General features: G+C 44.9%; 43 protein-coding genes and 5 tRNA genes (2 of these 48 cut by a window edge). 21 read left to right on the top strand and 27 right to left on the bottom strand.

From position 1 onward, the window contains the following. On the bottom strand, nt 1-52 hold the 5' end (the start) of the coding sequence (locus tag ZX61_RS02380) for a GGDEF domain-containing protein (RefSeq protein ID WP_049843116.1). Its footprint begins 1,007 nt before the window's first position; the window shows 52 of its 1,059 coding nt (coding positions 1-52); its start codon is at nt 50-52; its stop codon lies off the left edge, out of view. Nucleotides 53-136: 84 nt separating this feature from the next. Next, a complete protein-coding gene (locus tag ZX61_RS02375; protein ID WP_049843115.1) occupies nt 137-613 on the bottom strand; it encodes a MarR family winged helix-turn-helix transcriptional regulator in 477 nt (158 codons plus the stop codon). A 392-nt stretch (nt 614-1,005) separates the two neighbouring features. On the opposite strand from ZX61_RS02375, the gene ZX61_RS02370 reads away from it, so the two are divergent. Further along, complete coding sequence (locus ZX61_RS02370) at nt 1,006-2,577, top strand: BCCT family transporter (RefSeq protein WP_049843114.1); 1,572 nt, start codon at nt 1,006-1,008, stop codon at nt 2,575-2,577. 63 nt (nt 2,578-2,640) lie between these two features. Here the strand turns inward: ZX61_RS02370 and ZX61_RS02365 are convergent, their stop codons facing one another. From ZX61_RS02365 to ZX61_RS02320, 9 genes are all read right to left on the bottom strand, one after another. Continuing rightward, nucleotides 2,641-3,360, bottom strand: coding sequence for a 3'-5' exonuclease (locus ZX61_RS02365; RefSeq protein ID WP_049843113.1), 720 nt, complete (start codon nt 3,358-3,360; stop codon nt 2,641-2,643). A gap of 7 nt (nt 3,361-3,367) precedes the next feature. Continuing rightward, nucleotides 3,368-5,257: a DUF294 nucleotidyltransferase-like domain-containing protein gene (locus tag ZX61_RS02360; protein WP_049843112.1), complete on the bottom strand. Its 1,890-nt coding sequence runs from the start codon at nt 5,255-5,257 to the stop codon at nt 3,368-3,370. A 141-nt stretch (nt 5,258-5,398) separates the two neighbouring features. Further along, on the bottom strand, nt 5,399-7,147 hold the full coding sequence (locus tag ZX61_RS02355) for a formate--tetrahydrofolate ligase (protein ID WP_049843111.1): 1,749 nt from the start codon (nt 7,145-7,147) through the stop codon (nt 5,399-5,401). Nucleotides 7,148-7,312: 165 nt separating this feature from the next. After that, nucleotides 7,313-7,501, bottom strand: a complete 189-nt coding sequence (locus ZX61_RS02350) for a hypothetical protein (RefSeq protein ID WP_004745669.1) — start codon at nt 7,499-7,501, stop codon at nt 7,313-7,315. A 39-nt stretch (nt 7,502-7,540) separates the two neighbouring features. Then, complete coding sequence (locus tag ZX61_RS02345) at nt 7,541-9,898, bottom strand: fatty acid cis/trans isomerase (RefSeq protein WP_049843110.1); 2,358 nt, start codon at nt 9,896-9,898, stop codon at nt 7,541-7,543. 253 nt (nt 9,899-10,151) lie between these two features. Continuing rightward, the gene (locus tag ZX61_RS02340; protein WP_049843109.1) at nt 10,152-10,679 is read right to left on the bottom strand and encodes a putative adhesin; all 528 of its coding nucleotides are present in this window, start codon (nt 10,677-10,679) and stop codon (nt 10,152-10,154) included. A 141-nt stretch (nt 10,680-10,820) separates the two neighbouring features. Continuing rightward, nucleotides 10,821-12,440 (bottom strand): VRR-NUC domain-containing protein, encoded by a 1,620-nt coding sequence (locus ZX61_RS02335; RefSeq protein WP_049843108.1) that lies wholly within the window; start codon nt 12,438-12,440, stop codon nt 10,821-10,823. Nucleotides 12,441-12,667: 227 nt separating this feature from the next. Beyond that, complete coding sequence (locus tag ZX61_RS02325; RefSeq protein ID WP_049843106.1) at nt 12,668-13,900, bottom strand: L-lactate MFS transporter; 1,233 nt, start codon at nt 13,898-13,900, stop codon at nt 12,668-12,670. A gap of 317 nt (nt 13,901-14,217) precedes the next feature. After that, nucleotides 14,218-15,678 (bottom strand): DUF3360 family protein, encoded by a 1,461-nt coding sequence (locus ZX61_RS02320; protein ID WP_049843105.1) that lies wholly within the window; start codon nt 15,676-15,678, stop codon nt 14,218-14,220. Between the two features lie 364 nt (nt 15,679-16,042). On the opposite strand from ZX61_RS02320, the gene ZX61_RS02315 reads away from it, so the two are divergent. Beyond that, nucleotides 16,043-18,604, top strand: coding sequence for a DUF294 nucleotidyltransferase-like domain-containing protein (locus ZX61_RS02315; RefSeq protein WP_049843104.1), 2,562 nt, complete (start codon nt 16,043-16,045; stop codon nt 18,602-18,604). Nucleotides 18,605-18,609: 5 nt separating this feature from the next. Here the strand turns inward: ZX61_RS02315 and ZX61_RS02310 are convergent, their stop codons facing one another. After that, nucleotides 18,610-20,268: an electron transfer flavoprotein-ubiquinone oxidoreductase gene (locus tag ZX61_RS02310; protein WP_049843103.1), complete on the bottom strand. Its 1,659-nt coding sequence runs from the start codon at nt 20,266-20,268 to the stop codon at nt 18,610-18,612. A gap of 111 nt (nt 20,269-20,379) precedes the next feature. Between ZX61_RS02310 and ZX61_RS02305 the strand changes: the two genes are divergently transcribed. Together ZX61_RS02305 and ZX61_RS02300 are read left to right on the top strand one after the other, a co-directional pair. Continuing rightward, on the top strand, nt 20,380-21,132 hold the full coding sequence (locus ZX61_RS02305) for an electron transfer flavoprotein subunit beta/FixA family protein (protein WP_049843102.1): 753 nt from the start codon (nt 20,380-20,382) through the stop codon (nt 21,130-21,132). Nucleotides 21,133-21,141: 9 nt separating this feature from the next. After that, nucleotides 21,142-22,098, top strand: coding sequence for an electron transfer flavoprotein subunit alpha/FixB family protein (locus ZX61_RS02300; RefSeq protein ID WP_049843101.1), 957 nt, complete (start codon nt 21,142-21,144; stop codon nt 22,096-22,098). Between the two features lie 36 nt (nt 22,099-22,134). Here the strand turns inward: ZX61_RS02300 and ZX61_RS02295 are convergent, their stop codons facing one another. From ZX61_RS02295 to ZX61_RS02275, 5 genes are all read right to left on the bottom strand, one after another. Beyond that, nucleotides 22,135-22,917, bottom strand: coding sequence for a substrate-binding periplasmic protein (locus ZX61_RS02295; RefSeq protein WP_049843100.1), 783 nt, complete (start codon nt 22,915-22,917; stop codon nt 22,135-22,137). Between the two features lie 167 nt (nt 22,918-23,084). Beyond that, nucleotides 23,085-24,230, bottom strand: coding sequence for a dihydrolipoamide acetyltransferase family protein (locus ZX61_RS02290; RefSeq protein WP_049843099.1), 1,146 nt, complete (start codon nt 24,228-24,230; stop codon nt 23,085-23,087). Next, nucleotides 24,227-25,210, bottom strand: a complete 984-nt coding sequence (locus ZX61_RS02285) for an alpha-ketoacid dehydrogenase subunit beta (protein WP_049843098.1) — start codon at nt 25,208-25,210, stop codon at nt 24,227-24,229. Before ZX61_RS02285 ends, ZX61_RS02290 begins: the two co-directional genes overlap by 4 nt. Next, the gene (pdhA, locus tag ZX61_RS02280; RefSeq protein WP_049843097.1) at nt 25,203-26,309 is read right to left on the bottom strand and encodes a pyruvate dehydrogenase (acetyl-transferring) E1 component subunit alpha; all 1,107 of its coding nucleotides are present in this window, start codon (nt 26,307-26,309) and stop codon (nt 25,203-25,205) included. Before pdhA ends, ZX61_RS02285 begins: the two co-directional genes overlap by 8 nt. 484 nt (nt 26,310-26,793) lie before the next feature. Continuing rightward, nucleotides 26,794-28,341, bottom strand: a complete 1,548-nt coding sequence (locus ZX61_RS02275; RefSeq protein ID WP_049843096.1) for an alanine/glycine:cation symporter family protein — start codon at nt 28,339-28,341, stop codon at nt 26,794-26,796. 739 nt (nt 28,342-29,080) lie between these two features. Between ZX61_RS02275 and ZX61_RS02270 the strand changes: the two genes are divergently transcribed. The 5 genes from ZX61_RS02270 to ZX61_RS02250 all read left to right on the top strand — a co-directional run bounded on the left by ZX61_RS02270 (nt 29,081) and on the right by ZX61_RS02250 (nt 35,316). Then, nucleotides 29,081-31,321, top strand: a complete 2,241-nt coding sequence (locus ZX61_RS02270; protein WP_049843095.1) for a cytochrome c peroxidase — start codon at nt 29,081-29,083, stop codon at nt 31,319-31,321. 197 nt (nt 31,322-31,518) lie between these two features. After that, nucleotides 31,519-33,519, top strand: a complete 2,001-nt coding sequence (locus tag ZX61_RS02265) for a HAMP domain-containing methyl-accepting chemotaxis protein (protein WP_049843094.1) — start codon at nt 31,519-31,521, stop codon at nt 33,517-33,519. 134 nt (nt 33,520-33,653) lie between these two features. Next, a complete protein-coding gene (locus ZX61_RS02260) occupies nt 33,654-35,009 on the top strand; it encodes a sensor domain-containing diguanylate cyclase (protein ID WP_049843093.1) in 1,356 nt (451 codons plus the stop codon). Nucleotides 35,010-35,139: 130 nt separating this feature from the next. Next, a tRNA-Gly gene (locus ZX61_RS02255) sits at nt 35,140-35,214 on the top strand. Between the two features lie 27 nt (nt 35,215-35,241). Beyond that, nucleotides 35,242-35,316: transfer RNA gene (locus ZX61_RS02250), tRNA-Gly, on the top strand. 13 nt (nt 35,317-35,329) lie between these two features. On the opposite strand, the gene ZX61_RS02245 is transcribed toward ZX61_RS02250, so the two are convergent. The 8 genes from ZX61_RS02245 to ZX61_RS02210 all read right to left on the bottom strand — a co-directional run bounded on the left by ZX61_RS02245 (nt 35,330) and on the right by ZX61_RS02210 (nt 43,397). After that, nucleotides 35,330-36,295 carry a diguanylate cyclase gene (locus ZX61_RS02245; RefSeq protein WP_049843092.1) on the bottom strand — a complete coding sequence of 322 codons (966 nt, stop codon included), beginning with the start codon at nt 36,293-36,295 and terminating at the stop codon, nt 35,330-35,332. Beyond that, nucleotides 36,292-37,275 carry a response regulator gene (locus tag ZX61_RS02240; protein WP_049843091.1) on the bottom strand — a complete coding sequence of 328 codons (984 nt, stop codon included), beginning with the start codon at nt 37,273-37,275 and terminating at the stop codon, nt 36,292-36,294. The genes ZX61_RS02245 and ZX61_RS02240 overlap by 4 nt, the downstream gene beginning before the upstream one ends. A gap of 252 nt (nt 37,276-37,527) precedes the next feature. Further along, on the bottom strand, nt 37,528-38,253 hold the full coding sequence (locus ZX61_RS02235; RefSeq protein ID WP_049843090.1) for a substrate-binding periplasmic protein: 726 nt from the start codon (nt 38,251-38,253) through the stop codon (nt 37,528-37,530). Between the two features lie 160 nt (nt 38,254-38,413). Beyond that, on the bottom strand, nt 38,414-39,331 hold the full coding sequence (locus tag ZX61_RS02230) for a hydroxymethylglutaryl-CoA lyase (protein ID WP_049843089.1): 918 nt from the start codon (nt 39,329-39,331) through the stop codon (nt 38,414-38,416). After that, entirely contained in the window at nt 39,331-40,161 is an 831-nt protein-coding gene (locus tag ZX61_RS02225) for an enoyl-CoA hydratase-related protein (protein WP_049843088.1), read from the bottom strand. Before ZX61_RS02225 ends, ZX61_RS02230 begins: the two co-directional genes overlap by 1 nt. Before the next feature lie 4 nt (nt 40,162-40,165). Next, the gene (locus ZX61_RS02220) at nt 40,166-41,773 is read right to left on the bottom strand and encodes a carboxyl transferase domain-containing protein (protein WP_049843087.1); all 1,608 of its coding nucleotides are present in this window, start codon (nt 41,771-41,773) and stop codon (nt 40,166-40,168) included. Nucleotides 41,774-41,783: 10 nt separating this feature from the next. Next, a complete protein-coding gene (locus ZX61_RS02215) occupies nt 41,784-42,953 on the bottom strand; it encodes an isovaleryl-CoA dehydrogenase (RefSeq protein ID WP_049843086.1) in 1,170 nt (389 codons plus the stop codon). A gap of 66 nt (nt 42,954-43,019) precedes the next feature. Then, complete coding sequence (locus tag ZX61_RS02210) at nt 43,020-43,397, bottom strand: MerR family transcriptional regulator (RefSeq protein ID WP_049843085.1); 378 nt, start codon at nt 43,395-43,397, stop codon at nt 43,020-43,022. Nucleotides 43,398-43,643: 246 nt separating this feature from the next. On the opposite strand from ZX61_RS02210, the gene ZX61_RS02205 reads away from it, so the two are divergent. The 12 genes from ZX61_RS02205 (at nt 43,644) to ZX61_RS02150 (ending at nt 54,761) form a co-directional block, all read left to right on the top strand. Continuing rightward, nucleotides 43,644-44,855 carry an acetyl-CoA C-acyltransferase gene (locus ZX61_RS02205; protein WP_049843084.1) on the top strand — a complete coding sequence of 404 codons (1,212 nt, stop codon included), beginning with the start codon at nt 43,644-43,646 and terminating at the stop codon, nt 44,853-44,855. Nucleotides 44,856-44,884: 29 nt separating this feature from the next. Beyond that, entirely contained in the window at nt 44,885-46,378 is a 1,494-nt protein-coding gene (locus ZX61_RS02200) for a CoA-acylating methylmalonate-semialdehyde dehydrogenase (protein WP_049843083.1), read from the top strand. A gap of 9 nt (nt 46,379-46,387) precedes the next feature. Then, nucleotides 46,388-47,542, top strand: coding sequence for an acyl-CoA dehydrogenase family protein (locus ZX61_RS02195; RefSeq protein ID WP_049843082.1), 1,155 nt, complete (start codon nt 46,388-46,390; stop codon nt 47,540-47,542). Nucleotides 47,543-47,553: 11 nt separating this feature from the next. Further along, a complete protein-coding gene (locus ZX61_RS02190; protein ID WP_049843081.1) occupies nt 47,554-48,342 on the top strand; it encodes an enoyl-CoA hydratase in 789 nt (262 codons plus the stop codon). Between the two features lie 17 nt (nt 48,343-48,359). Continuing rightward, entirely contained in the window at nt 48,360-49,490 is a 1,131-nt protein-coding gene (locus tag ZX61_RS02185) for an enoyl-CoA hydratase/isomerase family protein (RefSeq protein WP_049843080.1), read from the top strand. A 44-nt stretch (nt 49,491-49,534) separates the two neighbouring features. Next, nucleotides 49,535-50,440, top strand: coding sequence for a 3-hydroxyisobutyrate dehydrogenase (gene mmsB / locus ZX61_RS02180; RefSeq protein ID WP_049843079.1), 906 nt, complete (start codon nt 49,535-49,537; stop codon nt 50,438-50,440). 11 nt (nt 50,441-50,451) lie between these two features. Beyond that, the gene (locus ZX61_RS02175) at nt 50,452-51,210 is read left to right on the top strand and encodes an SDR family oxidoreductase (RefSeq protein WP_049843078.1); all 759 of its coding nucleotides are present in this window, start codon (nt 50,452-50,454) and stop codon (nt 51,208-51,210) included. A gap of 245 nt (nt 51,211-51,455) precedes the next feature. After that, complete coding sequence (locus ZX61_RS02170) at nt 51,456-53,768, top strand: methyl-accepting chemotaxis protein (protein WP_049843077.1); 2,313 nt, start codon at nt 51,456-51,458, stop codon at nt 53,766-53,768. 97 nt (nt 53,769-53,865) lie between these two features. After that, nucleotides 53,866-54,249, top strand: coding sequence for a HopJ type III effector protein (locus ZX61_RS02165; protein WP_049843076.1), 384 nt, complete (start codon nt 53,866-53,868; stop codon nt 54,247-54,249). A 166-nt stretch (nt 54,250-54,415) separates the two neighbouring features. Next, nucleotides 54,416-54,489 (top strand) — tRNA-Cys (locus ZX61_RS02160). A 62-nt stretch (nt 54,490-54,551) separates the two neighbouring features. Continuing rightward, nucleotides 54,552-54,638, top strand: a tRNA-Leu gene (locus tag ZX61_RS02155). Nucleotides 54,639-54,687: 49 nt separating this feature from the next. Beyond that, nucleotides 54,688-54,761: transfer RNA gene (locus ZX61_RS02150), tRNA-Cys, on the top strand. Between the two features lie 72 nt (nt 54,762-54,833). Here the strand turns inward: ZX61_RS02150 and ZX61_RS02145 are convergent. Both ZX61_RS02145 and ZX61_RS02140 read right to left on the bottom strand, forming a co-directional pair. Next, nucleotides 54,834-57,233, bottom strand: coding sequence for a hypothetical protein (locus tag ZX61_RS02145; protein WP_049843075.1), 2,400 nt, complete (start codon nt 57,231-57,233; stop codon nt 54,834-54,836). Nucleotides 57,234-57,352: 119 nt separating this feature from the next. Further along, nucleotides 57,353-57,671, bottom strand: the final stretch of a protein-coding gene (locus tag ZX61_RS02140; protein ID WP_049843074.1) for an alpha-xenorhabdolysin family binary toxin subunit A. The gene runs 917 nt beyond the window's last position; only the last 319 of its 1,236 coding nucleotides appear in the window; its start codon lies beyond the right edge, outside the window — the gene reads right to left on this strand; it ends in the stop codon at nt 57,353-57,355.

Raw genomic sequence — 57,671 nt, 5'->3', positions numbered from 1 at the left:
AGTCGAGAATCGCTTCGTCATCTGGTTTGTGTAATATATCACTCTTACCCATTACAACCTCTTTGAGTGCATGAGAGTTTATTGTGGTATCAATAAACGTATGCTCAAAGCAGGATGAAAGCAAATTTCTAGGTAGCTATTCAGGTTTGGTAATACTGCCTAGCTCCAGTACAGGCGCGACATCAATATCTTCTGCGTTCATCATAGATGAAATACGCTGAACTGACGAAAGCAGCAATGATTGTTCCCACTCTTCCAAACGTTGAAACTTAGTAATAAAGCTTTGTTGGAGAGGGGTTGGAGCTTCTTGTAGCAACGCTTGTCCTTTATCAGTTAAATGAGCGTGGACTTTACGCTTATCTTTAACGCTACGTACACGTTGCACTAGGCCATTGCGTTCAAGACGATCCAAGATTGTGGTCGCCGTCGCTTGACTCATGTTGGTGTGATCTGACAGTTGGCGAATCGTGACTTCACCTAATTCTTTGATTGAACGCATTAGGATCAGTTGCGGGCCAGTAAGACCAGATTCCTTACTGAGTTTTTTTGAGTGTAAATCGATCGCTCTAATGATTTGGCGAATCGAGACCAGAACTTCTTCGTGCTTTTCCAATGCGTTTCCTTGGTATTAGGTCAACAGACCCTAGCGAGTTAGTGGACAAAAGTAGGCGAAAAATACAGGAAATAGTCGACGAAAAAAAGTCTCAATTATCACAAATTTTTACTCTGTTTTTGCCTGCTTCTCTTTATGGATTGGTGTACTTACTTAGTACTCGAACAATATGGATTTTTGAGTGTAACTTAAATTGGTTAATATCCAACCGAACAAGTCACCATTTTTCCAAATTGTGGCGAAAAAACAGCTTATTACTGGAACAAAACAGCGAGAAGCGTACAATATTGAGAGCTGTATCAGATAGTATTGCTATGAAAATCAATTTTAACTCTAATGATTTGAGTGTGATTTACTGATACGCATTAAGGATCAGATGCTAGAGAGGAATGATGACTAAAGGCATAGATAAGTACAGTATTGACAGTACCGACTATACGATCGGTCAAGATAACGTACAGAAATGGGGATTCGATGTGCACAATCCAGTATTTGGCTGGAGTGCAGGTCTTATAGCAGTATTTTTGATTGCTGTTCTAGTTATGGACGCGGAGTCGGCAAAAGCGACGCTAGATGGCATTAAGTGGCAGATCATTGGCAGCTTTGATTGGTTGTTTATTTGGTCAGGTAACATCTTTGTAGTTTTCTGTTTAGCTTTGATTGTTTCGCCTCTTGGTAAAATTCGTTTAGGTGGGACAGACGCGACGGCAGACTATTCTTACCTTTCTTGGTTGTCAATGCTGTTTGCTGCGGGCATGGGTATTGGCCTGATGTTCTGGAGTGTCGCAGAACCTGTCGCCTATTTTACTGGGTGGTATGAAACACCATTGGGCGTAGAAGCCAACACACCAGAAGCAGCTAAACTAGCATTGGGTGCCACCATGTTCCATTGGGGTCTTCACCCTTGGGCGATCTATGGTGTTGTTGCACTGTCACTGGCATTTTTTGCATACAATAAAGGCCTACCGCTTTCTATTCGCTCGATTTTCTATCCAATTCTTGGTGATCGTGCGTGGGGCTGGGCTGGTCATATTGTTGATATTCTTGCTGTATTGGCGACTTTGTTCGGTCTTGCGACTTCATTAGGCTTAGGTGCTCAGCAAGCAGCAAGTGGTATTCACCACGTATTTGGCGTTGAATCTGGTCTCGGCCTGCAAATTGTCGTGATTACAGTGGTGACATTGCTTGCTGTGGTTTCGGTTCTGCGTGGTATTGATGGCGGTGTAAAAGTAATCAGTAACATCAATATGATCGTTGCTTTCTTACTGCTGATTCTAGTTGCACTAATTGGCTATGCAATCGTAGTAGGTAACATTGGTACAACGTTAATGGCTTACCTAGAGAACCTAGTACCTTTAAGTAACCCTCACGGCCGTGAAGACGAAGCTTGGTTCCAAGGCTGGACTGTATTCTACTGGGCTTGGTGGATTTCTTGGTCACCATTCGTGGGCATGTTTATCGCACGCGTATCGAAAGGTCGTACAGTACGTGAATTCATTACGGCGGTTCTTCTAGTACCAACAGCAGTAACACTACTATGGATGTCGACGTTCGGTGGTATGGCGATAGAGCAAGTGATCAATGGTGTAGGCGAACTTGGTTCTGAAGGACTGACAGACGTGTCACTGGCGATGTTCCAAATGTTTGATGTGTTGCCATTTGGCTCAATTCTGTCAATCATTGCAGTCATTCTAGTACTTGTTTTCTTTATTACGTCTTCGGATTCGGGCTCTCTTGTAATCGACAGCATTACTGCTGGTGGTAAAGTGGATGCACCCGTAGTTCAACGTGTATTCTGGGCATTTATGGAAGGTGCAATAGCTGTTGCTCTTCTTTGGATTGGTGGCTCAGAGGCGGTTCAGGCGCTTCAAGCGGGTGCGATATCAACTGCACTGCCATTTACCTTTGTATTGCTGCTGATGTGTGTCAGTTTGCTAATGGGTATGCGTACCGAGAAGCGATAACGATTTCAGCTAAGATTTAAAAAGGGACGGTTATCGTCCCTTTTTTGTGCTTGTTGTACCGTCCTAAATCCATAATTGGCTGATAGGAATATTTTTTTCATAGTGGTGGGCAATTTGCGCCTGAAGAAGTTCTGCAGTAGCAACCGCATCGGTTAAAGCGTGATGTGGTGTGTAAAGAGGGAGCCCATAGCGAGAACGGCTGGCTCCAAGGCGAACGGATTCTGGCTTGCGGCCACGAATTTTATTTAGTATTCCACCGCTGATTTTTTGCTGAAGTTGAGTTTCGATGTGCATTGTATCGACAACCGGGAACTCGATACCTTCTTTGATTCTTGCATTCAGGGCCTTGTCGAAGAACTCTCGCTCAATTCTTTGGTAGTGAACAACCATTATCTTACCAGCCATTTGGGAAAGAATATCTTCATAAACACCAATTAAATCAGGCGCGTCTAAAACATCTGAGTGGGTTATACCGTGAATGACAACAGACTCTTCCGGCAACTGCTTACTCGGTTTCACAGTCCAGTGCTGTGCCTGATTGATAAAGATGCGGTTAAGGTTAAACGGAACCGTACCTATGGTGATGATGTCATCTTCGTCAGAATCTAACCCCGTCGTTTCAAAATCCATCGCGAGAAACATCACCTCATCTATAGGTGTTGAAGGATCTGGAACTCCAGCATCATAATAGGTTTTTAATGCCTCGTTCTGGACTACCTCTAGCTTGCGGCTAAACTTATTTTTCCAGTCGATAGACGGAGGCGACATGATTTTATTAAACATTATTGCCTCACTTAAAGTTATTGCTAGCTTGATAGCGGAACTTCAAAAAGTTTTGCGCATTACTTAGGATCTGGAAAGCGTCTTTTAAATTTCGACGTTCAAAGTCCGACAGATTTTCTGGCTCAATGTTGTTGTCTGGAGCGATCTTATTTTCAACATCGAGAGCTTGATGGCGAATGCGTACCATAGAGATGAATTCGAGGGCATCACTTAAGTCGCGTGCTTTGCCTTTTGGCAGTATACCGGCTTCGTGGATATCATCTAATCGTTCAAACGAGTTTTTGGAGCGAGAGCCAACCGCAAGAGCGTGAACACGGATCAAGTCAGCTAGAGGGGCAGTACCGCGACGTTTAAGGTTGATAGAGTTCTTATGTTGACCATCTTTCTCCATAACAAAGTCTTTGAAGAAACCCAGAGGTGGAGTGCGGTTCATGGCATTACGCGCTAAACACGCTAGGAAGCGATTGTTTTTACGCGCGCGGCGAATAATAAAGCCGTTTAAATGCTCCGCCCATTTTAGTCGGCCATAAACGCCTTCAAGGTCGAAAAATATTGATGCGTTTAGCAAAGCTTTCGGGTTTGGGTCGTCAATCCAATCAGCAAAGCAATCTTCCCATTCGGTACGTGTCATACGCCAATCAGGATTGGTTGCCATAATGTCGCCGGTGCAATAGGTGTAGCCGCATTTATCTAACCCATCACAGACTCGTTTGGATAACTCGGCAAAATAGGTATCGTGCTGCTCTTTAACAAAGGTGTTATCAAGAATTATCGCATTATCCTGATCGGTCACAAGCAGTTGTTCGTCACGTCCCATTGAACCAAGAGCGACAAAACAGTAAGGCACCGGAGGCTCTCCAAGTTCTTCCTCAGCTAGTTCGATGATGCGTTGTTTAAAGCTTCGACCAATCACAGACATTGCGCTGCCGACCATGTGAGAGTTGGCGTCTTCGTTTACTAGGCGAACAAAGCTGTCTTTTACTTGCTCAGATAGTGCGGAAAGCTCTTCTATCGACTGTTGCTGGAAGATGGTACTGACTAGCAGCAGTGAGTTTTGCGACTCATAACGTACAATGTCTGTCGCTTCTATAATACCGATCGGCTGTTTGTCTTTTAAAACCGGTAAATGATGAACGTTGTAGCGCAGCATGGTGAGCATGGCTTCGTAAACATAGGCGTTATGGTCGAGTGAAATCAACTCTGTTGTCATAACCGTTGAAACATCATCGCTTGGGTCTAACCCTTGAGCAAGAACGCGAGTACACAAATCACGGTCAGTAATAATACCGACCAGTGGGTTGTTATCATCTTCATCATCTTGCGCTATATCTGGATCAATAATCAGTAAAGATGAGACATTCTCTTCGGCCATTTTAATTGCCGCATTTTGAATAGACTCCGATTTAGGGATGGTTGGTGCTTCACTCGTCAGTAGGGTACGCACCTTAGAGGTCGTTAAGTCATTTTGCTCGTTGCTGTTAGACACGGTTTGACGCAGTCGAGCGGTATCCTCAACTTCAACAAAATCTGCGAAGGTTTCGTGCTTGTCATAAAGTTCTTGGAAAACGGCCTCTGGAATACAATACAGTAGGCTATCTTTAATCGCCTTAGCCGGAAAGCGAACCTTATTGTTGGTCAGTAGCCCCATTTGCCCAAACAGCGAGCCTTCATCTAATCGGTTGTATAGCTCACCTTTGCGTCGATAAACTTCAATAACACCACTTCGGACCATATATAAGTCGTGAATTTCATCGCCAAAATGGATAACAGGTGTGTCTTCACGATAATAAGAAATCTCTACGTGCTTGGTGATGTAGTTAAGAACATCATCTTCGAGTTCATCAAAAGGTGGGTGTTGGGATAGGAAGTTCTTAATTTCCAGTAGCTCTGCTTCCATGAAAGCATCCAGTCTTTGCGAGTCATATTTCAATGTTACATGATCTTGCTATTAACTTCATGGGTTGCTGTGATGTGCGCAAAGAAAAGGGCTAAGTTTTAATCACTTAGCCCCTTGGTAGCTTGCAGTTTGAGGGAAAGACTAGCTTAAGCCAATGATGTTGCCCTGATCATCTAGATCGAGATTCATAAAAGCAGGCTTTTCCGGCAAACCTGGCATTGTCATTACGTTGCCACACAAAGCGTAAACAAAGCCCGCACCTGCGCAAAGGCGGAGTTCGCGAATAGGGACGTTAAAGGCTGTGGGCGCACCTTTAATACTGCCATCGGTCGAAATAGACAAGGGTGTTTTCGCCAGACACACAGCTAGGTTGTCAAAGCCATGTTGTTTAAGTTCATCAAGCTGTCTTCTGGCTTGGTAGCTAAGTGTCACGCCTGATGCACCATAGCCTACTTCGGCAACAGACATTAGTTTTTCTTCTGTGGTTTGGCTAAATTGATAGAGTGGCTTAAGTTCAGCGGCTTTTTCACATTGAACGATGACTTTTTGGGCTAACTCAAGTGTGCCTTCACCACCTTTTGCAAAGCCTTCGCTAATGGCGACTTCGACATCGTTGGGTAAGGCTTCAATCATGGTCTTAAGTGTGTTCAGCTCTTGGTCGCTGTCTTGAGGAAAACGGTTAATTGCGACAATGGCAGGCACGCCATATTTGTTGACGTTGTTAATGTGCCATTTTAGGTTATCAAAACCAGCAACGAGTGCGTCTTGGTCGTCTTCGAACAAAGTGTCTGGAATGGCTTGACCCGGCTTTAAATCATAGAGACCAGAGTTGGCTTTTAATCCACGTAGCGTTGCGACAATTACGGCACAATCGGGCGATTTCCCAGACATCTGTGCCTTGATATTACAGGCTTTTTCAAACCCCATATCAGAGCCAAATCCACCTTCAGTGACCGTGAAGTCACACAGTTTGGTCGCAATGTTATCAGCGATAATTGAAGAGTTGCCATGAGCAATGTTGGCAAATGGGCCAGCATGAATAAGGGTCGGTACACCTTCAAGAGTCTGCATCAATGTTGGTTCAATGGCTTCTTTCATGCTGACTGCCATTGCGCCTGCAACCTTAAGGTCTTCAGTGGTCACGGGTTCACCATTTATATCGTAAGCGACCACAATACGACCGATTCGAACGCGCAAGTCTTTTAGGCCTGACGCTAGGGCAAGAATAGCCATGAGCTCTGACGCGGCTGAAATATCAAAGCCATCATGTCGCTCAAAGCCATTGATGGTTTTATTGGCTTCGTTTTTCCCCACTGTGACCATACGCAGCGCACGGTCATTGTGATCCATCACGCGCTTCCAGACAACACGTTGCGGGTCAATTTTGAGTGCTGTTAAACCGCTACGTTGCTCAAAATCTTTGTAACCTTGGCGTTGTTCATGGTAGATACGAGCATCAATAGCTGCCGCTGCAAGGTTGTGCGCGGCAGTCACCGCGTGAATATCACCAGTTAGATGCAGATTAAGCTCTTCCATCGGCGCGACTTGAGAGTAGCCGCCACCTGCAGCACCACCTTTTACGCCGAAAACGGGGCCCATAGACGGCTGTCGGATACAGGCCATGACTGAGCATTTGAGTTTAGCTAAACCCTGAGACACGCCAATAGTTGTGACTGTTTTACCCTCACCGAGTGGGGTCGGAGTGATGGCAGTTACCAGCACGAGCTTTCCTGTGGTGTTGCCATGCAATCGCTCTAAGCTTTGCAAGCTTACTTTAGCTTTGTATTTTCCTTGACTATGGAATTCATTCGCATGCAGCCCAGCATGCTCGGCAATTTGAGCAATTGGCAGTAGTTTTGTCTCGCGACAGATCTCAATATCAGACAGCATAAAACCCTTTTAATTTACATATAAAAAGCAAGGCAATCGTTTGCGTTCAGATAATAACGATTAAATTTGCTTTGTAAAGCGCTGGTTGCAGGAGAGTGGATTATAGCTGTGTCATGGGGCAGGAGCAAAAGAAAGCCCCATGTATATTACCATGGGGCGTTTTCGTTAGTACCAGTCATCTTCAGGGATTATTTTCCCTTCAGGAGCATATGGATCGTCATCAAAAGGATGTTCTGCCTTATTTCTAAGACTATCCAATTGATGTTCGAGCATTTGAACGGTGTCGTAATCACCTTCAGAGCAGGCGACATAAATTTGCTGCTCTAGAGCTCTAATGCTGTCATTGATACCCATAATCACCTCCCTGAGCGTGTTATGCGCAGTTGAACAGTTCTACCTATTCTCAAATCTATTGTAGTCAAGCAGGCCAAATTCGATAGGTTGATCTGCTTTATACCAAGTATGTACTCGGTCGCTAAAAGGCCAGAATTTGTCAGAGCTACGACGAATTGCGAAGGTATCCAATAATTTAACGTAATCCTCTTCACTGGAAATATTTTTCAACATTTCTACCAGTTTTGGTACTTGATGCTCTTGCAGATTTAGATACGCGGCAGGATAGCTGCCGATCACGCCGCGTACCAAGGTGAGATCATCATTAGCAGGATCACGATTACTCGCTTCGTCAAACAAGCTTGAGATATTGGTATGTGCACTGTTTTGCAGTAAAGTGTAAAGCTGATCTTCGCCCGTTTCAGACGTAATCATAAGCATCATAATCTGCGGTAGATAAGCAAGACCTTGGCCTTTAATTCTATCAATGCTTCGCAGCAACTCTTCACTTTCAGGCTTCATGCCCGTTTGCTCGATCCTGAATCGGTTGGTCAATATTGGTGCGAGTTGCGTTTGCAAAATATCGTAAAGTTCCGCTTTTGGGTCGTCGGTTTGATACGGCACCTGAGTTGGTTGGTCAAACGGCTTAACATTACGTTGTAAAAAATCACTGAGCTGGCTGCTTTGGTCCTCATACCAGCTAGAATGCTCTTTATGACGTATTTCTCTCGGCAAGAGGGCAACAAAATTGCTCTCTCCTTCAAGGCGTAAGAAGTCCATAAACATACGGGTCATCAGTTGATGGCCAAAGTTTCCATACACGTCAAACCCAGCCACGAGCAAATAATGGATACGCTCTATTAAGGCATAGTCTAAGACCCAAGCTGTTTTGGGTGGTGTTCCGACTAAGCCACGCACTACTGACGCACTATCAAAGTGCCTAAATACGGTAAGCGCTGCGTTCGGGTTAGTTCCTTCACCTGTCCAGATCACATCGGTTGTTAGGTACTTTCCCCCTTCAAACCATTGATTAGTGAACTTAGATTTTGCCTCTAGGTATTGCGCTTGTTGCCTTGAGTATGCAACCCAACTTGTCACTGGCAAGGTATTACTTTCCAGCTCTGCTGGCAATTTAAGGTTTTCTGCTTGAGAGCGGTAAAATTCGTTCACTTCTGGGAAGTCGGCTTTGTCTGGATCTAAAAAGAATACCCAGAAGCGGTCATTGATAACATTAAGAGCTAACTGACCACGGCAAACAGGTCCTTTTATAAAGGCGTTAATGGTGTTTTGCGCATTGTCGAGCATAAACTTAAATCGTGATTTAACCGGAAGATCGATAAAGGCAGTCATGGGGTTAGCCGCGATCTCTGGAGTGTAATCTGGTAACGTAGCAACGCTGTAATCAGAGTCTATAAACCACTCTTTCCAGCGATTCATTCTTTCTCTATTTAGCGCAAATGGCATATGGGTTTTATCAACAATCGTACCTTGCTCTGGTACCAATCGATAATAAACCCGGGACACGCCAGGATCGTCATAAGGTCTACGTGTGGCTATTCGATTGAGAGGCTGCCCCGGTGGAGTGCTTGATCTGACTAAAGTAAAAAAGCGTGGATTCTGTTGGTTTAAATCAGAAAAATAGAGATGAGATAGGAACAGGTGCTCATAAATGTAGCGCGCAGTAAGTTGCACTTTGCGCGGACTTTTGTTGAGCAGAACTTCGACTTCGGCGATGAGCTGCTGTTCAGCAATGGTTAAGGGCAGTGGTTGACTCATCTTGGCCCCGTCTTGCAGCCAACTGACAAGAGTTGAGTATTCGTTCGAGCTGAGGTTTGGCATTCCGTAGGGCATGCCCCATGTAGGGTAATCTTGAAGGTACTGATCATACTCCTCAATAGACGGACAAACCTGAGAGCGATCAATCGAAAAATCAAAACCTTCTAACTGCTGCTGGTCTGGCAATGGGTGTGCTTCCTTCTGTGTCAGCATTCTTGCAATCAGACCTGCTTCAAGATTGGCTGTTGGGTTTTGCACGCGCTCATTCAATACTGGGTTAAACCCAAATTCTCGCCACTGAGCCGTTGTTTGAGCGTCTTCAAACAAGCGATGAGGTGTAGAAGCAGTCAGACGAGTACCTTGATAAATCAGCTCTTTGCTAGAGCCTCGATCAATACCTTCTACAGAAGACATTTTTAATTGGCATGGAGCGTCATAGCAGGCGTGGCAAACCACGCAGCGGCTATCAATAATGGGTTTTACTTCACTAAGAAAAAAGTCACTTTCTACACTGCCGAGGTCACTGCGGCGTTCTTGTACATGTGGTTCCCCAAATAACTGGTCGTAATTTAGCCCTGCATAGGTTGCACAGCCTGCGAACGTTAACACCACGGCCATCATCAAAAATGTACGTAAATTCATCTGGATACTTGTACTGACTATTCAATGGACTAATTGCAGCAGAAGGCATAGATAATGGCAAACAATAGTTGGGCTTAAACGATAAAAACGTTAAGAAAAATGTCCGTTGTCGCGTTTTTACCAGATATAACCATAATCCGTTATTGGCATTAATGGTGTTAGGGGGAATAGCTTGTCGAGGGGAAAGTGAAAGCCACGACAGGTGGCTTTCTAGCGATCGGGTGCTAATGTTCTTGCTGGCAGGTGTTGACGCTTACCTTAGACTTTGCGCCTGTACCAAGTCTCCACCATTGATAGCTTGGAGTTTGGCTGCATTACTATTCCCTTCAATCACTGAGCGACATGCTGTCCAATGAATTTGAAACTTGTTGCCAAGTTCAGCTCTTAAGTTATTGATGATATTTGATAACCTGACGGCTTGGTTGTTTTTTGTAAAAAACAAGTAGTCCCCCCCAGACAGGGTAAACAAAATGCCATCGTTGATTTCCTTACGTGCTCCCATGCCTTTATTCAACCATTTTTGTGTTCTGTTTACATCTGCGTACGATGCCATATCACCACATAGGTAGTGTTCTTTTGCATCAACGCCAGGAGGTGTTACTTTCCATTCTTCATCATCTGTTGTAATGCGATAAGCGCTGGGGCCACCATCAACAACTGCTGCTGTTTTTCGACCATCCAGCATACGACCATCCTTTACGTATGTTTGCAGGGGGACAGACAACTTGATGGTGTCGTTTGCATCCATGAATCCATGACCAATCAAATAGACGTCTTGCATATGGAACTTCTCCTTAGATTAAATTTCAAACAACTTGAATTGTCATTCTGATAGTGAGAATGAGCTATTAATGTAGCAAATATAAAACAGATTTCATATTTCTGCATGTTTTGTAGAAAATGCTGAAGAAATAAGTGCTTATTAATCTTTACAGTGATTGACGAAAGCAACAGAGACTAAAATGTCTAGCCGAAGAAACTCTTTAATCCATCGCCGTTGGTTGTCTTGAAGTTTGTCTCCCGGCCCTTTGACTTCTACCCACTCAAACTGACCTTTTTTAAACAGAATGAGGTCGGGCATACCACTTCGATAGAGTTTGAGATCTTGTAGCATGACCTTAAACAGTGCGAGGGCCACTTGGGTTGGAATGTGTTTTATGCAGGCTTCAAGCAAATCTGAACTGAATTCGGTCCAGTGAACGAATGGATTGGCTAAGCCGTACTTTTCCTTATAGGTCGAATGAAGGACACTTAACCCAGATTGTTCTATTGATTGGAAGGTTTCAGCGAATAATAGCTGGCGCTTCGCGAAGAAATCTTGATGATATAAGTCGAGCGGACGGTGTTGATAGCGGTTTACAAATGCCCCCTCAATGGGCGCAAATATCACTTTCCAAAAGGCTAAGCCAAACAACCCATTGAGCAATACATTCTCGCTATAGAATACCTGATAGCCCTGCTGTTCATAATGCGATTTGGCCGCGAGTTCGACTCTTTGTTGCGATAGATCTAACTCTAACCTGTGTTCAGAAACCTTGAATTTAGCCTTTCTTGGAATGCGTTGCCCTTGCTTTCGTTTCACTCTTTGAGCGAGTTTATTGGCGACTTCTAGTTCTGAGATATTGTAGGGGCGTGAAATGACGCTCGCGACAACGTCACTCATTGCGGTGATATTGTCGAGCTTGTCATATAACCTTGCTTGTCGCTCGCGAGAGGGGGGAAGCGTTGTAGTGTTATACCATTTTAGGCTCTGCTCGAAATCACCGACTCGCTCCAAGTCTCTTGCGATATCATTGACTAACTGTTGGCGTTTTCGCTCTATGTAAGAGTGGGTGATAGGTATGTCAATCTCGTTGAGTAGAGTCACTAGGCAGTGCGGATTTTTTCTATCTGATTCTGAATATCTTGAGTGCAGTTCAGAAAGGTGTAACAACTGGTTTAGCTCACAGCGCGTGGAAAAGAATCGTCTAACTTTGCTTAGTTGATAGCGTTCAAACTGATGCAGGCCAAGATCATCAAGCACAAACTGACTGAGATCTTGGTGAGTATTGGCAAAAAACAGCGCCAGTAATACATCAATTACCCTTGCCTGTTGCAGATGGATGACCAAAAAACTGATTTGATCAAAACGAGTAAAGAGTGTGACAGGGACTTGGTCTAAAAGTTGCTCTTTGCGTGTGGACCTATGCGGAATTGCAAACAGTGTGCAAATTTCCGGTTTGGTCAGTAATTCACGGGCGAGGGTATTAGCACAGATGTCACTGTTTACGGTGACAAAGCCATTATGATCTAATGTCTCAAGGCAAGGGGTGGTATCACCTATCTCAGTGTAATTTAGCTTGTCAGAGCGGAACCAATCACCTTTACGTGATAATAAGCGTACCAATAAGCACTGCGCTTTCCTGTCGAGTTGCTCAAAGTCATATAACCACTTATGCTCTTCTGTTGTCAGGAGATCTGGATACCACTCACGCGCATGATCAATAAGCTTAATAAAATTGCTTAGGTAATAGTCGGGAGCAAGTTCGATAGGATCAGGCATGATGGCTAAATACAAAAAAGGCTTAACCCTAAGATTAAGCCTTTTTACCCGCAATTCAATTCTGATACTAACCAGAACAAATATCTGTTCATTCTTGCTGGTTAAAATCGCTGATAGCGTCGTTATAGATTTTGTAGGTAGGTCGACTAACTGGCTGCAATCTATGCCTTGCTCTAAGCAATTTTTCCTGCGCAATTATCTGAACATCTAATTTATCCTGATTAGTATTAAGCGCGCTTTAATTCAGCTACTTTTGCTTCAGATAGAGGGCGTGTAATGAAAGCGAGCACGATACAAACCGCCATCATTACGGCAGAAATAGTGTATGCAAGACTGTAACCTTCACCCTGGGTCATGGAGAATCCAACCACAGCAGCACCGATTGCACCACCGATACCCCATGCTGTGTATAGCACACCGTAGTTAGTGCCGTAGTTTTTCAGACCGTAGAACTCTGCGGTTAGAGTTGGGAAAACTGCTAGAAGTGTTCCGTAACCTACTGCTGCAATTGCTGTACCGATGATAAGCGTGAACTCAGTCTTGAACGTTGCGAACAGAACCATGTTGATGCCCTGGAGAACGAACGCTAAAAGCAAAGTGCGTACGCCACCGATTTTGTCTGCAAGCATACCAGCTGCAACACGGCCACCTGAGTTAAACACTGCAAGAATTGACGCTAGATAAACCGCGTTTGGTAGGTTCGCTTGAACGCTTGCGATAGTCGTAATGTTACCGATGATCATAAGACCAACAGACGCAGCGAACGCGTACATGATCCAAAGTGAGTAGAACTGAGGCGTTCTAAGCATTGCTTTCCACGTTAGGTCGTCAGACTTCTTCACAGCCTTAGGTGCTTGACCTTGTTTTACTTTAGGTTCAGCTGGCGTGTAATCCGTTGGTGGGTTGTTGATTGTTGCTGCTAGAGGAACAGCGATAGCAAGGATACCAACACCAAGAACTAGGAAGCTGGTTTGGATGCCCATGCTGTCGATAAGCGCAGAAGTGACAGGGGCTAGGTAAATAGCCGCCAGACCAAAGCCTGCTGCGATAATGCCATTAACCATACCTTTCTTTGATGCGTGGAACCACTTCATCGCTGATGGAGACAAACATGCGTAACCAAAACCGATACCTGCACCAGTAAGTACGCCGAAAGTTATGTTCAGCATAAGTGGAGAGTCAACAAAACCAGAAGCGATCATGCCTAGGCCTGTAAGCACAGTACCTAGGATAAGGATCAGACGAGGACCCATACGGTCTTGTAGGATACCTGCAACCAGAAGACATATAGAGAAAGTGATCGTTGCAGTTGCGTAAGGCGCTGATGCTTCAGCCGCGCTCCAACCTGACTCAGTCACTAGTGCTTTGTTAAATACACTCCAAGCATACAGGATGCCAAGACAAAGGTTGATACAGAATCCCGCTAGGAGGATGCGCATAGCTTTATCAATCTTGCTCATTTTTCTTCTCGTTTGTCCTCAAAAAGAGGATCGGTTAACAGGTCATTTACTCAAATTAAGTTTGCGTTTATCAATACAAAGCGCAATGGGCGCGGATTATAACTGAATAAAATGTGATTGGAATCTCTTTTTCAACTAATTCTTGTATTTTTCTAAAATTGTTGAGTTTTTGTATTCAAAGAAATATTTAGACAATGATGATTAAGTGAAGAGGCGCAAGTATAAGACTGTATGTATTGATTGAGTGAATGACTTCGAGCGGAGATGTATAGAGAAGAAGGCGCAGATAAAAGTCTCTGCGCCTTGTTGAGATTGGATTAGTTACCAATTAGTGCAGGGATACCTGGAAGTTGACCTACAAACGCCAGTGAGCCGACACAAATAATGAACGCCAGACCTGGAATTAGGTATTTATCTTTTGCTGACAAAGACTTCGCGCGTTCATGGTCACCAATTAGCCCCATGTTATCAAGCAACATAGTGGTCGCCCAACCAAACACAGGATTAACAAAAGCGCAGGCAAAAATACAGATGCCAGCGCTGAGAGAATCCTTGTGCTTGTGGATCATCTGCATACCAGCTTCGAGTAGCGGTAGGAAAACACCCACGATGAGAGCAACACGCAGTACTGGCTCCCACATAGCAAGATCCATAGGGTAGCCAATAATCGCGGCAGCAATACACATCACACCGGTTAATAGTGCACCACCCGGGATTGGACGTTTCGCGATGGCTGCAGGGATCATATACGTACCCCAAGAGGATGCCAGGTTACCACCACCAAGGAAGGAACCAATACCTTGACGAATTGACGCAACCATCATTGTGTCATCAACATCCATCAATACGCCTTTGGCTTCTTTCGGGTAGTTTAGCTCTTGGAACACACGGTGGCCTAGGTAATCAGGAGACCACATTGCAACAGCTAGTAAAGCAAATGGCGTAACTGCAATAAAGTGTTCAAGGTTTGGCCAGCCTAATTGCCAACCTGTGTCTTCACCCCACCAATAGAATGGACTAAAGTGTGGTAGTCCTGGCTCGGTAGTAAAGGCGAAGTCGGCTCCCAGTACATAAGCAACGACACCAGCAATAAGAGAACATAACGGGATAGCCAGCCAGCGCTTGTTGATTTTTGCGAGGTATGCATATACGGCTAAGGTCACACCAATGACCGCAAACGAAATATAGCCTTGATCGCTGCTAGCAGCCCAAGCCTCGGTTTTGTTGATCTGACTAATCAAACCAACCGCACCTAAATAGATCAGTAGCCCACCCCGAACGCCAACTCCAGTTAGCGTCATTAGTTTTGAACCGCCCTTGGTATAAGCTAGGATAAAGCCGAACATGCAAACCATGATACCTAGAGCGAGAGGGTGTCCACCTGCAGCTGCAATCAAGGGAATCAATGGGATCATTGGACCATGAGTACCTGCTAGGTTAGAGTTTGGGTTCAAAATGGCAGAGAAAAGAATGACAAACAGCGCACCGGCGATCAGTAGCTCATAACGCACGTTTTCTGCGACAAACTCTGGAGATAAGCCAAATTGTGCAGCAAATACTGCCACCATTGCGGTTACCATGACTACTTTACCGATAGTGGCCGCCAATGCTGGTACTAAGTCCTCAAGTTCTACACTGTAGTCGCGTGATGGTAAGTGAATACCCCAGCGGCGAAAACTCATGATCTTTAGATCATGGTTGAGAAACTCTTCTCGATTCTCAAATTCATGCGCTTTTTTACGCATATCCCTATAAAAGGTTTTACTTTTGTTAGACATTTCGTCTTCCTTTGTTATGAGACGAAGTTGAACCATGTCAATTAGCGCTCCGCTTACACTTGGTATACTGACCTTCGATCAGTACGAGACGACATCCCAGACGCTACCAAGAGCCTTATCGTGTTGAAAAGGCGGGAAAACATTAAGTCACTTCGTATATTACGACAAGACAACTCTTGGGCATCTTGTCAAAAACTGCAGCAAAACATGGGCTACATACTAGAAAACGGTCTATAGCCAATTATTGATTTCGATTAAGTAACGCTTCGATGTGATAGATGTGCTGATTGGCTTGTAATAAAAATGCTACGCACCGCACACTTTTGACTTAACTGTTAATATGCAAGGAAATGACCAAAATTTTATGAAAATTTCTGAACACGCAGATCGAACAGAGCATCTATATGGGATTAGAGCAGAAGAAATTCACCGCTGGATCGACGGGTTCTTTGACTACAACGGGCAAGAACATAGCGAAACCATGGCGAAAGAGGTGGAATTTGATCCCTATTCCCATCGCCGATTTCGTCACTGTAAAGAAGCGCTCTCGGAAGCCATTCAGGAGTTTGGAGGCAAGTACACCAGTCAGCAGATCAAAGAGGTGTTTGAAACACATGTGCGCGACGACTACCACGGCTACTTACCTACGCGGGCTGATTTTGAGAACGGTTCTTTTACCGCAAAATACCATGATACAAGCCATCAAACGCAGCTTGGCGATGTTCTTGATGAGACTGAACTTGCTGACTATTTCAATGGCCTGACTACCCAGCAAGTTGAGCACGACTCGCCGCTGAGTCGATTTGGTTTACGCATTGTACTGCCGACCATCAGCGCGATTATCTTGTTTGTGACCGCCATCATTTACGTAATCCTGCCATTAGTTGAAGCGTCCATGGTGGGGCAAAAGCAGCAGATGCTCAAGGAGTTAACCTCTACGGCGGTGAGTGTGGTCGACAGGTATGTGAGCTTGGAACAAAGTGGTGTTTTAAGTCGAGAAGAAGCTCAATCCAAAGCGATGATGGATATCAAGTCAATGAGGTACGGCCCAGAGAACAAAGATTATTTTTTCATCACTGATATGCATCCTCGGATGATCATGCACCCTTATCGTAGTGATCTGACCAATCAGGATTTAACGCATTATTACGAAAGAGAAGAAAGCTCAGATTTCCCTATCTTTGTTGAACTAGCTAAGCTAGTGACAGCCTCTCATGAGGGGTACTTGGAGTATCTTTGGCAATGGAAAGATGACGCCACCATTACCGCGCCTAAAATGACTTATGCTGAAGGTGTAGAAGAGTGGCAGTGGATAGTTGCAACCGGAGTGTACCTACAGGACGTGCAGCAAGAGATCGATAATCTAGAGAGTACTCTCTATCGGGTATTTGTCGTAATCACATTGGGATTAACGTTCATCATGCTCTATGTCATCGCACAATCTAAGGTGATAGAAAAAAGAAAAATGCGTGCTGAACTTGCTCTGCATGAAGCGAAAAACCGTTACAAAGCTTTGGTGGAGTCATCGAATGAGGGCTACATCTTGGAAGCGGATGGTAAGATTGTATTTTCTAATACTCGACTTCATCAATTGCTTGGCTATACCGACACGGAACTGAAATCCCAGTCGATTTGGCAAGATCTATTCTCCAATGCTGACCAAAATGAGCGAGTGCTTGAGCATTTGATGCGGCTATTTTGTCATGAAACAGAACCCGCTGAATTTGAAGCGCAGATTATGACAAAAAGTGGGCGAAAGATAGACATCATCCTAAGTACCTCTCGTATCTTTCTTTCTGAAAAACTCGGTCATGTAATTTCATTCCGTCCTATAGTACGTAAGGTTTACGGTGCGAGTTTCAATTCAGCGACTTCTAGTTCGGATTACCAAAACACCAGTGCGAGCATCGTTGCCGACATTGAGCAAGGAGAAAGTCATAGCCATGTGATTGAATCACTTAATCGATTGACAGATTTAATACGTGAAATGATTGCCACAGGTGCGCGCCCGAACCATTTAAGAGGGCTTATTGGAAACACTTATGATGCGGCTATTTGTCGCTTTGTCGAATTGACGATTGAGGAGATTGGGGAACCTCCTGTGCCATTCTCCTTCTTATCTTTTGGCAGCAATGCTCGTCATGATATGACCTTATTCTCAGACCAAGACAACGCGATTGTTTTTGAGACACCAGATGACCAGGATCTAAAGGCGACTCGACGTTACTTTTTACACTTGGCGGAGAAGGTATGTGCGATGTTGAATCAGGCCGGCTACAGCTACTGTGACGGCCTGATTATGGCTTCAAATCACCAATGGTGTTTGAGCGAGAAAGAGTGGCAAAACAACTTTACCCAATGGTTCGAACAAGCTACGCCAGAAACCATCTTAGAGCTTAACGTGTTCTTTGATATTCGCTCAACCTTTGGTGAGGCAAGGTTAGCAGATGGAATCCAGGCTCATATTCAAAAACGATTAACCAAAGATCCTGAATTTCTTCGTACTTATGCGCAAAACTGTTTGGCCCACTCTATTCCTGTAACTCAAGAAGGTGAGTTGGCAACGGAAAAGTATGAGGGCCGCGACGCCATTAACCTTAAAGACTGTTTAAGACCGATGGAGATCTTCTGTCGTCTTTATGCACTCAAGCATGACATACGTGAAAGCAACACGATTGAAAGGCTAAAAGGGTTGCATACCGCCCAAGAGATTGACGCCAAAACCTACCGAGAAATGGTGTATATTTTCGATCATATTTGGCATCTACGCTTTATGAATCAGATCATTGAATACAGTGACCTTAGACAAATTAACGATATGCTAACCGTAGATGATCTGACTCTTTTAGAGCAGCAAAACCTGATTAATGTACTCAAGCGTATCTCGATGTTCCATCATAAGGTACAGCAGGAATTTGCACACTAGAATGCTTACATAGTTGTATAGTTAGGTCCACCGCCTTCTGGGGGCACCCAAGTTATGTTTTGCGATGGATCCTTGATATCGCAGGTTTTGCAATGTAAGCAGTTTGCGGCGTTGATCTGAAGCCTGCGTTGCCCTCCTACTTCGACCACTTCATAGACACCTGCGGGACAGTAGCGCTGGCTCGGTTCGTCGAATAAGGTCATATGGTGAGTAACAGGGATTTGTTGATTAGACAGTAATAGGTGGCAAGGTTGGTTCTCTTCATGAAACGTTGAGGATAGGTAAACCGAAGAAGGTTTATCAAAACTGAGCACGCCGTCTGGTTTAGGGTAGGCAATGGGTTTGCAACGGGATAACTCATGTAACGTGACATAATCAGCCTGATGGTCTTCAATATTCCACGCCGACTTGTTTCCCGTAAGTCTGTGCCAGATATTTTGCTCAAGCAAAGAGAGTGCACCGCCCACAAGTGAGCCATATTTATGTACCGCTCCTGGAAAGTTTCGGTGTTGGTTAAGCTCGTCGTATAGCCAAGAGTCAATAAACAGCGAGTGGTAGTCTGCTTCTGTATTTCTATCGTTTATTGCGTTGAATGAGGCTTGAGCGGCGAGCATTCCAGATTTCATTGCTGTGTGGCAACCTTTGATTTTGGCCGAGTTGAGTGTGCCAGCGTCACAACCAATTAATAACCCGCCAGGAAACTGCTGTTTTGGCAGTGAGAGCAAACCTCCTTTGGCGATGGCGCGTGCACCATAGGCGATACGCTCAGCCCCTTGTAGGAAGTGAGAGTAACGAGGGTGATGTTTAAGCCGTTGGAATTCATCAAACGGGCTGAGGTAAGGGTTGCTGTAGTTAAGATCAGTGATTAACCCAACAGAAACTAAATGGTCTTCAAGGTGGTAAAGAAACCCGCCCCCTGTGCTATCAGACTCACTAAGTGGCCACCCTGCTGAGTGCATAACTAAACCAGGACGATAGCGATCGTCGTTGTCTGGCAATTTCCAAACCTCTTTGATTCCTAGTGCATAATGCTGAGGCTGACTATATTGGGCCAGTTTAAAGTGGTTAATTAGGCGTTTGCCAAGATTGCCGCGTGCCCCCTCTGCAAAAATAGTCTGTTTTGCATTAAGCTGAATGCCTGCTTGGAAGGTGTTTTTCGGCTTGCCGTTTTTGTCGAGTCCCATATCAACGGTTACGATTCCGGTCACGGCTCCACTTTCGTCAAAGCATATGTCTTTGGCTGGGAAACCTGGGAAAATCTCTACGCCTAGGCTTTCTGCTTGCTGCGCAAGCCAACGACATAATTTACTCAAACTGATCACGTAGTTTTGGTGGCCATTTCTCATGGCAAGCGGTGTCAAAAACTCAGGAATTTGAATGTAGTTTTCCTTGGCGGTGAGGTAAAGGAAATCGTCGCACGAAACAGGTGTTAAGACTGGTGCATCGAGCCCTTGCCAATTTGGAAATAGCTCATTGAGCGCAGTGGTTTCAAAAACGGCACCTGAGAGTATGTGTGCACCGACTTCTGGTCCTTTCTCGACCACACAGATAGAAAGTGCTGCATCTTGTTGTTGGGATAGTTGAGCAAGTCGACAGGCAGCCGAAAGTCCCGCAGGGCCCGCGCCGACGATCACTACGTCAAAGTCCATGCATTCTCTTTCCATCTTTTTTGACCTTCAGTTTCAATTTAGTTGTCTGCAGTAAATATAGTTGCAGTTGACGTAAACGTAAACTTTACTAAGCTGAAACTACATACATTGTTCTCGGAGCGAGTAATGAAAGTTTTGGTAGCGATTAAGCGTGTAATTGATCCTTATACAAAAGTCAGAATTAAATCGGATGAATCTGGCGTTGAAACTAACAGCGTTAAAATGACCATTAATCCGTTTTGTGAAATCGCGGTTGAAGAGGCGATTCGGTTAAAAGAAGGTGGCGTCGCGAGTGAAGTTGTTGTTGTTTCAATTGGTCAAGCGCAGTGTCAGGAGCAGCTTAGAAGCGCGTTAGCTCTTGGGGCAGATAGAGCGATTCACCTTGATACAGAGAAAACGTGTCAGCCTCTTGTTGTTGCCAAACTACTCAAAGCTGTTGCGGCGCAAGAGGAGGCGCAACTGGTTCTACTGGGTAAGCAATCCATCGACAATGACAACAATCAGGTCGCGCAAATGTTGGCCGCTCTTATGGCATGCCCCCAGGCGACATTCGCATCAAACATACAGATTGAAAATGATAAGGCGATTGTGACGCGTGAGATTGATGGTGGCTTAGAGACGCTACAAGTATCGCTACCTGCTGTGGTGAGTACTGACCTGAGATTAAATGAGCCGAGATATGCGTCGCTACCTAACATCATGAAGGCGAAGAAAAAACCATTAGATGTCGTCGATGCGGAGTTTCTTGGAGTCGAGATAAAATCTTCGCAGCAGACGCTACAAGTCTTTGCACCGCCGAAGCGAGAAGCAGGCGTTATGGTGGCTAGTGTTACTGAGCTTGTCGACAAACTTAAAAATGAAGCGAAAGTCATTGAATAGGGGATAGCAATGAGTGATATCAAAGTATTAGTGTTAGCACAGCATGATAACCAGACCCCGAGCGCAGATTTTTTAGCCACGTTGTCGGCGGCAAAATCGATCATTGAGTTAGCAGGGAGCGGTTCGGTCGATGCTCTGGTTGTGGGCTGCAACTGTAACAATGTTGCACAGTTGATTAAGCAGTCGTCCTTGCTAGATCGCGTTCTTGTCGCTGATAACGTATGCTATCAAGATATGCTTGCAGAGAACTTTTCTGAAGTCGTAAAGCAAATTGGTGTCGAATACAGCCACGTGTTAGCGCCTGCCAATACGTTCGGTAAAGATCTACTGCCTAGGGTTGCTGCACTGCTTGATGTTGAAATGCTGTCAGATGTGATGGCTATGGAAAGTACTGATACAGTAGTACGACCTATCTATGCAGGTAACGCATTAGCCAGAGTTCGCTCGGAAGACTCGATAAAAGTGATGACGGTACGTTCGACGGCATTTGATAAAATGCCATTGGATGATGGTGGAGCAGCCCAACTGGTGACTCTTGAGACCATTGTCGCCAGCCAAGGTACTCAATTAGTAAGCCGAGAAAGCGCGCAGTGTGACCGACCTGAATTGTCCAGCGCAAATGTAGTCATTTCTGGAGGCCGAGGGTTAGGCAGTAAAGAAAACTTCGCTTTAGTCGAAAAATTAGCCGATAAGTTAGGTGGTGCAATTGGTGCGTCTCGGGCGGCGGTTGATGCAGGTTTTGTTACTAACGATTTACAGGTAGGGCAAACGGGTAAGATTGTTGCGCCTAACTTGTATATCGCGGTAGGAATATCAGGGGCAATTCAACACCTCGCAGGTATGAAGGATTCAAAAGTCATCGTCGCGATTAATAGTGACCCTGATGCCGCTATTTTTGAAGTTGCAGATTATGGTTTAGTCGGGGATCTATTTGAGATTTTGCCCGAATTGATCGAGTCCGTTTAGGGCTCTTTCTCTTTCTCTTTCCCTTTCCCGTAATGACTACAAATACTTGAGATGCTCATTGAGTAAAGACTGCAGAGTGCCGTTTTTTCTAATTATCTTTAATCCTTGATTGAATTTTTCGATCAAAGACGGGCTATTTGGGTTGTTAATCGGCAGTAGCAAGTGGAGTGAATTAACAAATAGGGGCTGTGGGTGATAGGTGATGTTTGCCTTTTCCGACCCTAGCCCTTCTTGCTTAATAATCAGGTTAAAATGTGTTGTATAGAGTGGAGCGAGATCGATGGCTCCGGAAACAAGTTTTATCACATTATCAGTTTCATCATGGACGCGCTCAACGTTAATCAATTTCGTTTTCTCGGCATTTTCAAAGTCCTGCCCATAGTACCCACCAATCAGCGCACTGATCTTGTATCCTTGCAGATCTTTGACCGTGTCCCAGCTGAAGTTTAACTCTTTGCTATGAAAGAGATGGGCGTTTATTTCATAAACAGAATCACTGATCAGAAAACTGCTCTCATGCTGAGGATTGTACTCCCACAACGCTGTTGCATCGAACTGACCTTGAGCGGCAGAATCTAAAGCTTCTTCCCAGGTGGATAAATGCTCGTACTCGACGTCGATATCAACCTCAGCAAATGCTGCGGTGACAATTTGGGTGTTGATTCCGTATCCAGGCAGCTCTTTGGAATGATAGGGGGGATAATCACTACCAACTGAAATGGTAAGAACTTGATTCGAAAACGAGGAAAAAGGAAGCAGCGCTAGTGCAACTAAAAGAAACGGGTTAATTGGATTGTAGACACTTTTTATCAAGCCCATCTACCTAACACTCCCAGAGGTCGATATCCATAATCATAGCTGTTGTTTTTCAACTAACAAAAGTTTAGATGTCCCTAGGGGGCGGGACAAGTCGATGGTGGTGTGATTTGGTTTATAGTGAGTAGAGAGCACGACGATGAAAGTCGCGCTCAGAAGTGTAGGCCAAACTAACCTTTGGGTTTCTGCAAGTGTTCGACAAGCTTCTTAGTAAACCTTGCAGCCTCACCGCCAGTACAAGCTCGGTGGTCGAACGTGATAGATAGTGGCATGACTTTGACCGATATTGGTTTGTCACCTTTCATCACTACACGTTCAATAATGCGGCCTGCTCCCACGATGGCAACTTGCGGTGGAGAAACAACCGGAGTGGCGAAGATACCTGCTATTGCACCAAAATTAGAGAGTGTAATAGTTGCATTTTGTAGGCTTTCTCGACCGATTTTACGTTCTCTAATGCCTTTGACGGTGTCATCAAGCCATTGACGAACTTGATTGCCTTCAAATTCATCTGCGTGTTTAAGTACTGGAACATAGAGTCCGTGGCTACTGTCAACGGCAATGCCGATATTGACCCTACTATGTACGCAGCGGGTCATCGTTTCGGCATCAAACCAAGCATTGAGCGCGGGTTCTTCCTGACAGGCGTAAACGACCGCTTTAATCAGTCGACCAGAGATATCTTCGTTCGCTAGCCAGTCGCCTAAGTTTGCTTCCTCAGTTATGGTGACAGCAGCAACATGATGATGAGACTCCGACATGGTTGACACCATGGTTCTGCGCGCACCTTTGAGCACTTCAGTCCCCGGGCTTTGTTTGCGAGCCTCGTTGTAAATATCACTATCGTTGATCATGCCGTTAGGGCCCGTTCCTTTGACAGTCTTGAGTTCTACACCGAGTTTTTTGGCTAGGAGTCGAGCTGAGGGAAGTGCTGTAATGAGTTCATCAGCGGAAGGGTTATGTGTGCTCCCAATCCAAAAATCATCGACATCGACATGATGAGCCGCTTGCGAAACGTTACCCACGACAGTTGCGGCATCTTGTTGTTTTGCTTGACTCACCGTCGAGCCGACCAGCTCAGGTTGCTCTTCTATTTCTAGTAGTAGAGCACCAATATTGATTACATCGCCTGCCTCGCCATGCCGACTGACGACGACACCAGAGTAGGGAGCAGGGACTTCAACCACAGCTTTGGCGGTTTCTACGGTTAAGACAACTTGATCGAGCTCGACAGAGTCGCCGACGCTAATGTGCCATTCAACGATTTCAGACTCGGCTAATCCTTCGCCTAGGTCAGGTAATAAGAAGCTTTTCATTTCCAACCCTCCACCAATTCTCGCGCAGCTAGCACGATATCTTGCTCTTGAATCATGAAGTAATCTTCATTGCGGTAATAAGGCATTATGGTATCCATTCCAGTGATTCTCCGTGGCGGAGCTTTCAGTAGACACATGGCGTGTTCGGCAGTTCGGGCGAGAATTTCAGCGCCTACGCCACAAGTACGACTTGCTTCATGAACGACCAGCAATCGACCGGTTTTTTCCAATGATTTAAGTATCGTGTCCATATCTATTGGTTTGATCGAGGCCAAATCAATGACTTCAGCTTCAATTCCTTGAGTGGAGAGTGTTTGAGCGGCTTGCAATGACTCAACAACGCAGGCCCCCCATGTCACCAAAGTAATGTCTCGCCCTTTTCGTAAGGTAAAGCAGGTATCGAGTGGAAGGGCTTCTCCGCTATCCACAACTTCAGATTTAACGGTGCGGTAAATACGTTTAGGCTCAAAGAACATGACAGGGTCATTGCTACGAATCGAAGCGAGAAGCAGTCCATAAGCTCTTTGAGGGGAAGAGGGAATTACGACCTTAAAGCCAGCAGTATGTGCAAATAGAGCTTCAACACTTTCAGAGTGATGCTCTGGTGCGTGAATGCCGCCACCAAAAGGCGCTCTAAACACTGCAGGGCAGGTTAATCGTCCACGAGTTCGGTTGCGCATTCTTGCAGCGTGGCACATTAAATGTTCCATTGCAGGAAATACAAAGCCTTGAAATTGAAACTCAGCTACGGGACGTAAACCTTGGCTTGCCATCCCGACAGCAACCCCGCCAATCAGCGCTTCTGCGAGAGGAGAGTCGATCACTCTTCTTAAGCCAAACTTCTCTTTTAGCCCTACGGTAGCTCGGAATACACCACCGTTATCGCCAACATCTTCACCAAGAACAATCACGCTTTGGTCCTTGTTCATTTCATGATGCAGTGCAAGGTTGACTGCTTCTACTAACGTCAACTCAGCCATGTTTGCCTCCTTGCATTCGCATTGCTTTGTTGATCAGTATGTCTCGCTGCTGGTTTAACTCAGCAGGAGCGTGTTCATAAAGATAATCAAATGCACTTTCCGGCGCCTGTGGTGGAAGGTTCATGTAGTGGTCAACGGCAATCTCGACTTGCTCTTTACACGCTAACAGCCAAGTTTCTTCTTGAGCGTCGCTCCAAGCGCCTTGATTGATTAAGAAGGTTTTTAACCGTTTGATAGGTTCGAACTGCCACGCTTGGTTGAGCTCATCGTCACTACGATAGCGGCTTGCATCATCAGCGGTTGTATGGTCACTGAGCCTATAGCTGACAGCTTCAATTAGGGTTGGCCCTTTGCCTTTTCTTGCTCTATCCAAAGCTGCAAGTACGGTGTCATAGACAGCGACCACATCGTTGCCATCGACGGTCACGCCATGAATGCCAGCGCCTTTCGCTTTGTCAGATAAAAACTCAGCGGCGGATTGAAGTGTTCTTGGCACAGAGATTGCCCATTGATTGTTATTCACCACAAACACTAATGGCAAGTTCCAGGTCCCTGCGCAGTTAATGCTCTCTAGGAAATCCCCTTTCGATGTCGCACCATCCCCACAAGTGACTAAAGCGGCATGATGTTGGTTTTCAATTTTGAGCGCTGATGCCACGCCAACCGCATGAGTACATTGGGTCGCGATAGGCACGCAGAAAGGTAAGTCTCGACAATGCTCAGGTGGTTCACCGTTGGTCGGTGTGACATGAAAGTCACTGCCTCGTTCGTCACCGCCCCAGTATTGGAGATTTTTTTCCATAGGGATGCCACGAACCCACATGGCGGGCATATCGCGGTAATAGGGAATAAACACATCACGTGGATGCATGGCGTGGCCAATAGCGACGCCGTAAGCTTCAGATCCCAAGTGAGAGGGGTAGGTGCCCAGTTTCCCTGTTCGTTGCAAGGCAACCGCTTTGTTGTCATACGTACGGGTGAGAACCATATCCTTATAAAAGGCGGTCAAGGTTGTTAAGTCTGCCCATGCTGGCAATTGATTTAGCGACACACCTTGGTGGTCAATAAAGCGCAACATGGGTAGTGTCTGAACATTCATTACTATCTCCTCTATGTTCCCATAAGTGGATCGCACCTAAGAGAAACGTGTTTTGACTCTGCAACCATGTTTCGGTACTTAGAGCCAAGATAGATACCTAAATTTCATACAACTTATTTTCGTAAACTAAAACAACCTGCTGAGGTTTGGAGCCGTTACGCTCTTTTAAGCTGCGAACTTAAGATAAACCAGAGATCAATTTCAGTTATTACGCTTAAAGATAAGTGTAACCAAAATGTTAAATTTCGCCTGTTTGGAGCGGGATGTATGAGTAAAGCTGAGCTTACAGTCGGCAAACAAGAGGAGAAAAATGTCAGATATGTTCAAAGCGTTTGTTAAAAACTAGAGATTTATACTTTTGAATGAAGGCTTAGTGGAATATTGGTTTGCTAGTTTAGAGCGGAAAAATGTTTAAATAAGCGGCTATCAGATAATAAAACAGCAGACCTAAGCCTGCTGTTTATGACTGACTCCAACGAGTGGTTTACTCGGGTTGTTCAGTAAGTTTAGTTTCTTGTTGTACTTTGTACACCTTGCCAGCGTTAAAGCGCTCTAGGTAATCTGCTAAGTCACGCTTAACTTCTGGTACTAGGATGTATAGACCGACGATATTCACAAGCGCCATAGCGAAGATCATTGCGTCAGAGAAGTCGATAACTGGGCCTAGGTTCATGGCTGCACCAATCACAACGAAGATACAGAATTTCACCTTAAAGATAAGTTCAGCGGTTTTGCTTTCACCGAATAGGTAAGTCCATGCTTTCAGACCGTAGTATGACCAAGAGATCATGGTCGAGAAAGCGAACAGAACAACGGCAATCGCCAGAATGTAAGGGAACCAGCTAATTGCACTACCAAATGCCGCTGAGGTTAGTTCAACACCTGCCAGGCCAGTGTCTGTATCTAGGTAACCTGTAATGATGATAACCAGTGCTGTCATGGTACAAATAACTACAGTATCGATGAACGGTTCTAGAAGAGATACAAAGCCTTCAGACATCGGTTCTTTAGTTTTAACTGCTGCGTGAGCAATTGCCGCTGAACCAACACCCGCCTCGTTCGAAAACGCAGCACGCTTGAAACCTTGGATAAGCACACCGATGACACCACCCGCAATACCTTCACCTGTGAACGCACCGTTAAAGATGGCGCTGAAAGCATCATCAATACGGTCAAAGTTCATTAGGATGATAATAAGAGCGGCACCAACGTAGATCGTTGCCATGAAAGGAACCACTTTCTCGGTTACCTTCGCAATAGACTTGATACCACCGATAATAACGATACCTACAATAACCGCTAGGATTAAACCAAATAACCAACCCTTGTCAGCGAAGAATGACGCATCACCGCCTGTTACGCCAACAACTTGTTTGAACGCTTGGTTCGCCTGGAACATGTTACCGCCACCAAGAGAGCCACCAATGGCGAATACAGAGAATAGAACAGCTAGTGTACGACCAAATGCAGCATTACCACGCTGGGCCAGACCTTTGCTCAGGTAGTACATTGGGCCACCGGATACTGAGCCATCTGGGTTGGTATTGCGGTATTTTACACCGAGTGCACATTCTACAAATTTGCTCGACATACCAAGCAAGCCCGCAAGAATCATCCAGAATGTCGCACCGGCACCACCGATAGACACAGCGACTGCCACACCAGCGATGTTACCCAAACCCACTGTGCCTGAAAGGGCAGTGGTAAGAGCTTGGAAGTGAGAAACCTCACCGTCTGCTTTTGCTTTTGGATCAGAGAATTTCCCCGATACCAGTTGAACTGCATGCTTGAAACCACGCACGTTAATGAAGCCTAAATAGAAAGTAAAAAAGCTAGCTGCAACAACTAACCAAAGAACAATCCATGGTACCTGTACGTCAGTAAAAGGGAACGGAATAGTCGAAAAGATCATTCCTACAAAAGGGTTGACGATAGGTGCAACGACTTCGTTGATTTTGTCATCCAAATTGGATGCTGCAGCGCTACCTGCAAATAGACTCGCCAAAATGGCTAGCGAAATACGCTTTGTCATGCTTTTCCTGCCTGTTAATAGGTGTTTATATGAATAATATTTATATGATGCTGTGTTTTGTTACATTTATGTAACGATTGCTATTATTCATTTTATAAATACGTAAGCAACATCTTTGGCGGAAAATATGATCCAGCAAACAATTCTGATTTTTACTAACTTTATGCAGTCATTTTGAACTTATTCACTAGGTTACTGATTATAGTTGAAGTAAATGATCGCTAGTATCTTAGTAAATTAGTCGGATATTTGGCCGTGTTGGCAAATATATAAAACTGTGTGATTACTAAATGACCAGTAAAACATGACGCATAATGCAACATTTTTAGACTAAATGGTGGTTATTCTTAAATAGTGAATCACTATTCAAGAAGTGAATGTTTTTCTGACTGAGAACCAAAACGCGCTGGGAGGCTAACTTTGTCAAAAGTTTAGTATTCACTAATGTTGCACGAAAAATTTGTGATCACTTTGTTTCAAATAATATTCATTGTTCTTAAGTACTGCTTTGGTTCTAGGTGTCTATCAGTGATTCTGTAAGGTTGTAGGTGTGGTTTGTTAAAAAGGTGTTAACCCTGCGTTAACCGTCGCTACTTTAAACTTGGCTTCTATCGATCTCAGTTGGGCATCAGGTGCCTAACTTTCGGCTCCCACATAATGTGGAGTGCTCCATGAGTTTTATCGGGATAGATGTAACTCACACACATGACACCTTGCTGGTGTGCAAAGGAATTGGATGATGAAAGCCACCTATTATTTTTCGATACTGACATTTGTTTTATCTATTTCAACACAGGCGTTGGCCATACCCATACCAGATGATCTGGATAGCGAACTTAGTAAACTGATTTCCCAGCATAAGCTTACCGGTGATCCAAACACGGGGTTGGACATTCCCGACATAAAGTCAGATGAAGTTAAGCTTGGTAAATTGCTCTTTTTTAGCAAGGCATTGAGCGGCAACAAGGACGTTGCCTGTGCCAGTTGCCACCACCCCTATCTAGGAGGGGGGGATGGCCTATCGCTTCCCGTTGGGACCTTAGCAGAACAACCAGATTTGCTAGGCCCAGGGCGACGAACAAGCACTGGTCAGTTTTACGTGCCTCGAAATGCGCCAACAGTGTTCAATGCCGGGCTATATAAGAGAAGCTTATTTCGTGATGCTAGAGTTGAATTTGTTGATTGGCTAAACCCTAGTCTTGGTATCAGCACACCTGATGTCGCGTATGGAGAAGCTGATCCCAATGCAGGGGACACGCTACTTTCGGCGCAAGCAAGGTTTCCTTCTATTACCGAAAGTGAGATGCGAGGCTTTGACTTTATGGTCGGTGAATCTAATCAAGCAGTGCGCACCCATTTGGCTGCAAGGATTGGTGATTATGATAACGGTCAAGGAGAGTTGTTCAATAATCAGTGGCTCGAGCTGTTTACAGCAGCTTATGGTCAAACTGGAGATCCACGAGAACTGGTCACTTTTGCAAATATTTCCAAAGCACTTTCGTCATATCAGCAATCGATGAACTTTACTGAAAATCCTTGGAAACGCTATGTAAAAGGAGATAAGTCGGCGCTGACGACATCGCAAAAACGTGGCGCTTACCTCTATCTGTTTATGCCACCACCTCCTTCTGATGGGGGTAACGAACCAGAATTTCTTCCCACCCAATGTATTGGTTGTCACAATACCGACAACTTTGCCCAAACCAAAGACTCAAACTATCATAGCTTGGCCTTTCCACAGATAGGTCCGGGTACTGGACAAAGTGGAACTGAAACCAGTGATCTTGGTCGTATGCATCGTAATGATAGTGAAAGTGATATTTACAGCTTTAGGTCTGGCACTTTGCTCAATATAGAGGTAACAGGACCTTTTGGTCATGCTGGAAATTACGATACGTTAGAGGAAGTTATAGAACACTATGATGATTATCACAGTATTCTCGACCAATATATTGACAATCAAGGATGGTGTTTACAACCGCAGTTCAAAGACTTAGAAAACTGTCAGTCTCTATTTCCTGATACTCGTCATCATACCGATGAGGCGGCTAAGATCATCGATGATGAAATCTCAGATGGAGCGCCAGTTTTACAAAAGCTTAACCTTACCCAGCAGTCTAAAGATGACTTAGTCAACTTTCTTAAGGCTCTGACGGACCCTTGTGTCAAACAGGCCGATTGCCTAAAACAATGGATACCTCAACCTGAAGAGCTTGACCCTGATGGTCTGCAGTTACGCGCGGTCAATTACCAGGGGGTACCACTTTATCTGCCGAAAAAGTGTCGTGAAGGGGACACAATTCAATCGGGAGGAGAGCTTAAACAGGATCAAGGAGAGTGCATCTCTGGTATTAGCCAACACTTTTATTTTGATGTAGAAAAAGATAACACGACGGTTTACGTCAGCACTCGTGACGGGCAGGGCGAAATTAAGCTTTACTATCACTCACAAGATTGGGCGTCGCCAGCGAACGCTTTCGCTCAATCAACAGGGAAGGGAACCGAGCAAGTTTTGGTTATCACGGCGAACAAAGGCCGTCACTATGTCAGCGTCATTGCACAGCAAGCCTATCAGGGAGTCTCTATCGCAATGGGGTCACACAGCGCGCAAAAAGAGTATACAGAGGAACCCACACCAATTGTGGATCAATGCCTATCTCAACCAGAGAGTAGCGTGCAGGAACTAAAAAGTGCAATCCCTGTCTGTATTGGGGGGGACTATGCGTACTTTTGGGTGCAGATTCCAAAGGCTAACTCCAAATTGGAACTGCGTACTCAGCATGGAGAGGGTAATACAGACTTGTTCGTCGCTCCTTATTGGCCAACCCCAAACCAGTTTGCATTCTCCTCAAGCAATGAAGGCAACCAAAAATACTTGAGGATCGACTCACCACCGGTCGGCTGGTATTTCATTCTCGCGAAAGGGCATGGCAATACTCGAGGTGTGACGATACAAGCCGATATATCGACTATTAACTAACCCCAATTGCCAGGTAGAGTGTCATCCGGCGCTCTACTTGTTGTTAACTTAAGGGCTGCAAAGGGATATTGAATGAAGGTATTACTTGATTGCCGACTAGCCTTCTAATACAAAAGTTTTAAATAACCCAACACATATATTTAACAATAATGTCCAAAACGCTATAGTAAGGGTTGATAAATTATAGGAGTTAAAGGATGAAACTCACGATATCAGGGAAGTTACAGCTGAGTTTTCTGTCGCTTGCAGTACTTTTTATCGTTTCTGCGTTGTTTATATATCGCAGCTTAATTACCGTTGAAACACATACCGCGTCGCTATTAAATCGGGATCTCCCCACTGTTGATGCAGGGCGTTCTATTCAACAATCAATTCACGCTACTGTTTCCTCGCTTAGAGCTTACATGCTACTTGGAGGAAATGAAGTGACAGGTGAAAGCGAAAAAGCGAAGCTGGACCAATCAATTCTAAAAGTTGATGAGTCTTTACCTACTCTAGAGCCATTATTGGCGCAAGAAAGCTATCAACAGATCCTCTCTCAGTGGATGTTAGTGACACAATCATTAAATGAAATCGCTGAACTTAGCCATAGTGATGACAACCTTCCTGCCCACTCTTTGTTTATTAATGAAGCGGCTCCTATCGCTGAAGTGGCGCTTGATCAGCTTCAAGGCCTAATTAATGATGAAGCGGGCAACAAAGAGGGAGGTGAGCGAAAACGCTTGTTCAGGCTCTATGCAGACAGTTATACCTCTCTTGCCAACGCGCTCTCTTCTATGCGTGACTTTCTTCTATATGGCAAACAGGAACACCTGGACAAGTATCAGGACTTTTTAAAGTCTCACGCTAAATCTGTTCAAGAGATCGAATCCAAGGTTTCCTTACTATCAAGTAGTGATCAAGGTTTATGGGATCTATTCAAAGAGATGCAACAGCTCTATTTTCCATTGGCGGATCAAGTGGTTGAGCTACGACGCTCGAGCGACTGGAATATAGCCAACCAAAAGATGGCTGATGAACTGGTTCCAGCAGTGACGGCGCTTAATTCGAATTTAGACTCACTCATTGACCAACAGCAGGCGATTGCAGACCAAAGTGGTCAGGGGATTTTCAGCTCCGTGACCAATGTTATTTCGTTGTTGGTTGCGTCCATTGCCATTGTTTTGATAGTTGCTGCGACAACTGCACACTTTATGGGTAAGAGTATTGGTCGCCGAGTTAAAACGATCTCTCAACGTGCTGAATCTATCGCCAATGGTGATGTATCACAGGTTGCGCTATCAATCGAAGGGAGCGATGAGTTGGCAAGTTTGACCGGCTCAATCAATAAGATGAATGATGAGCTAGCAGCCATCGTTAAAGGTGTCAGCAATAAGGCTTCAACCGTCAGTGACAGTATGAATGCTCTGCTTGGTGCGAATGCCAAAACAGTGCAGCAGGTTGAAAGTCAGAAGTCCACGATGGAACTCGTAGGGCATCAAGTAACGGATGTGAGCCATTCCGCGACCGATACCGCAACGCAAGCGGAACAATCGGCGAGTAAGCTATTAGAATCTCAAGCGCAAATCGAATTGGGTTCTCAAGCGCTAGACCTCAACAAAAATACCGTTGGTTTACTCCACGCTACGATTGAAAAAGCCAGTGAACAGGTCGATGCGCTAAGTAAAGAGAGTGAAGCGATCGGTCGGGTGACAGAGGTTATAGAAGGCTTAGCCGAACAGACCAATTTACTTGCTCTAAATGCTGCGATTGAAGCCGCGCGAGCCGGTGAGTACGGGCGAGGTTTTGCAGTTGTCGCAGACGAAGTTCGCTTGCTTGCGACAAGAACCACAGAGTCGACTACTGAAATAAACAACATAGTGAATGCGATTCAATCGTCGACAGCAGCCGTAGTGGGGGAGATCGATAAAAGTAAGTCTTTAGCCGAAGAAGGGGCTAAGCATACTGAACAAGCCTATGGAAAGTTAAGTTCGACAACGCATCAAATCGACGAGCTTAATCAACAGATGCAAGAATTGCTAAGCTCTGCACAACAGCAGTCTCAGGCGACTGATGAAATTCAATCATTAATGAATAAAGTCATTCAGTCAGTGGAAGGTGTCGCAGAGATATCGCAGTCTTCGTCTGAGGTTTCAAATCAAGTTCGAGGACAGGTTGACGAACTCAATGGGGAGATGAGTCGTTTTCAGATCGCGTAGCGATTACTTATTGAGTGATGTCTCACTCTTAAGCCTTAGCAACATCATTTGATCGAAGTATCATCTACACCTAATATATTAGTATCATATAGCTCAATAATGGTTTTATTGAGCTTATTTTTTTAGGGATAAGCGTGTTTCGAATCTTCGTAAGCCTATTGGTTTTGCTGGTTTCTTGTTGGGTGAAAGCCGAGCAGACGGACAAGCTTATTATTGCAAACTCAAAGGCTTGGAAACCCTTTTCATTTCTTAATCATAAGGGCGAGCCCGAAGGTATTTTAATCGACTATTGGCTTGAATATGGTCGCAAGAACAATGTCGAAATTGAGTTTCTGCTCGTTGACTGGCAGGCTTCTCTTGATGCAGTCAGAGATGGACAAGCTGACATTCATGCCGGCCTACTCTGGTCTGAACAACGTGATAGCTACTTGGATTACGCTCCAGAAATACTCTCCATTGATACTCAGCTGTATATCAGCCAGGTATTAATTGGCACCAACCTTGATGAATTTATGCTAGGTGACCACCAACATAAAGTTGGTGTGGTTGCTGGTGGCTATGAAGAAGAATTTACTCGACGGCATTTCCCTAATCTAAATTTAATCAGTTACTCAAACAACCAACTGATGATACAGGCGGCATTTAATGGCGAACTAGAGGCGTTTGTCGCGGATCTACAAGTTGCGAACTTTTATCTATTTAGTAGTGACGAACCGCAACGGTTTGTCGGCGTTAGGCATTTTTACTCGGGCGATCTAAGAGCCGCTGTTCGAGAAGGTAATACAACACTGCAACAACAAATAACCCGTGGAATCAATGATTTTGGCAATAGCAATAAACAGCAAATCTTCAATCGTTGGATGTATGTCAATACGGTTTATCCGGATTATTTACTCCCAGTTGCGGCGTTGATTATTGGGGGCGCGACATTTTGCTACATAGTGGCACTAAATTTAACGGTCAAGGTGAGAACAAAAGCGCTTGAACAAGCCAATGCAGAACTGAAAAAGCTCTCTGAAACAGATCAGCTCACCGAGTTGAGTAATCGACGCCACTTTGTTATCGAATTTCAAAAAAGGCTTAAGGGTGGAGGTGAGATTGCGGTGATGATTTTTGATATCGATGATTTCAAACGCATCAATGATAACTATGGCCATCAAGCCGGAGACCTTGTGATCAAGAGCGTTGCCCATGCCGCGAGACGAGCCCTTTCAGATGATCACTTGATTGGTAGGATTGGTGGGGAAGAGTTTGCTGTTGTACTAAGTGGTACAAGCTATGAGCAATCCGTAGTCGCTGCTCAAAAAATATGCAGTGAAATTCGTAAGGTTAAACTACGTGAAGATGAAGAGCGAAGCGTGACCGTGAGTTTGGGCTGCGCCTACTACCCAAATACAGACCTGAATCAATCCCTATCTGATGCTGATCATTTGATGTATCAGTCAAAGACAAATGGTAAAGACAGAGTCACAGCAGAAGCCTTTAGTTAGGCTTAATTGAACGTAAAAACAACAAACCGAGGCCAAAGTGGTGCGAACTTCACCACTTAACCATAATATAGAAAGAAAACGCTTTTCTTTTCAGTTATCTGTGGCATATTGAATCTGTCTTCACGATGATGCGTGCATCGTATAATGGCTATTACCTCAGCCTTCCAAGCTGATGATGCGGGTTCGATTCCCGCTGCACGCTCCAAGCCTTTTTAGGCTCAAACATCTTAATGCGTACTTCGTATAATGGCTATTACCTCAGCCTTCCAAGCTGATGATGCGGGTTCGATTCCCGCAGTACGCTCCAAATTTTCACACATTTACCTAATCAAAGCTGGGTCAAAGATCGTCGAACGATTTCTTCCGGTTTGTTTAGAGAAATAGAGTGATTTGTCTGCATGTTCCAACCAAGTTAAATGACTGGTTTGATAGGGCGAAAGTTCACATACGCCAAGGCTCACCGTATATTTCACCGAGTGCTGTTCGTAGTCGACGTTCGCTTGTTCTATTCGCTTACGTAGTCTCTCAGTAAAGTAGAGTGCCTGAGTTGCACAGGTGCCAGGCAGAAGAACAGTAAACTCTTCACCGCCGTATCTACCGCAAATATCTGACTCGCGAGAAGCTTTCTTTAGCTCATTTGCAGTATGACGAATGACTGCGTCTCCTACAGTATGACCAAAGGTATCATTGACTCGTTTAAAGTGGTCGATATCAAAGATAACAAGAGACGATGTTGATCCCGTTATTTGGCAATGTTCAAACTCCTTCTGCAAACAGCTTTCCCAATAGGCTCGGTTGTATAGCTTGGTCAGGCCGTCTGTTTTACTAAGGTCAGACAGCTTTTGATTGGAGTCTGTCAGGTGAATTTTATTTTTCGCGATATCGCTGACGTCACTAATGATGATACTGACGTGAGACACTTCTCCGTTAACAGAAGTTAACGGAGAAAAAGTAATATTTTGATGCATTTCCTTTAGCCCGTTTGAAATAGGACTAAAGTTTATAAACTTAAAAAGAAACGGGCGATCTTCCCAGCAAGAAAATCCTCTGCTGTTTAGGGTAAATGCGGCACTGACTTTGCCGCGAAGCCATAGTTCAGGGAGTCCATCGATGGTGTCAAAAAGTGTTTTGCCGAGAATTTCATCTGCGCCGATACCACTATAAGATTGCATAAACGTATTCCAGACACAGACTTTGTACTCTTTATCAATGACGATCAGCCCTGCGTCTAAATCACCGAGGATTTGCATTATCCAGTGTAAATCTTCTATATTTGTGGACTTCATAACACACTCTCTAAAATATCTTCTATCGCGTTTAAAGACTCGTAATCCATCAAAAAGATAATGTCACAGGCAATATCTAAGTTCTCTGCTTTATAAACAAACTCGATAGTAAAAATATCTTGCTCATAGTCTTTTAGAAACTGGTCGCAAGCTAAAGAGACTTGTAGTAGCTCTTTTTCCAGAACGATGGGTTGGCGCAAAGAAATCGCAATGTCTAACTGCTTACTAAAGGAGTTAAGAAATGAAGACACCAGTAAATTTGACAGATCTAAAATCACTTCGTTGACTGAGCTGCCAACGGCATCCTCTTCCGTACTTACCAGCAACTCAAAACCAGAGCCATGCAAACATACCAAGGCTTCTCCATTGATGCCATTGCCAACAAAGCGTTGAGAGACGGCACGAGATTCAGAATTGTTGACGATATCTTGCACTGTCATGGTTAATTCTGACTGATGTAAAGAGGCGACATTTGGTAAGGGCATTTCAATAAATCGGCCCATCTGTTGTGAAATAAGAGAGGCACTTGCCCCAAGCGCCACGTTGCTCATTTCGCGGATTGCAGCCATTAAATCAATCGGTTTGTGGCTGTGTTTATTGGGTCTGATATCCGTGTTGCGTAGAGGTAGTTGGTAGTATTCAAATAACGAAACCAAATCAGACGTCACAAAAGGCTTTTCGATAAAATGTTTGGCCCCCAAATCTTTGCAGCGGGACTTTGCTTCCAGTTGGATGTCACCCGACACAACAACCACTTGTGTTGGGTAATGGTTCACAGGCACCGATGCCAATACTTCAAAGCCATCCATAACGGGCATGGTAAGATCTAAGAAAAGCAGATCAATATCATGCGTCAACATGATTTCAAGCGCTTCTTTTCCGTGTTCAGCTTGATGAATGGTGAGATTGGTCGAAGGAGCAATTCTGCCGATAATCGATTTGCGAGCAATAACCGAGTCGTCACACACTAAGATCTTCATTGTTGTAATTCGATAACCTGTTACAGAGTGCCACTTGGATTGCGAATGAAAAATCACACCGATATTGTGACGTTAGTTCAAATATTATTGATGATAGTTAACATATTTATCTTGATGATTTCACGTGGTTTTTAGAAAGCAGACCGAAAAGTTGGAGGTTAGACACAGATTCTTGAATCAAGAGATCCTTATGTCGAGTTAATGCAACGAATATGTTGATCAATAATTAGTGAGATGCGATCTCCACTTTGGTTACTCGTATTTTTTGAGAATTGTAGTAATTCGGCCAGATTGTTGTAGCTTCTGAAGTCCTATATTGAACGCAGAAATGATGCGTTCTTTGTTTGGATGATCATGGCTTATCGCGATATACAAAGGGTTTTCAGCTAGAGGATTATCAATCAATGAAAAGTCATTGATATCCAAATTGTTGTGTTTTACAAACCAGCGGAAAAAGATCTTGTCCGCAACCAAAGCATCAATTCGTTCTGCTTTCAGCTTCCTTATATTGGTTAATAGATTCTCTGCATCCAAGCGATCAAAATGATTCGACTGCATAAAGTCGTCGTCATAGGCGTAGCCACGAAGCACCCCAATCCTTTTTCCTTTTAGGCTTGCTAATCCTGTGTATTCAAAGGCATTCCCTTTGAGTGAGATAAAAATTAATGAATTGGTTAGGTACGCATCACTAAAATACAGGTATTCAAGCCTTTCACTGCTCTTCCATACGGTGAGCGCAATATCATAGCGTTGGGTCGCCACTTCTCTTAAAGCCCGGCTCCATGGTTTGATCGTGTGTTTAAGTTTATAACCCTGAGCCGCAAAAGCTTCTGATATGATGTCGTGAGCAAGCCCTCTAACTTCATGAGAGTCAATCACGTAGGGAGGCCATTCATCTTGTATTGCCCAGACGACATTAGCTTGTACCTGCACTGACAGCATCGACAATATGATTGCAATGATGACTTTGACCTTCATGGTTCTATCTCTTTCAATCAACTTTTGATAAGTGTAGCCAATAAGCGGTCGGTTTGTGCTCTACAATGCGGGTCACACAATGACCTACCACGTGTTCAGGATATGACTCGAGCTTCAGAATGAACTCTAGTCACCATGAAAGTCCATATAAAGCAGTGGCTTACGGTAGTGGGGAGGGTGGGCTCGCAAGCGATACCTTTGACGTGGGGGCCTTATTGAGTTGTTGGCAGATATACCAAGCGATGATTATCATCTTGTTTAAGTCGATGCCTGTTTCGATCCCTAAGCCTTGGCAAAGGTAAAGTACATCTTCAGTGGCGACATTGCCTGCTGCCCCTGTGGCATAGGGGCAGCCACCTAAACCAGCGACACTCGAATCGATCGTTGAGACTCCCATTAGTAACGCCTGGTACAAATTAGCGAGCGCTTGACCATAAGTATCATGAAAATGTGCAGCAATCTGCCAGGGGCTGACGTCCGCCAAAATAGCTTCGAGCACTCTTGCTATGCCAAGCGGCGTTCCTGTACCCAACGTGTCGCCCAAAGAGACTTCATAGCAACCCATATCCAACATAGTTTGCGTAATGTTGGCGACCTGCTGAGGGGCAGTCGCGCCGTCATAGGGACAATCGACAATGCATGACAGATAGCCCCGCACAGGCAACTTGTATTTGGATGCCAACTCTATCACGTCTTTAAAGCGCTCTAAGCTCTGCGAGATAGAACAGTTGATATTGCGCTGACAAAAACCTTCCGATGCAGCGGTGAAGACGGCAACTTGGTCAACTCCACTGTCGATGGCGGACTCTAAACCACGAATATTAGGCGTTAGGGCGGAATAGGTGAGACCTTGTTGGCGTGATATTCTTTTAAACACCTCATTGGAGTTCGCCATTTGTGGTATTTTTGACTCAGAAACAAAAGCACCTGATTCGATCTGTGAGACTCCGGTCTGAGAGAGTCTATCTATCAGCTCAACCTTAGCGGCAATTGGTAAAGTGGATTCATTTTGAAGTCCATCGCGAGGGCCAACTTCGACTATTTTCACCCTTGGTGGTAGCTTAATGCTTGTTGCCATCATTTCTTTTCACCACTACTAAGGTTATTCCAATTGGGTGCACGTTTTTGTAGGAACGCCGACAAACCTTCTTGACCTTGAGGTGAGACACGAATATCTGCGATCAGCTCACTGGTATAGCTTTTCATCGACTCATCAATGGGGCTGTGATGGCAATGATGACAAAGTTTTTTTGCTTCAACCAAAGCGTGGGGGCTATGTGCCAGCAGTGGTGTTAGCCAAGTTAGCGCCTGATTTTGAAGATTGTCAGAGTGTGAAATTTGATGAACGATATTGAGCCTGCAAGCGGTCTCGGCATTAATTTTTTCTGCAGAGAGCATGTAACGGCGAGCATTTCTTACCCCCATTGCACGTATCACGTAGGGGGCAATGGTTGCAGGCACAAGTCCTAGCCTCACTTCACTTAAACAAAATGCGGCATTGTCACTGGCAATGACCATGTCACAGCAGCAGATAAGCCCGAGAGCACCACCAAATGCGCTGCCCTGTACGACAGCGACAGTCGGATGTGGGAAACGATCTAGTTTTTCAAGCAAAGTCGAAAGCTGATAGGCATCGAGCTGGTTTTTTTGTTGGCCCTTCGTTGCCATAGAGCGCATCCATTCAATGTCTGCGCCTGCCGAAAAGTGTTTTCCTTGGCCTGCAAGTATCAGCCCCCGTACCCGCGGATCAGAAGAAAGGGTATCTAGGTGAGTGATCAACTGAGCAATTACCTCGGCATTGAACGCGTTGGCGCAGTCTGGACGGTTCAACACTAAGCTTGCAATGCCATTTTCATTTAATTGCACTAAGACATAGTTAGGTTTTGCTTTGTTGCGATTTTGCCTCATTTCATCACATCCTGAATATTCCGAAGTGGCTCTCTTCAATAGGTGCGTTTTGAGCGATTTTAAGCGCATGAGCTAACACGCCACGGGTGTCTTTCGGATCGATGATGCCATCATCCCATAGTCTGGCACTGGCGTAGTAGGGGTGCCCTTGAGCCTCATATTGGTCAAGAATCTCATCGCGAAACTGCTGTTCTTGCTCAGGATGCCACTCTTTCCCCTGTCTTTGCATAACGTGTTGTTTTACCTGAGTTAAGACTCCAGCCGCCTGTTCGCCACCCATGACAGAGATCCGTGCATTAGGCCACATCCACATCATAGTCGGCTCATAAGCCCGGCCACACATGCCATAGTTTCCAGCGCCATAAGAACCACCGATAATGATGGTAAACTTAGGCACGTCAGCGCATGCCACAGCCATGACTAGCTTAGCGCCGTTTTTTGCAATACCCCCTTCCTCGACTTTTTTTCCAACCATAAATCCAGTGATGTTCTGCAAAAAGAGTAGTGGGACTTTCCGTTTGGCGCACAGTTCAATAAAATGCGCCCCTTTCTGAGCCGATTCAGAAAATAGAATGCCATTGTTTGCCACAATCCCAATCAGGTGGCCTTCAATGCGGGCAAAGCCACATACTAGTGTGGTGCCAAACAGTGACTTGAACTCATCGAACTCTGAACCATCTACAATGCGCGCGATAACTTCTCTGACATCAAACGACAAACGCAAATTAGCACTCACCACACCATAAATTTCTTCCGGCGCATATTTGGGAGGGATTATGTCTCCCAATGCATGCTTGTGAACTGATAGTAGGTTGGTGTTAGCAACGGCTTCTCTCGCTAATAGCATGGCATGGTGTTCATTTTCTGCATAGTAATCAGCAACACCAGATTTCCTGCAATGGACATCAGCGCCTCCAAGCTCTTCATCTGTCACTATTTCACCTGTCGCGGCTTTCACAAGTGGTGGACCTGCTAAAAAGATAGTTCCTTGTTGTTTCACCATGATTGCAACATCGGACATTGCAGGAATGTAGGCGCCTCCAGCGGTACAAAGGCCCAGTACAACAGCAATCTGAGGTATTCCTTCGGCTGACATGCGCGCTTGATTGAAGAAAATCCGCCCAAAGTGCTCTTTATCTGCAAACACCTCAGCTTGATGCGGTAGGTTGGCACCACCCGAATCGACCAGATAGATACAGGGCAATTGGCAGCGTTTAGCGATCTCCTGTGCCCTTAGGTGCTTCTTCACTGTGAGCGGATAGTAGGTGCCACCTTTGACTGAGGAATCATTCGCGATCACCATGCACTGTTGACCGTTAATTTGCCCAATACCCGCGACGACACCTGCGCATGGAACATTTTCTTCATAGACTTGCCACGCTGCGAATTGAGCGATTTCAAGGAAGGGGCTGTCGTTATCGAGTAGCAGCGTAATGCGTTCACGAACAGGTAGTTTTCCCTTTCGGAGTTGATGCTCTAGTGCTTTCTCACCGCCTCCTTGTTTAATAGTGGCAATATCCGAACGCAACTTCTCGACCAAGATCTCCATTGCAGAGAAGTTGTCGCTATACAGTGGTGCGTCTTTTTTAATTTTTGACCTTATTGCTGGCATCGTGACCTCATTAACGGGTTTCTTCAAATAGCTCGCGACCTATGAGCATGCGACGGATCTCCGACGTACCGGCACCAATTTCATACAGTTTTGCGTCTCGAAGCAGTCGTCCCGCAGGGAACTCGTTGATATAGCCATTGCCACCAAGAAGTTGGATTGCATCTAGTGCAATCTGAGTAGCGAGTTCAGCACAATAGAGGATAACTCCGGCTGCATCTTTACGACTTGCATGCCCTCGATCACACGCACTTGCAACAGTATATAGGTAGGCACGAGCGGCATTGGTTCGGGTGTACATATCAGCGACTTTGGCCTGGACCAATTGGAATTCGCCAATCGATTGACCGAACTGCTTTCTGTCATGGATGTAAGGAATAACCAAGTCGAGGCAAGCTTGCATAATGCCAAGTGGGCCAGCGGCGAGCACAACTCGCTCGTAATCTAACCCGCTCATCAATACTTTTACGCCCTTATTCACTTGGCCTAAAACGTTCTCTACTGGTACCTCGCAATTTTCAAATACTAGCTCACAAGTGTTTGAACCGCGCATACCCAGTTTGTCGAGTTTTTGTGCGTGGCTAAAGCCTTTGAAATGCTTCTCAACAATGAATGCAGTAATACCTTTTGATCCTTTATCTGGTTCCGTTTTCGCATAAACGACAATCACGTCTGCATCTGGGCCATTAGTGATCCACATTTTGGAGCCGTTAAGCAGGTAGCGATCACCATTTAACTCCGCCTTAAGCTGCATACCAACGACATCCGAACCTGCATTGGGCTCGCTCATTGCCAGTGCACCAATGTGTGCACCTTCGATCAGTTTTGGTAGATACTGAGCACGCTGAGTGTCATTACCATTGCGAAAGATTTGGTTAACACACAAGTTTGAGTGAGCGCCGTAGCTGAGCGCAATAGATGCTGAAGCACGGCTGATTTCTTCCATTGCAACTACGTGAGCAAGGTAGCCCATTTGAGCGCCATCGTATTGCTCGCTGACTGTGACACCCAATAAACCCATTTCACCGAATTTCGGCCATAAATGATTGGGAAAGCTATTGGTTTGGTCAATTTCAGCCGCGAGAGGGGCAATATGTTGTTGGGCAAATCCACACACATGTTCACGTAGTAGATTGATGGACTCACCTAGGCCAAAATTTAGCGGGGTATACTGAGATAACATAACGCCTCCGAGCGAATGGTTTAAACCAGTCTTTACTAAAAGTGACTCGAAGACGTTTAAGAAAGGTTAGCTTACTTGGCTTGTTACTAATGCTTGCTCACAACGCTCACGTGCAATGTTTAAATCATCAAGCATATTCTTAATGTCATCGAGCTGGCGCATAAGCACCGCTTCTTTTTCATCAATGATCTTCAGCATTTCAGTTAGCTGAGTATTTCCTTGATGAGTATCGTAGAGTTCAAACAGTTCGCGAATCTCCGCCAAAGAGAACCCTAGTCTTTTTCCTCGTAGAATTAACTTGAGGCGGGTTCTATCGCGCCGGTTATAGATACGCATGCTGCCTTTACGCTCTGGTTGAATTAGCCCCTCATCTTCGTAAAAACGTATGCTTCGCGTAGTGATGTCGAATTCTCTTGCCAGATCGCTGATTTTATATTTTTCCACTGAGACTCTATTCCTAGTTAATTCATTCTTGGGGTCGTTGGTTGATTCAGAATTGGCTGGATCAAATCAATTGCTAATAAGTTTATTTTGTTTCTTTACGTTTACGTAAATGTTAGTGCTATGCTTACGTAAACGTCAAGAAATTAAGTTGAGCCGATTTAATGGGATGACACAGCAGCCATTAAAAAGCTCTTGGATGAGAATACTCACCGTTTGGTTACAGAGCTACGTCAAAGAGGGTGGCGCATGGAACAAAAAGAGATTTGGATAGTGTCAGCGAAACGCACTCCGATGGGGAAGTTTCAAGGTTTGTTGGCGGAATACTCGTCACCCCAACTGGGTGCATTGGCGATTCGGGGGGCGCTTGAGCAGGCGGGCTTATCACCAAGTATTGTTGAAGAAGTGTATATGGGGTGTGTATTACCAGCAGGGTGCGGTCAGGCCCCAGCAAGGCAAGCTGCACTTAATGGTGGATTAATAGCCGAGACACCTTGTACCACGGTGAACAAAGTCTGTGGCTCAGGAATGAAGTCGGTCATGCTCGCATACGATTTGATCAAACTGGGCTCCATCCAATGCGCACTAGCAGGGGGAATGGAGAGTATGACCAACGCCCCTTATCTGCTGAAAGACTCACGCAGTGGGATGCGAATGGGTCATAAAAATACTTATGACCACATGTTCTTAGATGGACTGCAAGATGCCTACGAGGGTGAGCTTATGGGCGTTTACGGCCAGCAAATCGCCGATAAATTGCAATTTACCCGCGAGCAAATGGATGAATGGGCGACGCAATCTGTTCAGCGTGCTGTCGCTGCAGACAACCAGAAAATGTTTCGTGATGAACTGGTTGAAATAGAGCGTAAGAATGGTGATTTGCTTGCTTATGACGAGCAGCCACGCTCTATCGACGTAAATAAAATCCCAAATCTTAAACCTGCTTTTGCCAAAGAGGGCTCTATCACGGCAGCTAACTCTAGCGCAATTTCTGACGGTGCTGCGGCTCTGATATTGATGGAAGCCGATTATGCCAAACAGCAAGCAATCAAACCCCTCGCCATCATAAAAGCGCACGCTAGCCATGCTCGAAAACCTGCAGAGTTTACGATTGCCCCTGTATATGCCATTGAGCAACTGCTCTCTTCCCTAGATTGGGAAGTTGAAGATGTCGATCTTTGGGAAATCAACGAAGCCTTTGCTGTCGTCACTCAGATAGCTGTCAAAGAGCTTCATCTTGATAGCAGTAAAGTCAATATCAAAGGAGGCGCTTGTGCTTTAGGGCATCCAATTGGTGCAAGTGGGGCACGAATCTTAACCACTCTAATTTATAGCCTCAGACAGTTACAGGCCTATGGTATTGATGGTGATGCTACAAATCGTAAATCAATGAAAGGCGTGGCTGCAATTTGTATCGGTGGTGGTGAAGCAACCGCGATAGCTATCGAGATCCCAGTCTAAGAGCCAACGCAAAAGGAAAGGAAAACACAATGACACAGTTAGTCTCTTTATTTATCGGCGGCGAATTTTGCCAATCTGAAACCAGCGAATGGATTGATGTAACTAATCCTGCTACCAATCAGATCATTGCCGAGCTTCCCTGTGCAACAGAAGATGAACTGGAGCGAGCAATTCGTAGTGCAGAGAGCGTTTTTCATCAATGGAAAAATGTCGCTGTCTCTGAGCGCGCCCGCGTCATGCTTAGGTATCAGCATTTGTTAAAAGAGCACCATGATGAGCTCGCGATGATTTTGTCTAAAGAGACAGGCAAAACGACTGTTGATGCCAAAGGCGATGTTTGGCGTGGTATTGAGGTGGTCGAGCAAGCGGGGAATATTGCCAGTAACATGATGGGGGAAACGGTTGAGAACGTCGCTACAGATATTGATTCCTACTCACTGATTCAACCTTTGGGTGTGTGCTGTGGGATTACCCCGTTTAACTTCCCTGCGATGATTCCTTTGTGGATGTTCCCACTTGCGATTGCGGCTGGTAATTCCTTTGTTCTTAAGCCTTCAGAGCAAGTCCCTTTAACCGCAATGCGTCTCGCTGAATTGTTTGAGCAAGCCGGTGCGCCCAAAGGTGTGCTGCAAGTTGTGCATGGCGGCAAAGAACAGGTGGATTACTTACTTGAGCACCCAGTCATTAAAGCTGTCTCATTTGTTGGTTCAGTTGCGGTTGCTCAATATATCTACCATACAGGTACCGCGAACAATAAGCGCATTCAAGCCTTTGCAGGGGCAAAAAATCATATGGTTGTCATGCCAGATGCCAATAAATCTCAGGTAATCAATAACCTTGTGGGATCTTCAGTGGGGGCGGCGGGGCAGCGCTGCATGGCGATTTCAGTCGCGGTGTTCGTTGGTAATTCAAAAGAGTGGATTGGCGATTTAGCTGCAGAAATGTCAAAAGTAAAACCAGGAGCGTGGAACGATGAGCATGCAGGCTACGGGCCTCTAATTAGCAAACAGGCCAAACAGCGTGTGTTAGGTTTGATCGAAGAAGGCAAAACACAAGGAGCAAAATGCGAACTTGACGGAAGCCAGTGTACTGTTGACGGCTATCCTGATGGTAACTGGCTAGCGCCAACGTTATTTAGCGGTGTGACGACTGATATGTCTATCTATCAACAAGAGATTTTTGGCCCAGTGCTGGTGTGCTTAGAGGTTGAAACCCTTGAAGATGCTATCGAGCTAATTAACAATAACCCATATGGGAATGGCACGTCTATTTTTACTGCCAATGGTGCAGCGGCGAGAAAATACCAGCATGAAATATTAGTCGGGCAAGTTGGGATTAACGTCCCAATCCCAGTTCCGCTTCCGTTCTTCTCTTTTACCGGTTGGCGTGGCAGTTTTTATGGTGATTTGCACGCTTATGGCAAGCAAGCGGTGCGTTTTTATACCGAAACCAAGACCGTCACCGCACGTTGGTTTGATGACGACATTCCAACTGGGCCAAACATGACGATTCAACTTCGATAAGGAGGGGATATGAACTTCGAACTCAATGAAGATCAAAGAGCCTTCGCGGATACCGCCGCGCAGTTTGCAAGAGAAAAGCTGGCACCAAATGCTTCAGAGTGGGACGAGCAACAAATCTTCCCCAAAGAGGTTCTGGGTCAGGCGGGCGAGTTAGGTTTTCTCAGCCTTTATACTCCTGCGGATCAAGGGGGACTGGGCTTAAGTCGCCTAGATTCCTCAATTATATTTGAACAACTTGCGATGGGATGTACTTCGACCACAGCCTTTATGACTATTCATAACATGGTGACTTGGATGGTAGGCAGTTTCGCAAGCGATAGTGTCAAAGAACAGATGTGCCCAAAGCTGATAAGCGGTGAGTGGCTTGGTTCGTACTGTTTAACTGAACCTAATGCTGGGTCTGACGCTGCCTCTCTTACTACCAGCGCTAAACTGACTGAGCAAGGTTACGTTATAAATGGATCTAAGGTGTTTATCTCTGGTGCCGGAGAGACCGATATGCTGGTTGTTATGGCGAGAACAGGTTGTGAAGGCGCCAAAGGAGTTTCAGCGTTTGTTGTTCCAGCAAATAGTGAAGGAGTCAGCTATGGACGCAAAGAACCCAAAATGGGTTGGAACTCACAGCCAACACGCAGTATTACTTTCGAAAATGTGGTCGTTCCCAAAGAATATTTGCTGGGTGAAGAAGGGCAAGGTTTTGTACTTGCAATGAAAGGGCTAGACGGTGGTCGAATAAATATCGCGACTTGTTCGGTCGGGACTGCTCAGCAAGCATTAAATCACGCGATTCAATATGCCAATGAACGCCAGCAGTTTGGTAAACCTATTGCGCACTTTCAAGCGCTTCAATTTAAGCTAGCCGATATGGTGACAGAGCTGGTCGCTGCTAGGCAAATGGTGAGACTGGCAGCCAGTAAACTTGATAACGGTGACTCTGATGCAACTGCGTACTGCGCAATGGCAAAACGCTTTGCTACCGATGTGGGTTTTAAGGTTTGCGATCAGGCACTCCAAGTCTATGGGGGCTATGGTTATATCAAAGAGTACCCAATGGAACGTCACTTTAGAGACGTAAGAGTGCATCAAATTTTGGAAGGGACTAACGAGATCATGCGAGTCATTGTCGCTAGACATCTTTTAAGTGAAGGTTCAGAAATTCTCTAAGGAAAGAGCTTATGTCACAGCAAGCAACTAACCCTATCGAATACAAGATACATAACCACGTCGCTGTACTGACAATGAATAACCCGCCTGCAAATACATGGACGAAGCAGAGTTTACAGCAGCTCAAAGAATTGGTTATCGCACTCAATCGTAATTTGGATGTTTATGCGTTAGTGCTGACCGGGCAAGGGAAAAAATTTTTCTCTGCAGGCGCTGATCTTAACTTATTTTCCTCGGGGGATAAGGAGGTTGCGGAAGGTATGGCCAGTGCGTTTGGTGAAGCGTTCGAAACACTCAGCGCGTTTCGCGGTGTGTCAATTGCTGCGATTAATGGCTATGCGATGGGAGGCGGCTTAGAAGTCGCGCTCGCTTGTGATATTCGAATTGCCGAAAAGCAAGCCAAACTGGCACTACCAGAAGCTAAAGTAGGTTTGCTGCCGTGTGCTGGTGGTACACAAAATCTTACAGCTTTGGTTGGCGAAGGGTGGGCGAAGCGAATGATTTTGTGTGGTGAGCAAGTTAGTGCGGACAAGGCATTTACTATCCGTTTAGTTGAAGAGGTTGTTGAACAAGGAGAGGCACTAACTGTCGCGATTAAATTGGCAGAAATGGTTGCCAATCAATCGCCACCTTCCGTTTCAGCGTGCAAAGCTCTGATTCAGAATGCTCGCGCAAACCCCATAACAGACGGGCTTGTGAAAGAGCGCGAGCTATTTATTCACCTATTTGATACACAAGATCAGACTGAGGGCGTTAACGCCTTTTTAGAAAAACGTCGCCCAGAATGGAAAAACAAATAGGTTCAGGAGGAAGCTATATGAGTGATTCAGTCCATTTTGCGGAGCTGCCCTGTAGTGACAGTGCGCATAAAATAGCGGTTGTCACACTAGACAATGCACCATCGTTAAACGCGTTGTCAGTGGATATGCTAGCGAGTTTGAAACATCAACTGGATAAATGGCATGAAGATGAAGCCATTGTATGTGTATTGTTAGAGGGAGAGGGGGAAAAAGCGTTTTGTGCTGGCGGGGACGTTCGTACCATGTACAGCGTGATGAGTGGATCGACTGAAGAGCAGATTCAAGATTTTTGTTCACATTTTTTCGCTGTCGAGTATCAATGCGACTATCTTATCCATACCTACTGTAAGCCCATTATTGCTTGGGGTCACGGAATAGTAATGGGTGGAGGAATGGGACTTTACATGGGGTCAAGTCATAAGGTAGTGACTCCTAACTCTCGCCTTTCTATGCCAGAAATCAGTATTGGCCTTTATCCAGATGTCGGAGCCACTTGGTTTTTAAACCGTCTCGACAACGGGGTCGGGCTTTTTTTAGGCTTGACGGGAATGATGGTCAACGCAGCAGATGCGGTCGCGCTTCACTTGGCTGATCATATGGCTCTACCTGAGCACAAATCTACTTTGTTGCAGCAACTCCAAGTTGCCGATTGGGATTGTGTTGATGATGCTTATGAAGTGGTGACCGAGATGCTCGAGTCATTCGAATCGGATGTTGATGGGCATAAACCCAATGAGCAAATTGTGCCTTACCTCAATCACGTTCAATCAGCTTGCCATGCTGATAGCGCTATTCAAGTTGTCGATAATATTAAGGCACTCGCCTTTGGAGAAAAATGGTTAGACGTTGCCAAAAACAACCTTGTATCAGGCAGTGCGATAACCGCCCATATCTGTTACCGCCAGATGACGCAGTACCGACACAAATCCCTTGCGGAGTGTTTCCGCTTAGAGCTGAACCTTTCGGTGCGTAGCGCCCTGTTAGGAGAATTTCGCGAAGGGGTGCGCGCACGATTGATTGATAAGGATGGGACGCCTAATTGGCGCTATAAGAGTGTTGCTGAAGTAGAAGAAAAGGTGATTGATAGCTTATTCACCTCTCTTTGGTCGGATGACACACACCCACTGTCGCAGTTAGGTCATTACTAGCTCGCAACCTCTAGCTAGGTAAATCTAATATTTGGAGAAACGTCATGGAAACAATTGCTTTTATTGGACTGGGTAACATGGGTGCGCCAATGGCAATAAACTTGGTCTCTGCGGGCCAAAATGTGCAAGTGTATGATTTAGTGGAGAGCCTAACCCAAACGCTTGCTGAAGCAGGGGCAAAAGTGTGTGACTCATTAGAGAGTGTTGTAGAAGGCGCCGACGTGGTGATCACTATGTTACCTGCTGGTGAGCATGTGAGATCAGTCTATTTGGGAAGTGATAGTAACGAAGGACTTCTTAACGACATTCAAACAGGTGCCCTAGTCATTGATTCATCGACCATTGATCCTGAATCGGCTCGCTGTGTTGGGCAAGCTGCAAAGAGTAAAGGCATTTTCTTTACCGATGCCCCTGTTTCAGGCGGTGTTGCTGGCGCAAAAGCAGGCACTCTCACTTTTATCGTCGGTGGTAGTGGTGAAGCATTCTATAAAGCAGAGAAAATATTGCAGCATATGGGCAAAAATATATTCCATGCAGGTGAAACGGGCTGCGGGCAAATGGGTAAAATCTGCAATAACTTAATGCTCGGTATCTTAATGTCTGGAACCTGTGAAGCGCTTAACTTAGGAATAGACAATGGCCTAGACCCTAAAGTGCTCTCCAACATTATGTTGCAAAGCTCAGGTCGAAACTGGGCATTAGAACTTTATAATCCATGCCCAGGTGTAATGGAAAATGCGCCAGCCTCTAATCAGTACCAGCCTGGATTTATGAGTAAACTAATGCTTAAGGATCTTGGTCTTGGTTTGGAAGCGGCAACCAAGAGCCAATCCTCAGTGCCTATGGGGTCATTGGCACGCAATCTATACGCCTTTCACAATATGAATGGTAATCAAGAACTCGATTTCTCGAGCTTATTTGAGTTCTATCAGATCAAAAACCAGCGCTAAGGGGTAAAGCTATGGACTTGAAAGAAAGTGTGATTGCGATTACAGGAGCAGGGCAGGGTCTAGGGCAAATGATGGCGGTAACATTAGCCCATGCAGGTGCGGAAATGGCGTTGATTGATGTCAATGAAGAATCACTCAGACAGACTCAAGAGCAGTGTCATATGCTCGGTGTTAAAGCGTTAACATACCGCGCGGATGTTACCAGTGAACCAGAAGTTGAACAGGTATTTAGTGACATTGTCACAGATTTTGGTCGTCTCGATGGATTAGTTAACAATGCGGGTATTCTCCGGGACGGTCTACTAGTAAAAGTCAAAGATGGTCAAATTTCTAAAATGTCACTAGAGCAGTTTAATTCAGTGGTCAACGTCAACCTGATCGGAACCTTTCTGTGTGGGCGAGAAGCAGCTCTGCATATGATTAACACTCAAAGTAAGGGGGTGATCATTAACATCTCAAGTGTTGCTCGTGCGGGAAACATAGGTCAATCCAATTATGCAGCCTCAAAAGCGGCGGTTGCGACTTTGGCGACTACATGGGCAAAAGAGCTTGCGAGATTTGGTATTAGGGCTGCGGCCATTGCGCCTGGTGTGATTGAAACCCCGATGGCAGCTCAGATGAAACCCGAAGCGATTGCAAGGTTAGAATCAATGATTCCTGTTGGTAGAATGGGTGAAACGGCTGAAATTGCCAATACGGTTAAATTTATTTTCGACAATGATTATATCAATGGGCGAATCATTGAAGTCGATGGAGGTATCAGAATGTAGCGATAAAGACCCCGTTCAGCTAGGTTTAGCCCTTCCTTTAAGTAGTTAGTTTGAGAATATTTTTTAACAACTAATCGAAAAGTTTATTATTTGTGCTTACACTTATAGCACAGCATGCATATACAAATAATAACTCGGCTTGCTAGAGATACTTCATCGGAAGAAAAGTATTACTACAACGTTGTTTGGCGAGTTTCCTCTAATATAAACGAGCGGATAGGGACTATCTGTGAGGGGTTATCGTTATGAAGATTGCAACGAAAATAGTGTTAGCTTCAACACTATTATGTACTTTGGCAGTTGTCGCCACGGGGGTCATTGTAGGGTGGCGATCGTCCGGACTCTCTGAGCAAGCTCTATTTGAACGGGCAACCAGTCAGCTGATTTCTGTTCGTGAAATCAAGAAAAACGAAATAGAAAGCTATTTCAAACACATTAGTGGTCAAGTCGTGACAACCGCTAACTCCATTGGCGTCAAAGACGCAATGGTGGCATTTAGCGAAGCGTTTCAATCTTACCCTGTAGAACAAGTCTCAGACAGTGATATCAATAAACTCCGGTCATACTATCAGGCCAATTTTGGTGCGACGTATAAAGGGGCGAATGGTGGTGCCTCTGCGAACGAAATGCAAAAACTTAACGCACTATCTGCACGTAGCAAAGCACTCCAAGCCCGTTATATTGGTACCAATCCCAATCCTCTGGGGGAAAAGCACAACTTAATGAGTGACTCCTTGGGAACCGAATATGATTCTGTACACGCTACTTATCACCCAAGCGTTAAAGGTTTCCTCGAAGAATTTGGCTATTACGATATCTTCTTAGTGGATATGGAAGGGAATATTGTTTACTCGGTATTTAAAGAACTTGATTATGCAACGAATCTAAATACTGGTCCATATGCAAATAGCGGTATAGCAAAGGCGTTTAAAAATGCCTTGAACTTGTCAGCCAGCCAATATCACTTGGAAGACTTCTATCCTTATTATCCTTCTTATGAAGCGGCAGCTTCATTTATAGCTACGCCTGTAAAACAAGCAAACAAAACAATTGGTGTGTTAATCTTCCAAATGCCAGTCGATGAAATCAACCGTATTATGACCTTTAACGGCAACTGGAGCTTTGCTGGTTTGGGGGATAGTGGTGAGACCTACTTAGTCGGTCAAGATGGGTTACTTCGTAGTGAGTCAAGGTTCTTGATAGAAGATATTAATAACTATCTTGCGGCATTAAAATCATCTGGTGTTTCCAAGTCTATACTCGATCAAATTGAAGGTAAGTCTTCAGCAATTGGCCGTCAACCTGTTTCTACAGCTACATCTCGCTCGTCACTTAAAGGCCAAAGTGGTTCGGACATAGTGAAAGACTATCGGGGTGTTGAGGTACTTTCAGTCTATTCACCAGTCAATGCCGCTGGGCTTACATGGGGTATCCTCACTGAAATTGATAAAGAGGAAGCATTAGCTGACGTAGAAACCTTAGTTAGCTCTCTCATTATGACTGTGATCACTAGTATCATCATCGTTGTACTGGTTGCGGTGTTTATCTCTTATGTTCTGGGAACGAGTATCGCGAAGCCAATTATACTGGCGAGTGAAAAGGTTCAGTGGATAGGCAAAAACAACGATCTTACTCAGCGTTTAGAAGAATCAGGCAAAGATGAAATGACGGATCTGGCTATCTCTCTCAATACTTTATTTGCCCATCTGCAAGACATCATTGGCCAGTTTGCCCAGACGACGAATAACCTTAATAGCAACACACAGAGTATGGCGGGAAATATGAACACTACCCGTGAGTCTGTGGCTGATCAGAACCACAGAGCAGAGTCGGTGGCGACGGCAGTGAATGAAATGAGCGCATCTATTGCTGAAGTAGCCCAATTCGCAACTCGTGCGGCTGAGTTTGTAAGAAATGCCAATGACACCGGAAGTGAAGGTGTACAAGTTGGTCAAAATCTAGGTTCCGAGATTTCACGGTTAGATACTGAGATGACAACCGCTGTTGAAGCGATTCAAAGGCTACATACCGAGACAAATTCCATTGCTGAAGTATTAGATGTAATTCAAGGTATTGCTGAACAAACCAACCTTCTTGCTCTGAACGCAGCTATCGAGGCTGCAAGGGCCGGAGAACAAGGTCGAGGCTTTGCGGTAGTGGCCGATGAAGTACGCTCCTTGGCGGGAAGAACCCAATCGTCGACAGAAGAGATCCGCGAAAAAATTGAATCGTTGCAGCGCGAAACTCAGAGCGTGTCTCAAAGTATTGAAAGTGCCAACAACACGGTCTCGGAGGGAGTTACAACTTGTGATAAGAATACTCAAATGTTGGAACAAATTGTCAGCATGCTCAATGACCTCAACGAAATGAACATTCAAATTGCTGCAGCCACTGAAGAGCAGAAAGCTGTGACAGAGGAAATAAGTGGTAGTATCACCTCTATCGCAGATGCGTCTTCAGCCGTATCTATACAGGTACAAGATGTAGATGACGTATTGCAAGGCTTGTCGAGTGAAGCAGATCGCTTGAATGTCGAGGTTTCGCAATTTAAGTACTAAAGACTTCTAGCAACAAAAGCTCTTTCGATTCGAAAGGGCTTTTTTTCTTTGGATCGATGGCATAGACTCGAATCAACACAATTGGAGTAGATAACATATGGATCTGAAGCTATTTCTTGACACCCTTTCGCAGTCACCAGACTCTGTTCAGTTCGAAGATACGATGGCGATCATTGAAGCAAACTACATATTCACACCGACGGCATTTGTGAATGGCGAGATCTTAAATGATGCAAACCAAAACAATGGCTCGTGCAAAATTTTTTCCTTTGGCCTTCTTAATCAACTAGACCCAGCATCAACGCTCGCCTGTTTTGGGAAGTTCTACCGTGAAGATGTGTTAGGTAATCCTGACGGCCAAGATCACACCAATATTCGTAACTTTATTCACTTTGGTTGGCAAGGTATCAAATTTGAAGGTGATGCGCTTGTTGCCAAAAAGCTACCCAAAGCAGATAGGGTCGAACTGGAGGGGCTATAAGAGTTAACCAGAAGGAAAAATAGCCAAGCCAGATCAAACTCGCGCCATTTTGCTTTAAAACTCAGCAAACGAATTAAAAAGTGAGATTTTTGTTTGACTCTTATCGCCCAATCCGTAAAGTATGCAGCGAACGCAGCGGTGGGTAACCTAAAGCGTTGAAAGAAAAGGCGCGTTGGCAGAGTGGCTATGCAGCGGATTGCAAATCCGTGGACCTCGGTTCGACTCCGGGACGCGCCTCCATTCTTTTTAAAAATTTAAGATGGTGTTTATTGTTCTAAACGGCATCACAAAGAAATTTGTGTGCCCTGGTGGTGGAATTGGTAGACACAAGGGATTTAAAATCCCTCGACGTTCGCGTTGTGCCGGTTCAAGTCCGGCCCGGGGCACCATCTTTACCTTTACTGGTTCGATCAGCTATCAGGTAAAAACAAAATTTGAGGCGCGTTGGCAGAGTGGCTATGCAGCGGATTGCAAATCCGTGGACCTCGGTTCGACTCCGGGACGCGCCTCCATTCTTTTATAGAATACATTAGCCAGCGTATGCTGGTTTTTTTGTATCCATATGATTCGTTTCTATTCCTACATCAATTTGAACAACTTCTCCCGTTAGGTATCCCATTACCAGAGAACTCGACCCGTAAACGTTCGATTGAGTTTAAGTACTGATTGCTTTGAGTGTTACTTGCGTCAAAGTTATTGAGAGTTACGTTCCAGTTTGTGAAGGGGGTTGGTTCAAAGTAAGCATAAGCAAACTTGTCTGAGAGAGCCCCGTCGCTAATAATACTGACTTGGTTATTTGCTGCATCATCAAGACGATAATAGAAGGCTCTAGTTAAAGGGTTTGCGCTAAACTTGAATTCTTCTTGCTTAAAGCGATCATAATAATTGCCCCCGTTTGAAATACTTAAATTAAATTGTTGGCCATAGGGTAGGTTCTCACCTTCGATAAAGACTCGAATCTTATCAAGTCTTACGCGATCAAAAGCGCAGAATTGAGATTGTGACAAAGGAACATTGAAATTGAATTCGCCTGTTTTTGCCAAAGCTTCAATTTGCATAGGATCATCAATAACGAAATTGTCGATGTTGAAGTCCTGTGGCGCTGGTTGGAAACGGTTAAGTGCGTTGACATACTCGTTTTCAATTGCAGCTAGGTCAAACTGGTAATCTAGGTAGGATTTGTTCAGACTCGGCTTAATATCGCTATCCTTAAGCGCCCAGTACTCATAAGCTGCAACATAGTTCGATAGTGCAACGAACATTGGGCGTTTAAAGTGTAACGATACCCGCGCTAATTCTTGCTCAATGCTCTTAAGGGCTTCACCGTCTGTTGCGGCTTCAGAGATCAGTTTGGCGAGTCGATCTTTCTGGTTAATGGTGACCTTACGAGTAAGAAGAAGATCGACAAGCTTAGCTTGCTCTTGGACAAGATTAAGTTGCGATGCGTTGATGGCTTTACCCAACAGAACTTGCTTTTCGAGCTCAAGGAGATAAACGCGTGCACCTTTGATCCCAAGCGAATCTGCGTAGCGAAGGTTGCTTCTTACCTCAGTAAGCATCAGATCCCATGCAAGGTTGCTTTCATTTAGAGAAGGGACGGCAAAATCGAGTGAGTCCATAGTTTCAGAAATGCGTTGCTGCTTGATAGTGGATTTCACTTCATTGGTTAAAGAGGCAATACCCGCAACCGTTTTCGTAATGCTATCAATGATACCCGTAACGCTTTTAATATTAGTGACTAGATTCTTTGCTTTATCGAGTGCTTCAGGTGTTTTTGCAAGTTGCTCGGTGACGTCATTGATCCCTGAAAGGTTACCTGTAAATACGCCACTGACTGCGCTACCAATCTCAGCAATAGCCTTGAATATAGCTAAAGCTGCATTGAGCTGCTGCTGGGTTTTCCAAACCTCGACACCATAAAGATAGTTGCTGCGTGCGCTTAATGCTGTTAGCTCTTGCGTCTTATATTGAGCTTCAACCTCGGTAACACTGTCTAGTAATTTAGCGATGTTTTGTTCAGATTGCTTTACGATTGCATCTTGAGACTCTAGGACGTCATCGACATTTTGTAATGCAAGGCGTGCACTTTCAATTTTGTCTTCTACACGGCTATTCCTGTCGACAACTAAATCCCTTTTTTGCTCAAAAGCAACCATTGCTTCGAGGTAAGCTTTGTATTTATCTTGGTATAACGAGCGGTCTAGGTAGGGAATAAAGTTGTCAGATCGACTACTTAAATCAGTGAATTGTTTAAACGCGACAGCTTGTAGATAAAGGTCAGTTAATAATGGATCTTCTGTAACCGTGTTTCCCGCTTTTCGCATACTATGTTCTAGCCAATCCAGTAGCGCAATGCTCGTTTTGGGTTGCGTGTCATACAGGCTTATCGCCATATCGAAAGAGCGATTGGCAATATCGGAGAATTGCGTTTTCGCGAGCTGAATGTTTGCCGTTAGATCTTCAGCTAATTGCTGTTTAATGTAATGTTCTCCCGATAAAATAATCGATGTACCGTGTACGTTATTGGTATCAATCATATCTGCCGTGACAGTGCCTTCAGGTGTGAAAGCTAATACATTAAATGGTGTTTCCATTTCTTGGGCAATGACAGTAACGGAGGCCGCAGCCCCTTGTTGACCCAGCACAAATGTTGGAACACCGCTTCCAATAATTCGGCGAGCAAAGATCACGATGTTTTGGTTATTCATAACCAAATTAAAGTTTTCATTTACTTCTAAAGTGTCGGCGAAGATATATATTTTGGTCGGTTTTATTTTGTATAGATTCTGCTGGCTGATCCAATCTTTAAGGTTTACATACAAATCTGAAGTAGAGCGTGTTAAGGCGTTGTTTTGTGAATAGGGAGTGTTGAGCCACTCTGGGTATTCAGTGTTTGCAGGCAGGTCATTAATGCTAAGCCAGTCTGAGGCGATGACGCCGTTTGAGAGTGCGGCAGTTACTGCAAGTACAAGGATCTTTTTCATTTTTATTTCCTTATTTAGAGCTACCTTTGGTTTATTTTGGGTAGCCTTTCCCACACCCGACACATTTGCGCGGGTGGGGAAGTGAAGGACAGAGTCCCGTTATTGGTCTATTGGAGGGATTATTCGGCTTTTGCTATGTATGCGTTGTTGGCAAAAGTTTTGGCCTTATCACTGATACTACTCCAGTTTTGCTCCGCTACAGCGGTATTCGCCATCGCTTCGGCAGCTGCGCGCAGAGCATTGGATTGCAATATTTCAGTGCTTGATTCGGCTGCTTCAAGTGCAACTATGAGAGAATCAAAGTCCGTGTTCATCTTTTGCCAGTGTAGTTTCAGTTTGTTGACGTAAGGTATCGCGTTCTCGATCTTGCTTGAGATATAGTTAATGCTGTCAGTAGAACGCTTGTAAGAGTTGTATACCTTTTGAGTGGTAGAGAGC

Origin of the sequence: Vibrio sp. VPAP30 (assembly GCF_001188205.1) — a bacterium.
Taxonomy (GTDB): Bacteria; Pseudomonadota; Gammaproteobacteria; order Enterobacterales; family Vibrionaceae; genus Vibrio; species Vibrio bivalvicida.
The sequence above is the reverse complement of the archived record's forward strand: the minus strand, read 5'-3'. Positions and strand labels throughout refer to the sequence as shown.

Bases quoted from the DNA above. Each gene is read 5' to 3' on its own strand.
- ZX61_RS02370 (WP_049843114.1), top strand. From the start codon at position 1,006: ATGACTAAAGGCATAGATAAGTACAGTATTGACAGTACCGACTATACG.
- ZX61_RS02365 (WP_049843113.1), bottom strand. From the start codon at position 3,360: ATGTTTAATAAAATCATGTCGCCTCCGTCTATCGACTGGAAAAATAAG.
- ZX61_RS02360 (WP_049843112.1), bottom strand. From the start codon at position 5,257: ATGGAAGCAGAGCTACTGGAAATTAAGAACTTCCTATCCCAACACCCA.
- ZX61_RS02355 (WP_049843111.1), bottom strand. From the start codon at position 7,147: ATGCTGTCTGATATTGAGATCTGTCGCGAGACAAAACTACTGCCAATT.
- ZX61_RS02350 (WP_004745669.1), bottom strand. From the start codon at position 7,501: ATGGGTATCAATGACAGCATTAGAGCTCTAGAGCAGCAAATTTATGTC.
- ZX61_RS02345 (WP_049843110.1), bottom strand. From the start codon at position 9,898: ATGAATTTACGTACATTTTTGATGATGGCCGTGGTGTTAACGTTCGCA.
- ZX61_RS02340 (WP_049843109.1), bottom strand. From the start codon at position 10,679: ATGCAAGACGTCTATTTGATTGGTCATGGATTCATGGATGCAAACGAC.
- ZX61_RS02335 (WP_049843108.1), bottom strand. From the start codon at position 12,440: ATGCCTGATCCTATCGAACTTGCTCCCGACTATTACCTAAGCAATTTT.
- ZX61_RS02325 (WP_049843106.1), bottom strand. From the start codon at position 13,900: ATGAGCAAGATTGATAAAGCTATGCGCATCCTCCTAGCGGGATTCTGT.
- ZX61_RS02320 (WP_049843105.1), bottom strand. From the start codon at position 15,678: ATGTCTAACAAAAGTAAAACCTTTTATAGGGATATGCGTAAAAAAGCG.
- ZX61_RS02315 (WP_049843104.1), top strand. From the start codon at position 16,043: ATGAAAATTTCTGAACACGCAGATCGAACAGAGCATCTATATGGGATT.
- ZX61_RS02310 (WP_049843103.1), bottom strand. From the start codon at position 20,268: ATGGAAAGAGAATGCATGGACTTTGACGTAGTGATCGTCGGCGCGGGC.
- ZX61_RS02305 (WP_049843102.1), top strand. From the start codon at position 20,380: ATGAAAGTTTTGGTAGCGATTAAGCGTGTAATTGATCCTTATACAAAA.
- ZX61_RS02300 (WP_049843101.1), top strand. From the start codon at position 21,142: ATGAGTGATATCAAAGTATTAGTGTTAGCACAGCATGATAACCAGACC.
- ZX61_RS02295 (WP_049843100.1), bottom strand. From the start codon at position 22,917: ATGGGCTTGATAAAAAGTGTCTACAATCCAATTAACCCGTTTCTTTTA.
- ZX61_RS02290 (WP_049843099.1), bottom strand. From the start codon at position 24,230: ATGAAAAGCTTCTTATTACCTGACCTAGGCGAAGGATTAGCCGAGTCT.
- ZX61_RS02285 (WP_049843098.1), bottom strand. From the start codon at position 25,210: ATGGCTGAGTTGACGTTAGTAGAAGCAGTCAACCTTGCACTGCATCAT.
- pdhA (WP_049843097.1), bottom strand. From the start codon at position 26,309: ATGAATGTTCAGACACTACCCATGTTGCGCTTTATTGACCACCAAGGT.
- ZX61_RS02275 (WP_049843096.1), bottom strand. From the start codon at position 28,341: ATGACAAAGCGTATTTCGCTAGCCATTTTGGCGAGTCTATTTGCAGGT.
- ZX61_RS02270 (WP_049843095.1), top strand. From the start codon at position 29,081: ATGAAAGCCACCTATTATTTTTCGATACTGACATTTGTTTTATCTATT.
- ZX61_RS02265 (WP_049843094.1), top strand. From the start codon at position 31,519: ATGAAACTCACGATATCAGGGAAGTTACAGCTGAGTTTTCTGTCGCTT.
- ZX61_RS02245 (WP_049843092.1), bottom strand. From the start codon at position 36,295: ATGAAGTCCACAAATATAGAAGATTTACACTGGATAATGCAAATCCTC.
- ZX61_RS02240 (WP_049843091.1), bottom strand. From the start codon at position 37,275: ATGAAGATCTTAGTGTGTGACGACTCGGTTATTGCTCGCAAATCGATT.
- ZX61_RS02235 (WP_049843090.1), bottom strand. From the start codon at position 38,253: ATGAAGGTCAAAGTCATCATTGCAATCATATTGTCGATGCTGTCAGTG.
- ZX61_RS02230 (WP_049843089.1), bottom strand. From the start codon at position 39,331: ATGGCAACAAGCATTAAGCTACCACCAAGGGTGAAAATAGTCGAAGTT.
- ZX61_RS02225 (WP_049843088.1), bottom strand. From the start codon at position 40,161: ATGAGGCAAAATCGCAACAAAGCAAAACCTAACTATGTCTTAGTGCAA.
- ZX61_RS02220 (WP_049843087.1), bottom strand. From the start codon at position 41,773: ATGCCAGCAATAAGGTCAAAAATTAAAAAAGACGCACCACTGTATAGC.
- ZX61_RS02215 (WP_049843086.1), bottom strand. From the start codon at position 42,953: ATGTTATCTCAGTATACCCCGCTAAATTTTGGCCTAGGTGAGTCCATC.
- ZX61_RS02205 (WP_049843084.1), top strand. From the start codon at position 43,644: ATGGAACAAAAAGAGATTTGGATAGTGTCAGCGAAACGCACTCCGATG.
- ZX61_RS02200 (WP_049843083.1), top strand. From the start codon at position 44,885: ATGACACAGTTAGTCTCTTTATTTATCGGCGGCGAATTTTGCCAATCT.
- ZX61_RS02195 (WP_049843082.1), top strand. From the start codon at position 46,388: ATGAACTTCGAACTCAATGAAGATCAAAGAGCCTTCGCGGATACCGCC.
- ZX61_RS02190 (WP_049843081.1), top strand. From the start codon at position 47,554: ATGTCACAGCAAGCAACTAACCCTATCGAATACAAGATACATAACCAC.
- ZX61_RS02185 (WP_049843080.1), top strand. From the start codon at position 48,360: ATGAGTGATTCAGTCCATTTTGCGGAGCTGCCCTGTAGTGACAGTGCG.
- mmsB (WP_049843079.1), top strand. From the start codon at position 49,535: ATGGAAACAATTGCTTTTATTGGACTGGGTAACATGGGTGCGCCAATG.
- ZX61_RS02175 (WP_049843078.1), top strand. From the start codon at position 50,452: ATGGACTTGAAAGAAAGTGTGATTGCGATTACAGGAGCAGGGCAGGGT.
- ZX61_RS02170 (WP_049843077.1), top strand. From the start codon at position 51,456: ATGAAGATTGCAACGAAAATAGTGTTAGCTTCAACACTATTATGTACT.
- ZX61_RS02165 (WP_049843076.1), top strand. From the start codon at position 53,866: ATGGATCTGAAGCTATTTCTTGACACCCTTTCGCAGTCACCAGACTCT.
- ZX61_RS02145 (WP_049843075.1), bottom strand. From the start codon at position 57,233: ATGAAAAAGATCCTTGTACTTGCAGTAACTGCCGCACTCTCAAACGGC.